This is a genomic window from Shewanella sp. SM29, assembly GCF_025654245.1.
GTDB classification, from domain to species: domain Bacteria; phylum Pseudomonadota; class Gammaproteobacteria; order Enterobacterales; family Shewanellaceae; genus Shewanella; species Shewanella oncorhynchi.
This window is the reverse complement of sequence record NZ_JAKKRN010000015.1, coordinates 57,672-115,342: the sequence shown is the minus strand read 5'-3', so window position 1 is coordinate 115,342 and position 57,671 is coordinate 57,672. Positions and strand designations below refer to the sequence as shown.

Sequence of the window (57,671 nt, the reverse complement as noted above, 5' to 3'; positions counted from 1 at the left end):
GAGTCAAGTAACGTCGAATAATTTTGAATATCAGGGCCATAATTTTACGTTTTACGGTGCTGGACACATTGTGGGGACGTATCGAATGGGGGACTGCAGAGATACATCGGTGGTGAATCCTCGTCAGCAATCTTGGGATCATAGCAATCTGTTTTTAGTGGGTAGCGGAGTGTTTCCAACGGTTGCAACGGGTAATCCAACCCTCACTTTGGCAGCGTTGGCATTCCAGGCTGCAGATCATGTTTTGGAAGACCTTAAAATAAGTTAAAAAAAGTTGTAATTATTCATTAGCTTGCTGTTAATTTCCATTGAAAACCGCGTGCAAATTGGCGCGGTTTTTGGCTAACTGAATATACCTTCATATTACGCTAACTGGCATTTTCCTACTCACAATGCAGTTTATTGTCATCGTATTTAAAATCAAAATATTACAGTTTTTTATGCTGATAATTGGTTTGAAAACTGTGCATGCGTATGTTGTCGGATAGTATGTCTGATAGAAAACTGATAAGTTTCACTCAAACTGAGCGTTAATTGGGCGTGCTTTAATAAGCGAATAAAGTTAATTTTTATGATTAATTATCAAGGTGTTAGCTGAAAAAATGACTACTAAGAAATATATCGTTGTCAATGCACATGAAAGTGAGTTTCCTAACCCCATTACGTTCAAAAAAGGTGATCCTCTTACCGTTGGAGACAAATATGCAGGTCCTGAAGGCTGGGATCTCTGGTTCCTTTGCACTACGCCAGGGCAAGATGCTGGTTGGGTTCCTGGTCAAGTGATTCAGCGCCTAAAAAATTCCAACGGGCTGGCGCTTGAGGACTATACGGCAAGAGAACTTAATGTGCATGAAGGGGAACAACTCATTGGCACACGAATGTTGAATGGCTGGGTATGGTGTATAAAAGCTGTCAGTGAAGAATCAGGGTGGGTACCATTAGAAAACTTGAAAGAAGTGGTAGATCTATCCCGCGACTAAAGCACCTTTGCCGTGCAGTCAAACCCAAGATGGCTCCTTGGTGTATTGTGCCAAGAGGATGATGACTGGCGGATATTGAGAGCTTATATCAGGCACGCAGAAGTCATTGGCGTAAAAGTGTTTTTTAGCGCAAGCTTTCCGTTTATGATAATAAAAAAGCCACTATATTCAATATACTGGCTTTAACTTTAAACTTGATAAATGAGCGCCATAAGCTGGAATATAAAAGTCATCAGCGTCTTGTCTTTAACGTCTTTAACAAACTCTGCGCCTTATATTCGAAATACAGAGTGGCGGGCTGACTAGTCGTTATGACGTTTGCCTGAACGTTTAAGTCTCTCTGCTGCCAATTTGGCTTCTTTCTCGGCTTCTTTTTCGGCCATGATACGGGCGACTTCAATCTTTTCAAGCTCTGCCATCGCAGGCGTTTCTAGCGAGAGTAAGCCTATTTTTCCCGAGCGATATTCATGCAGTAATAACTCTGATGCCTTGTGCATATCGATGCGACCACCGGGACGCAGCGCACCACGTTTACGGCCGATTTCCTCGAGAAGTGCAACATCATCCTTGGGTAATTCACTTAAGTTATAGCGCTCACAAATCTCTTTTGGATAAGCGGTTAAGAAATACTTGGCGGCGAACAGGGCCACATCTTCATATTCCATCGCCGTATCTTTAATCGCGCCAGTGACGGCAAGGCGATAGCTGCTCGCTTCGTTATCCACTTTGGGCCATAAAATACCCGGGGTGTCCGACAGCACGATACCGTTACGTAAATTGATCCGTTGCTGGGTTTTAGTTACCGCAGGTTCGTTACCGGTTTTGGCGATAACACGGCCAGCTAAGGTATTGATGATGGTAGATTTCCCAACGTTGGGTATTCCCATGATCATAGTGCGAATGTCTTTTTCGGTTTTATCACGACTTGGCACTAGTTTACGGCAGAGATCAGGGATTTTTTTCACCATTGCCGCTTGCAGTGTCGTGATCGCCGTGGCTTTGACGCCTTGCTCACGCTCTAAGTATTCAATCCATTGTGCGGTGATCTCTGGATCGGCCAGATCAGATTTATTGAGCAGTTTGATACAAGGTTTGTCGCCTCGAAGCTGAGCCACCATGGGGTTTTCGCTACTGTAGGGAATACGCGCGTCCAGCACTTCGATAACAAGATCGACCTGAGGCATTGCCTCTTCAATCTCCTTGCGTGCCTTGTGCATATGCCCCGGATACCACTGAATTGCCATGATAACGCCTTGTCCTAAATAACTTAAAGAACGGCTATTCTACCTTGAAGGTGGCGAATGTCATAAAAAAAGCGCCCTAAGGCGCTTTAATCGCTTAATCCTTGACTGTCTCTTGCGATTGTTGCTTGGATTAATAGGCTGAATTAAGGCTTAGATCACCCCGAGTTCGCGCAATCTTTCCATCAGATAACTGTCAGCGGTATAGCGATCCGATAGCACTACAGCAGGGTTTGGATGTAAAAATAACGGCAAAGAGATCCGTGACTTGGTTTTATCCGTACCTTCAGGATTGATGACGCGGTGTGATGTCGATGGGAAATAGCCGCCAGAGGCTTCCTGTAACATGTCACCGATATTGATAATAATGTTGCCAAAATCGCTTGGGACATCTAACCAAGTGCCATCTTTGGCTTTCACTTGTAATCCAGGCTCATTGGCTGCAGGTAACACTGTGATAAGGTTAATATCTTCGTGGGCCGCGGCGCGAATGGCGCCCATTTCTTCACTGCCCGTCATCGGTGGGTAATGCAGAATACGCAGTAAGGTTTTTTGGCTATTGGCGATCATTTCTGGTAATGGTATCGAAAACTTGGCTTTTACGTCTTCTGGTGAGTAGGTTTCAATCCACTCTAAAAGTTCTGCGGCTAGTGCGTTGGCTTTATCGTAATAGGCGAGAATATTGTCACGTAGTGAATCGGGGATACGGCCCCAAGGGTACACGTGGTAGTACTCTTTAATGTCTTTGACTGTGTTGCCTTTGGCGGTTTCAGAAATCGACGCAGGGAAGAAACCGTCGTGGGTTTCTTTTTTAAACATATAGTCGTTTTTGGCTGCTGAATTAAAAAAGGCTTGCCACTCGGTGTAGATGTCTTCAACTAAGCGCTTATCAATCGGATGATTAGATAAAACACCAAAGCCAGTTTCCCGAAGTGATTCAACGAATTGCTGGGCACTGTTTTCAGCGCGGTAATCAATGGTTTCTAATTTCATTTTGGTTTCTACTTGTTATATTTAGTTGTAATTTGACCCGCTGCAAGTGTAGCCGTGCACTGATGTGGGTGCAAATACTCAGCGACTGTGATCTGGAGCAACTGCCGTATTTTCCGTCATTTATGCAGTTGCTTATATGAGTATATGAGCACTTATATTAGTACTTACTTGAGTGGTAAGATTTTAGTCACCAAATCCGTTAGTATGGGCATTAGATTTGTTGTGCTTGGATTGATGTCAGCCGCATTTTGAAGCTGAGTGCAAGAAATCTTGCTTGGAGTGGGTCTTATGTTGGCTTCCTTATAAATCAGCTTCTTAATCGAAGAATATCGAAATACACAACGACGTGAGTCGAAAGGGCATTAATATGAATAAACTGACCGATTTTGAACGCTATGTTATCGAAGAGAAAGGCACTGAACGCCCCTTTAGTGGTGAGTATTATGAACACGATGCTAAGGGTTTGTATTTATGCAAAAAATGCCATGCCCCCTTGTATCGTTCTGAGCATAAATTTAATGCCCATTGTGGCTGGCCAGCCTTCGATGATGAAATTGCCGGCGCTGTAACCCGCCACATAGACGCCGACGGCCGCAGAACTGAAATTGTTTGTAGCCAGTGCGGCGGTCACTTGGGGCATGTCTTTGAAGGTGAAATGTTAACACCTAACAATATCCGTCACTGTGTTAACTCAGTTTCTATGGTTTTCAAAGGGATGGATGATGCTGTTGAACAAGCACCGAATCACTTTGCGACTTTTGGTGCTGGGTGTTTTTGGTGCGTCGAAGCGATTTTTAAAAGCCTAAAGGGCGTGGTGAATGTCGCTTCAGGTTATGTCGGCGGCGAAGCCCATGATGCGGATTATAAATCTGTTTGCTCGGGCCAAACCGGCCATGCTGAGGTTGTGCATATCGAGTTCAACCCTGAGGAAATTGATTTTACGACGCTATTACAGGTCTTTTTTGAGAGCCATGATCCGACTACGCTTAATCGCCAAGGTAATGATAAGGGGCCACAATATCGTTCCGTGGTGTTTACCCATAATGCTGAGCAGATAGAGCAAACTACCGCTATGCTTGCTCAGTTAGCAGTAGCCAAGGTTTTTGATGCGCCGATAGTGACCCAGGTTTCAGCGTTTGATACTTTTTATCCCGCTGAAAATTATCACAATGACTACTTCGCTTTACACGGTGAGCAGCCCTATTGTCAGATGGTCGTGCGTCCTAAAGTGGAAAAACTGAAAGCCTTGTTTGCAAGATTGCAGAAGGCTTAAGCGATTTAGCACAAGGTGTTAAATACAAAAACGCCACCGATAAAGGTGGCGTTTTTATGAGGTTTCTAAAGTGCAAAACCTAGTTGTTCTCTTAACAAGCCGCTTAGCTATCGATTTAACGATTAGCGTAACTTTTGATTCGCTACCGACGCAACTATCGGCTTTCAGTTAACCATTGGGCGTATTGTTTGGTGTAATAGCTGACAATCAAATCTGCACCCGCCCGCTTTAAGCCGATAAACGTTTCAGTCACCACCGCACGCTCATCCAACGCGCCCGCAAGGGCGGCAAATTTAATGCCCGCATATTCACCGCCGACTTGATAGGCGGCGAGTGGCAAGTGGGTTTCTTGTCTTAAACGGCTGAGCACATCTAAGTAGGGGGTGCCAGGTTTAACCATCAGGATATCGGCGCCTTCGGCTTCATCTAATGAGGCTTCTAACAGGGCTTGACGACCATTAGCATAATCCAGTTGATATCCCTTGCGATTTCCGCTGAGTTCACAATCAACCGCTGCTCTAAAAGGACCGTAAAAAGAAGAGGCGAATTTTGCCGAGTGGGCCAGAATCGCCACATGTTCAAAACCTGCGGCATCGAGCCCTTGGCGAATGGCTTTCACTTGACCGTCCATCATGGCCGATGGTGCTAACATATCAGCGCCCGCTTTGGCGGCTGTTATCGATTGCTTAACTAAATTTTCGACGGTGAGATCGTTGCAGACTTCATTATTGTGCACCACGCCGCAATGGCCGTGGTCTGTGTATTCACAAAAACAAATGTCGGGGATTACCATCATCTCAGGCACGGTAGCTTTAATGGTGCGCACCATACGGGCGAGTAAACCATTGTCGTCCCACGTATCGCTACCTTTATCATCTTTAGTGTGGGAAATCCCAAAGGGCATCACATAGCGGATCCCTAGGGCGTAAAGCTCGCGAACTTCATCCGCCAGTGCGCTCTCAGGTAAACGGCTGATGCCAGGTAGCGTGGAGATAGGCACAGCATGGGTGATGTGCTCTTCAATGAACAGGGGATGGATAAGATCGCTCAGTGAAATATGGGTTTCGCGCAGCAGATCGCGCATTGCTTCTGAATTACGTAAGCGTCTTAGGCGACGCAATGGAGGCGTGTTTAACATGAAATGTCCTTATCGAAGGCGGGTTAAAGCAATCGTACAATACTAAGGGAATGGCAAGGGATAAATTCGCCCCTTACTTTTCTGCTCTGACAATCAAAGTTGAAAAAGTTTCCCCAAGCGAGCTATATTCATTAATGAGTTTATTGATCATTGACTTAGATCACATAAATTCATCTCGTCCAGATTTGCGACTGAATATCATGCGAGCGCTATTTTAGCTGAGTTGCTTGCTTAGCCCTTTGTTTTCGGGCATTTGATGTTATTATTTGCGCCAGTTTTCTCATGGCATATTCGCGCAATACAGATTATGTAAATTTGATGCGAAATCTTGCCCGCTAATCCGGTTTTGAAATGACAATAACACATGAACACTCTGCTTGTATTCTTGCCTTAGACACTTGTACCGAATCCTGCTCAGCTGCGGTGCAATACCAAGGTCAGATTTATGCTGAACTTGCCGATGCGCCGCGTGAACACAGTCAACGTCTGCTGCCTATGGTCGATTCAGTGCTCAAGCAAGCGGGCATTCGCTTAGATAAAGTGACTGCGATTGCTTACGGACGAGGCCCTGGCAGTTTTACGGGGATCCGTATCTGCACGAGCATGACGCAAGGTCTGGCACTGGGGTTAGATTTGCCTGTGATTGGTATTTCAACCTTAGCGGCAATGGCACAAATGGCGATTAGCGAGCATCAAGCCGAGCAAGTTTTGTGCACCATTGATGCGCGCATGGGCGAAGTGTATTGGGGCCAGTTTGTGGCCGTTGATGGTATTGCAACGCTTGTCGGTAAAGAAGTGGTCAGTGCGCCTGCGGACGTACAACTTCAGCTCGATACTCAAGCGCCAATTGTGGGCTGCGGCACAGGTTTTGACGCTTATCCCGATTTGCTGGCACTCGGCAAGGGGATTTTAGCTCTCGAGGCCGTGAAATATCCCGATGCAAAGGCTATGCTGATATTGGCTGAAGCAGGCATAAAAGCTGGACTGACAACCTCGGTCGATGAGCTTGAACCTGTGTACTTACGTGATACAGTGACATGGAAAAAGTTACCTGGTCGTGAATAAGCTGTTCTTTACCTGAGTATCTGCGATAGAATCTCAGGCAATTAATGCTAAGCATTCTTAACTATGAATGGCTTAACGATGAATAGTGCAAACTTAAGGCTTCTTGATGCAAGTTAATGTGAATCAAATGAGTTTGACGAATGCTGTAGCGAGTAATAGACCCGCTATCGCTCAGGGGCTGACTGCGCCTGAATCGTCACGCCCAGTGATTGAGCAAGATGCCGTCGAAGCCCTTAGTTTAGAAACTCAGCCTAAAAGTAAAAACGTAGCGGGAAATTTACAGTCAAGGCTTGGTGCGCACCTCGAGTATGAGCAAGATACTCGCGGCCATCAGGGAGCGATTGCCCAATATTTACAAAACCAACATGCCGCCAAACGCGATGAAATTCAGCAAATGGTGGGTGTGGACTTGTATGCTTGAGCATCAAAAAACGTCTTCTAGTTCAACCTCGCGATTTTCCTCTTCTAAACTGACAGGCTTAGCCACAAGCGGTGTGCCAAGCCGTGGTTTGTTTATTATCGAGCTAGTTTTAGCTTTATTGATAACTCGAATTCCCTATTTGAGCGTGCCGTTTAAATGGCTTGAAAGCTATTTTCATGAACTGTCCCATGGCATTGCAACGATTTTAAGCTCAGGCGTGGTCAGCCATATTCAGTTGTTTCCAAACGGCGCAGGATTTTGTTTTAGCCAAGGCGGCTCGCCGATGTTTATTGGCTTTGCAGGGTATTTTGGTGCGGCCTGTTGGGGATATTTAATCTATTTATTAGCGACTTGGCCAAAGGGGATCCGCGTGAGTTTTGCCTTGCTAGGTGCCTTAGTTGTGCTAAGCGGCTTGCTTTGGGGCAGGGATATTCTCACGTTAGCGATTTTAGCTGTGCTGACTATTATTTTGTTGTTACCGCTTAAACTCAGTCAAAACAAAATGTTGACTCAGTTTTTGCGTATTATTGGCTTGATGATCATGCTTAATGCACTTGCGAGTCCGACTGTGTTGCTCGGGCTTGATGGTCAAGGTGATGCAGTGATGTTGGCCGAGCGTTCTTGGATCCCCGCGTGGATTTGGGTGGGATTATGGTTATTAACCAGTGCCTGCGCTTTGTATTTTGCGTGGCGCCGCGTAGATAATGCCGCAAGTCGTTAGTTCTCAAGCTTGTTTAATGCCTCAGTCGTCTAGTGTTTTCCCCATCGTGTTTCTGCTTTGAACTTTGTTGATTTAGGTAAAGGTGATTTTGCTCATCACTTTGAGCTATAACCACTTATGTCGCTTAAAGCTTAGTTTTTCGACTTCTATTCCTTGGATTTTTGGCCATTGGCTGCTAGGTTAAGCCTTCGGTATCCATGGAGAATTACAATGAAAAAAGTCACCTTAGTTGCCAGTCTGCTGCTTGCTGGTTTATGTTCGAGTGTTACCTATGCCGATGAAAGCTTAGATAAAGTCTTAAAAAGCGATTTTCGTCAGGCCAAAAATGCCAGCCGTGACGTTTATCGTCATCCCGCTGAAACCTTAACTTTTTTTGGCATTACCCCAAAACAGACTGTGATTGAACTCTGGCCGGGTAATGGCTGGTACAGTGAAATATTAGGGCCTTATCTTGCTAAAGAGGGCCAATATATCGCAGCCGGTTTCGAAACGGCTCCTGCGACAGATACTCCCGGAAATCGTTATCGCGCGAACGCGGGTACTAAGTATGCTGCGTGGATGACGGCCAATAAAGACGTCATGGGCAATGCTAAGATTGTTACCTTCGATCCTCCACATAAGATGGATTTAGGCGCTGATGGTAGTGCTGATCTGGTATTAACCTTCCGAAATCTACATAACTGGGCATCAACAGATCAATTGGAAAACGTGTTTGCCGCGTCTTATAAAGTGTTGAAGGACGGCGGTATCTTTGGCGTGGTAGAGCATAGAGCCAACGAAGGAATGAACTTCAGCACTGGCTATATGGATCAAGCCGCTATGGTTGCTTTAGCCAAAAAAGCAGGTTTTACCTTAGTTGAAAGTGCAGAAATCAATGCGAACCCCAAAGATACGAAAGATTACGCCAAAGGTGTTTGGACGCTACCGCCCTCTTTTGCCTTGGGTGATACCGATAAAGAAAAATACCAAGCGATCGGTGAAAGTGACCGTATGACACTTAAATTTGTCAAAAAATCATCTTAATTACCTGACATCAGAGGCATTATGTGGCAATCTTTCGCCCCCAAAAATCAAATCGAATTTGTATTACCTCATATTACGGTCGCGGGCCGATTATGGGGGGCGAAGGATAAACCTTTATTGCTTGCCTTACATGGTTGGTTAGATAACGCCAACAGTTTTGAACCCTTAGCAGCGCATTTACTCGATTATCAAGTGCTCGCCATTGATTGGCCAGGACACGGCTTTTCTGCACATAGGCCGGGACACTATCCGCTGCATTGGATTGATTATTTGTATGATTTAGACGCGTTGTTAACGGCATTACCGCAAAAGCCAGCGGCAATGATTGGGCATTCGCTTGGCGGTATAATCGCCTCAGCTTACACGGCGACATTTCCCGAAAAGGTTAACAAGCTGGTATTGATTGAAGCGTTAAGCCCCTTGTCTGAGTTGCCAACGCAAGCTAAGGCGCGATTGAAAAAAAGCTTCTATCAGCATGAGAAGTATTTAACTCAGAAGCATGGGCAGGCAAAGATTTACGACAGTATAGATACTGCGGTGCGGGCGAGGGCACATTTAACAGGACTTGCCGAACCTTGGTGTCGTTTGTTGCTCGATCGTAATATGCAGCCCGAAGGTGATGGCATAGGTTGGCGTAGTGATCCTCGATTAAGATTAGATTCACCCCAACGATTAACCTTCGCCCAAGTTGATGCCTTGATGCAGGATATCAATGTCGAAACCTTATTAATTTGTGGCAAACAGGGATTTAGCCAGTTGCAGAGCGCGATACCTAAGGCCAGAACGTGGTTCAAGCATTTGTCTGAGCACATAATTGAGGGCGATCATCATGTGCATATGGACAATGCCGAAGGCGTTGCACGTTTGATCCGCAAATTCGTTTAATAGGTTGCTTATATGGGTATAAAAAAGACGCTAGGTTTTTTGTTTTTTTTATGTGATGATGATCAAAATTAAAACGCTCGTATGATTTATGACGAGTAAATTAATAACTATAAAATGTAAGCCGGTATTTTAACTCGGTATTTATCGAGTCTTGACGCTTGTATGGATATTGTTTCCGCAGTTGTGGGGATTTAGGAGAGAGTAGTGGATCAGCCTTGGATTAATCATTTGCCAGAAGATGTGCCTGCTGAAATTAATGTGGAACAATACTCATCGCTTGTCGATATGTTCGAGACAGCGGTGGCTAAGTATGAAGATCAACCTGCATTTATCAACATGGGTGCCACGCTAACCTATCGTAAATTGGAAGAACGCAGCCGAGCATTCGCTGCGTATTTACAAAATGAATTAAAGCTTGAAAAGGGCGACCGTGTCGCCTTGATGATGCCAAACCTGTTGCAGTATCCCATTGCACTGTTTGGTGTTTTGCGTGCAGGTATGGTGGTTGTTAACGTTAACCCACTTTATACACCGCGCGAACTTAAACATCAGTTGATTGACTCTGGCGCTAAAGCCATTGTGGTGGTGTCAAACTTCGCCCGCACTTTAGAAGAAGTGGTCGATCAAACTCCCGTTGAAAGCGTGATTATCACCAGTTTAGGTGATCAATTAAGTGCACCAAAACGTACCTTAGTGAACTTTGTGGTGAAGTACATCAAGAAGTTAGTGCCAAAATACGATTTACCCCATGCCTTATCAATGCGCGATACCTTATCAACGGGTCGTCGCATGCAATACATCAAACCTGAAGTCACTAACGATGATTTAGCGTTTTTACAATACACAGGTGGCACCACTGGGGTTTCTAAAGGCGCTATGTTGACCCATGGCAATATTGTCGCAAACGTATTGCAGGCTGATGGTGCATATTCTCCCGCTTTAAACGATGGCAGTGAGTTTGTCGTAACGGCCTTGCCGCTGTATCACATCTTCGCCTTGACCGTGAATTGCCTGCTGTTTTTGCACAAAGGTAGTCAGAATTTACTCATCACCAATCCTCGTGATATCCCAGGATTTGTGGCTGAGTTGAAAAAGTATCCTTTCACCGCATTAACTGGGGTAAATACCTTATTTAACGCTTTAGTGAACAGTGATGATTTTTCCCAGTTGGATTTCTCACGCTTAAAACTCTCTATCGGTGGCGGCATGGCGGTACAAAAAGCCGTGGCGGATAAATGGCAAACCATTACTAAAACCCGTTTACTTGAAGGTTATGGTCTGACGGAAGCCTCACCCTTATTAACCTGTTGTCCATATAACTTAGACGGTTATAACGGTTCAATTGGTTTTCCTGCCCCTTCGACACTGATCCAAATCCGTAATGATGACGGCAAGGTATTAGCCCAAGGCGAAACCGGCGAGCTTTTTGGTAAAGGTCCTCAGGTGATGAAAGGCTATTGGCAACGTCCTGAAGAAACCGCCAAAGTGATCGACACTGACGGCTGGTTAGCCACGGGCGATATTGGTTACATGGATGAGAAAGGTTTCTTCTATATTGTCGACCGTAAGAAAGACATGATCTTAGTATCAGGCTTTAACGTATTCCCTAACGAAGTCGAAGAAGTGGTTGCACTTCATCCAAAAGTGATTGAAGTGGCTGCCGTTGGTGTGCCAAACGACGCCAGTGGTGAGTTAGTGAAGGTATTTGTGGTGGCAAAAGATAAATCTTTAACCGCTGAAGACATCATTAAGCACTGCCGTATTCATTTAACGGGATATAAAGTGCCGAAGCTGGTAGAATTTAGGGACGAGTTACCTAAAACCAACGTGGGTAAAATCTTGCGACGAGAGCTTAGAGACGAAGCTAAGCGCGCGTAAGATTGAAGCCGGCATTTGCCGGCTTTTGTTTTTATGGACTGTGATTGACCCACAGGATCTGGAGAAGAATTTGTCAGCGTTTCAATATGTGAGTGATGAAGCAAGCCTTAATGCCCTCGTTGCCCAATATAAACAGAGTAAGATACTCGTGTTAGATACCGAGTTTGTTCGTACTCGTACTTATTATGCCAAGTTAGGTTTGATCCAAGCCTATGATGGTAAAACCTTAGCTTTGATTGATCCGGTCGCTTTACCTGATTTAGCCCAATTTTGGGCGCTGTTATCGGACCCGAATATCGTTAAGCTAGTGCATTCCTGCAGTGAAGACTTAGAAGTTTTTGCCCACTACGGCAAATGTCAGCCTACGCCTTTGTTTGATAGCCAAATTGCCGCCTCTTTGTGTGGTATGGGCCACGGTGTGGGTTATGCCAAGTTAGTTGAAACTTGCCTTGGTGAAGTGATCGATAAAGGTGAGTCGCGTACAGATTGGATCCGTCGTCCTTTAACGGAAGCCCAGTTAAGCTACGCCGCCAATGACGTCCTGTATTTGTATCAGCTCTATCCTCAACTGGAAGCGAAACTCTGCGCCCAAGGGCGTTTAGCTTGGTTATACGAGGAAGGGGAAAGGATGACTCAGGGCAGGCTTGCCGATCCTGATCTTGATACAGCCTATTTGAAAGTGAAAAATGCTTTTCAACTCACTGAAATTCAATTGGCTTACCTTAAAGTGCTCGCCAAATGGCGCCTTGAAAAAGCCTTAGTCCGTGATTTAGCCTTAGGTTTTGTGATCAAAGATCATGGTCTTATTGCATTAGCGAAGAAGCAACCTAAAACTTCGGCTGATTTGTTTAAGCTCAATGACTTGACCGAACAGGAAAAACGCATTCACGGCAAAGATTTATTACGTGTGCTACAAACTGCGGATTTGGTTAATTTACCCGAGTTAGTGGATGTATTGGCGTTAAAATCAGGCTACAAATCGGCCTTTAAAGCGATTAAAAGCTGTTTGGTCGAATTATGCGAAAAGCATGATGTGCCGCAGGAAATGCTCGGTTCTAAACGTCATATCCATGAGTTTTTGCAATGGCGTTGGGATAAGCAACAAGGGGATTTACCGGCAGTGTTATGCGGTTGGCGAGGGGAATTAGCAACTGAGGCTTTAGCAAAGCTTCAGGTCTAGTGCTTAATATTTCGTACTTGAATCCATTGCTGAAAAACATCCACACCAAAATGTCATCTTCAATTGAAGATGACATTTTTTGTATCATCGACTTATCTGTCAGGCAAAGTGACGTTAAGCTCGAGTACCGACAGGTTGGCGTCGTTTTGATCTAACTGCACAGAAACTTGATCATCAGAAATCGGCACATATTTGCGAATAACGGCAATGATCTCTTGTTTCATCTGTGGGAAATAATCGGGAGTGTCCCTTTGTCCACGTTGATGAGCCACGATGATCTGTAGGCGCTCTTTTGCCATTACCGCAGTGCTAGGCTTTTTCTTGCTTTTGAAATAGTCGAGTAAAGACATAATTAGCTACCAAATATCCGTTGTAAGAAACCTTTCTTTTCTTCCGTAATAAAGCGTACTGGTACATCTTCACCCAGTAAGCGTGCGACTGTATCACTGTAGGCTAAACCCGCATCACTTTCTTGGTCGATAATCACAGGTACGCCTGAGTTAGAGGCTTTCAGTACAGATTGTGACTCAGGAATAACGCCGAGTAACTCAATGGCCAGAATTTCTTGAACATCGTCAACACTCAACATTTCGCCCGATTTTACACGGCTCGGTGAATAACGAGTCAAGAGTAAATATTCTTTTATCGGCTCTAGATTCAGTTCTGCGCGGCGTGATTTGCTTTGCAGCATACCTAAAATACGGTCTGAGTCGCGCACTGAACTGACTTCTGGGTTCGTGGTCACAATGGCGATATCGGCAAAATACAATGCCATCATAGCGCCTTGCTCAATCCCAGCGGGAGAGTCACACAGAATAAACTCAAAGTCTTTGGCCAAATCGTCTAGAACACGGCCGACGCCTTCTTTGGTCAGTGCATCTTTATCACGGGTCTGTGAAGCGGGTAAAACGAATAACTTATCGCAGCGTTTATCTTTGATCAGCGCTTGATTTAAATTGGCTTCACCATTGATCACATTAACGAAGTCATAAACAACACGACGCTCGCAACCCATGATCAAGTCTAAGTTTCGTAAACCTATATCGAAATCAATAACGACTGTCTTGTGTCCTTGCATGGCAAGACCGGTCGCAATTGCAGCACTCGATGTGGTTTTACCTACGCCGCCTTTACCTGAAGTGACAACAATAATTTGTGCCATGTTTCTCTCTATCCTTTGTTCTGCCATTTAGAGGGGCAATGATTCAACCATAAGCGACTCACCGTTTAGGCGAATGCAGCCGCTTTTATCTGAGCTATGTTGTTGTAGATTTTCAGCGAGCCAATATTGCCCTGCTATTGAAACGAGTTCGGCCTCCAGAGAGTGGGCAATGATAACGGCGCTGGTATCGCCCGCGGCGCCTGCCATGGCTTTCCCTCGTAATGCGCCATAGATATGAATGCTACCATCTGCGATGACTTCTGCGCCATTGCCTACCGCACCAAATATGATTAAATCACCATTTTTTGCGTAGACTTGTTGGCCTGAACGAATATTTTGCTTCACTATTTTAGTTTGGCGCGGGGCCGGCGGCGGGGTACTGCTCTGTTTTCCCGCTTTGACTATGGCAAGGCCTAAGTCTTTTGCTTGTTTACTGAGTACGGTTGTCGCGCCCGTTATACCAACAATCACTAATTGACGTGAGATCAGCAGATCCTTTAACGCACTTAAATTCAAGCTGTCGTGCTGAATGGCACTCAGATTGACGACTAAAGGAGCACCCAGAAAAAACTGAGGAGCTTGTGCCAACTTACTGTCTAATTCAGTCATGACAGCTTGTAAATCGCTGCTATTAATATGAAGCACTGAAAGAGTAAAAGAAGCGCCTTTTAACTCTAAGCTAGGTTTTGACATCCCGGCACTATTCTCCAGAAATCATCAGTCGGTTCGCTGATTTTACAATTAAATTACTAGGCGACCATGTTATAGTGTGCCCCATTGACTGGCAAGTTTGAACTATTGGATATTTGATTCTTATGCTATGTGCCGTTTATAAAAGTAGCCGAAAGGCTGATACTTATTTATTTGTGAAGAAAAGAGATTGTTTTGACGATGTTCCAGTGCCTTTGATGGAAATGTTTGGCGTGCCAAAGTTGGTGATGGTGTTTCCAATCGCTAAGCGCGACGCGTTAGGAATGGCAGATATACATAAAGTCAGAGCAGCAATGGCAGAAAATGGCTTTTATTTACAAATTCCACCACCTCAGGTGAATTTATTGGCTGAGCATAAGCTGAGCCTTGGGATCAAAGATTAACTTGGCAGCATCAAGACGCTGCTAATGAGCTCAGGCGCGTCAAACCACACTCGTTAATCTCAGTGGCATTGCGTATCTGACGACAAATTAGTGTAAAATAGCCCGCATTGAGCGGGTTTTTTATTAAGAAGATACAGTTAATCATGGCATTTTGGCAGAGTAAAACATTAGCGCAGATGAGCACAACCGAGTGGGAATCCCTGTGTGACGGTTGTGGTAAATGTTGTTTAAACAAGTTGATAGATGATGAAACCGAAGACTTGTATTACACCAATGCAGCTTGCCTTTTGCTCGATCATCAAACGGCAGGCTGTCTGCATTACAGTGACCGTTTCACCTATGTCCCCCAATGTACAGTGATCACGATTGATAATATCCATGAGCTAACTTGGTTGCCCGACAGTTGTGCCTATCGCCGCCTAGCGGCAGGGCGTGAGCTACCGAGCTGGCATCCGCTGCTCACAGGCTCCAAAGAAGCGATGCATTTAGCGGGTATGTCGATCCAAGGCAAGGTGGTGGATGAAAGACGCGTGAAGGATATTGAAGATCATATCGTGCTATGGCCACTTAAAGACGTGGATTAACAGACGTGAATTCATTTTGCCGTAGCGTTATCGATTGAAAATTAACTTATTAATTGAAACGACACTTGTTGATTGGAAAGTGACCGTCAGAATGAAAACAACAAGGGAGCGATTATCGCTCCCTTGTGCATTTTGGGTGTTAAGTGAATTTAAACTCCATCAAATAATGCTCGACTAGATTTTTAATCCCACCATCAACTGATCCAGTTGCCCCGCAGTCGCTTGCAGCTCATCGCAACCTGAAACTGACTGGTTGGCCGATTGCTCCACATTGTGGGACTGGTTGCGGATTTCCATCAGGTTAGTCGCAATCTCGTTGGCCACTGCCGATTGTTCTTCGGCCGAGGTGGCGATTAGTACACTCATTTCAAACACTTTGTTGCTGTGGTGGGCGATAAACTCTAAGTCTTTACCCGTTTGCAGTACGTGTTGTTTACCTTCATTGGCTTGATTCACAGTACGCGACATCACTTGTGTCAGATTGCGAGTACCCGATTGAAGTGATTCGATCATGGTTTTGATTTCAACCGTTGCGGCCTGAGTTCTCCCCGCTAAAGTACGTACCTCATCGGCCACCACGGCAAAGCCACGTCCTTGTTCACCTGCGCGTGCCGCTTCAATCGCCGCGTTGAGGGCCAGTAGGTTGGTTTGCTGGGAAATCGCATTAATGGTTGACACCACTTCATCAATTTTACTGGCGTTGTCATTGAGTACACCTACCGCATTTGAGGCCGCAGAGATTTCATCTGATAACACGTCGATAGCCTTAACTGTAGTTTCAATATCTTTCCCGCCCGCACTAACCTGTTGATTGGCTTCTTGGGTTTCGGCTGAGGATTGTTCGGCATTGCGGGCAACTTCTTTCACTGCGGCAGTCATTTCTTCCATTGCCGTCGCTAAGGAGTCCAGATGTTGTCTCTGGTTTACCGCCAAGGATTGACCTTGCTGCGCAGTGCTACGAAACGATGATACAACTTCGCGTATTTTAGCGGTCGATTCTGCGATTTGCTTGACTAAGGTATGTTGACGTTCTACTAAGGTATCTATGCTGATAGCTAAGATACTGAACTCGTCTTTTACTTCGAAGAAGTTTAAACGCCCCGTTAAATCACCCGATGCGGCCCGTTTTAATGCCATCACTGTCGTATAAAGTGCGCCGCCTACGAAGGTTGAAATGTAATAGCTGAACAAAAATAGCACAAATAAGAGTGCCGCCATTAGGCCATAAACCAGCAGGTTATCGTTGGCGAGCAAGGCATCAATTTCTTTGCTGTCTAGGGGAATAATCGTGATCAGATTTTGATCGTTAACCCGACTCACAACTCTAGGTTGCTTACCGCTATCATCAATACCACCACCACTGCGAGCGATGGATTGGGCTTTGCTATCGGCTTCATTTACCGAAACAATGCTGACATTACCTTCAATTTCGCGACTAAGTTGATTAAGGATAGTTTGGCGTTCTTGCTCTGGTAGTTTGTTATATAAGCTGCCAGTGACTTGGTTGATTTGTTGTGAAGCATTTTGCAGACTGTTGAGCTGTCCTTGAATTAAGGTTTGCTGGGATTGGTTATCTAGGAAAAGCGCCAGTCCAACAATCATCAACATGGGAACGATAGAGAGAATAGCGAATTTAGTTTTTAAGGTCATATGGATAAGATATTGATCTATCCAGCGAAATTTTACTTCTTTCATGAGTGCCTCGATAAAATGGGCCATGAACCGAATTTATATCGGTCAGTTTGCCATAGACTTTATAGTTTTCTGTTTTGTAATGATTTATATGGTTAATGTAGTCTAATTGCAGTCATTATTGTGTTGTTTGCTGCAATTTTGGCAAGGTACAGGTATGAGTTTACAGTTTAGTTACAAGTTCTGCTAGTGGCTGAAAGCGGAAGTTGTTTACGTCAGAATCGAGGTTTGGGTTTCCCCTTGAGCAAAACTCAGGCTCTGAACTGGGGTAACACATGAATTTGCATGATAAAAACCCCCAATAAGCCCTAGTAATATGCCGCTCGCTCGCGTAAAATTTCTATCCTTTTATTTCGTTATAGCTAGCAAAGCGTCTGGCATTAACGCCCGATAACCTGAGCACCCAAATAGCCTGAAAGTTTGGCGCCCATAGCACTTGTTTATCAAGCGCGACTATGCAGTGGAAGAGAAAATGCAGCAGTTAACTGAGATCGTAGAACAAGCCTTAGTCATTATTGACCAGGCCAGTGATCTAAAAGCACTGGATGATATCCGTGTCGATTACCTTGGTAAGAAAGGTAAGATCACCGACATGATGAAAATGATGGGTAGCTTAAGCCCTGAAGAAAAGCCAGCCTTTGGCCAAGCGGTCAATGATGCTAAACAGGCGATTCAACAAAAATTAACTGAGCGCATCGATGGTCTGAAGAGTTCGGAATTGGAAGCCAAATTAATCGCTGAAAAGATTGATGTGACTTTGCCAGGCCGCACCCAAGAGATCGGTGGCTTACATCCTGTGACTCGAACCATTGAGCGCATCGAAACCTTTTTCGGGGAATTAGGGTTCTCGGTAAAGCAGGGGCCTGAAATTGAAGATGATTTCCACAATTTCGACGCACTGAATATCTCTGAGCACCATCCAGCGCGTGCTGATCATGATACCTTTTATTTCAATCCTAAACTGATGTTGCGTACCCAAACTTCGGGCGTGCAAATCCGTACTATGGAAACTGAAAAGCCACCATTACGCATTATTTCTCCGGGTCGTGTTTATCGTAACGATTACGACCAAACTCACACACCTATGTTCCACCAAGTGGAAGGGCTTTTGGTTGATGAGCATGTGAACTTTGCCGAATTGAAAGGCATTTTGCATGACTTCCTGCGTAATTTCTTCGAAGAAGATCTGCAAGTGCGTTTCCGTCCATCTTACTTCCCATTCACTGAACCTTCAGCGGAAGTGGACGTGATGGGCAAAAATGGTAAATGGCTAGAAGTGCTTGGCTGCGGTATGGTACATCCGAATGTGCTGCGCAGCGTTGGCATAGATCCAGAAAAATACTCTGGTTTTGCTTTTGGTATGGGTGTCGAGCGCTTAACTATGTTGCGTTACGGCGTAAACGATTTACGTGCGTTTTTTGAAAACGACCTACGTTTCCTGAAGCAATTTAAATAACGGAGCTGTAATAGCATGAAATTTAGCGAATCTTGGCTTCGTGAATGGGTAAACCCTTCAGTCAGCCGTGAAGCATTATCCCACCAGATCACTATGGCCGGTCTCGAAGTCGATGACGTTGAAGCCGTAGCTGCCGATTTTAGCGGTGTCGTGATTGGTGAAGTGGTTGAGTGTGGTCAGCATCCCGATGCCGATAAACTGCGCGTGACCAAAATCAACGTTGGTGGTAGCGAACTTATCGATATCGTCTGCGGTGCACCAAACTGCCGTCAGGGTCTTAAAGTGGCCGTGGCTATGGTTGGCGCCGTATTACCTGGCGATTTCAAAATCAAGAAAGCCAAGCTGCGTGGCATGCCATCAGAAGGTATGTTGTGTTCATACAGCGAGCTTGGCATTAACGTAGAAAGCGATGGCATCATCGAATTGCCATTGGACGCGCCGCTTGGCACTGATATCCGTGATTATCTGCAACTTAACGATGCCGTTATCGATGTGGATTTAACGGCTAACCGTGCCGATTGCTTAGGCATGGCAGGCCTTGCCCGTGAAGTGGGCGTGTTAAACCGCCAAACAGTGGTTGAGCCACAGTGGCAAGCTGTTACGGCAACGACAGATGCAAAGGTCACGATTAACGTTAACGCGCCTGCAGCGTGTCCACGTTACTTAGGCCGTGTGGTTAAAAACGTCAATGTGAAAGCGCCTACGCCATTATGGATGCAGGAAAAACTGCGCCGTAGCGGTATTCGCTCTATCGATCCTATCGTAGACATCACTAACTTTGTGTTGATTGAATTCGGTCAACCTATGCACGCTTTCGATCTGGCCAAATTAACAGGCGATATCCAAGTGCGTTTAGGCACTGGCGAAGAGAAAATCACCCTGCTTGATGGCAGCGAAGTCACGATTCCATGCGATACCTTAGTGATCGCCGATGATGCGCGTCCATTAGCCCTTGCTGGTGTGTTTGGCGGCGAATATTCAGGCGTGAGCGACACGACCCAAGACATACTGCTTGAATGTGCGTTCTTCGCGCCACTTGCCATTATGGGTAAGTCACGTCGTTTAGGTTTGCATACAGATTCATCACACCGCTTTGAGCGTGGTGTTGACCCTGAGATGCAACACAAGGTTATCGACCGTGCTACGCGTTTAGTACTGGATATCTGTGGCGGTGAAGCTGGCCCTGTAGTTGAGGCTAAATCAGAAGCTGATTTACCCAAACCTGCACAAATCGTTTTACGTCGTAGCAAGTTAGATAAAATCCTCGGTCACCATGTACCAGATACAGATGTGGTCGAAATTCTACAACGTCTCGGCTTCAGTGTGGTTGTGGGCCAAGATAGTTGGCAGGTCACTACCGCGACTTATCGTTTTGATATGGCGATTGAAGAAGATTTGATCGAAGAAGTGGCCCGTATTTACGGTTATAACAATATCCCGAATACGGCGCCTGTTGCCGCGCTGCGTATGTCAGATCATAAAGAATCTGACTTAAGCCTAAAACGCGTGCGTGCCTTATTGGTCGCTCGTGGTTTCCAAGAAGCGGTAACCTACAGCTTTGTCGATCCAAAACTGCAAAATCTGGTTCACCCTGGTTTAGACGCTATGGTGTTACCAAACCCAATTTCCAGTGAAATGTCGGCCATGCGCCTGTCAATGTTCACCGGTTTATTGGCCGCCGTTGGCTACAACCAAAGTCGTCAACAGAGTCGCGTGAGACTTTTTGAAACTGGCCTGCGCTTTGTTCCTGATATCAATGCAGAATCCGGTGTAAGACAGCAAGCAATGCTCGCTTGTGTCATTACTGGGCCCCAAAATGATGAACATTGGGCTATGGAATCGAAAACTGTTGATTTTTTCGACCTTAAAGGTGATTTAGAAGCAATTATCGGCTTGACAGTTTCCGCATCAGAATTTAGCTTTAGAGGAGCGACGCATTCTGCTCTCCATCCGGGGCAATGTGCTGAAATATTGAGAAATGATCGAGTGATCGGTCATATAGGTGCAATCCATCCTAGTTTGGAGAAGCCTTTTGGACTCAATGGTAAAACCATCGTTTTTGAGTTGGAATTGGATGCTTTATTGCATACCAGTTTGCCGCTAGCCCAAGCTGTATCTAAGTTTCCAGCTAATCGTCGTGACATCGCAGTCGTAGTAGATGAGAGTGTATCTGCAGGTGATGTAATGAAATTGATAAGAAAAGTTGGCGAAAATCAGTTGGTTGGCATAAACTTGTTCGATGTATACTTAGGTAAAGGTGTTGAACCTGGCAAGAAGAGCCTGGCGATAGCACTTACATTACAAGACACTACTCGTACGCTTGAGGAAAAAGAGATTGCTGAGACCGTTGGTTCAGTCGTTTCTGCCCTTAAGTCCGAGTTCAACGCATCGTTGAGGGATTAAAGTATGGCACTTACCAAAGCCGAAATGGCAGAACATCTTTTTGAAACACTCGGAATGAACAAACGTGTCGCCAAAGAGATGGTTGAGTCGTTCTTTGAAGAGATTCGGGGCGCACTTGAAAGTGGTGAGCAGGTCAAGTTATCTGGCTTTGGCAACTTTGACCTTAGGGACAAGAATCAAAGACCGGGAAGGAACCCAAAAACAGGCGAAGATATCCCAATTTCTGCTCGTCGTGTCGTGACTTTCCGTCCCGGCCAAAAGCTGAAAACTCGTGTAGAAGCAGCAAACACGGGTAAGTAATTTCGTTTGTTTGATGGGAAAGCCACTCCTTAGAGAGTGGCTTTCCTGTTTATTTTTTCGTGCAATATCTCCATTGTTTTTATCCACTGTCTGAGGTGAATTCTTTGTCAAGACAGCCCAAACATTTTGACCGTCGTTTTAAACTCGCCTTATTACACCCTAGATACTGGGCCACTTGGTTAGTGATTGGTCTATTAGTGATTTTCGGACTCATGCCCGCATGGCTGCGTGATCCTATTGCAAGATTATTGGCAAAAATAGTGATGCCAATTGCCAAAAAGCCCATTAGCGTTGCCAGAGCCAACTTAAGGGCGTGCTTTCCAGAACAATCTTCCGCCGAGATTGAAGTGTTAATCCGTGAGAACGTGCAAAACTTCGTTTTGGTGTTGTTAGCACAGGGCGAATTGCTGGTGCGCTCAAAAGCGCATTTACGTCGTCGAGTCAATTTAATCGGCTTTGAGCATGTGACTAAAGCGCAGGCTGCGGGGCAGCCGATCATTTTTATCATGCCCCATGTGTGGCCAATTGATTATGCTGGTTTACGCCTTAACCTTGAGTTGCCTATGGTGACTATGGCCAAAGCCCATAAAAACGGCTTATTCAATTGGTTTAGTAATCGTGTACGCAGCATTTGTGGTGGCCATGTGTATATGCGCGAGGCGGGCATTCGGGCGTTATTGGCTGAGCTTAAGCGCGGTAACAGTTTCTTTTATCTTCCCGATGAAGACTTAGGTCCTGAACAAAGCGTGTTTGCGCCTTTTTTAGGCACAGTGAAGGCAACGCTACCTGTTGTTGGGCGTTTAGCGCAGGCGGGTAATGCCCAAGTGCTGCCAGTAAAGATTGGCTACAACCAAGCGACACGCCAATTTGATCTCACCGTGATGGCGGCCGTTGCGCCTGAAGAGATGGTGGGCAAAGAAAACGAGGCGTTGGCACTGAACAAAGTGGTCGAGCAAGTGATCTTAGCTTACCCAGAGCAGTATATGTGGTTCCTGCGCGTTCTCAAGACGCGCCCAGAGGGTGAAGCTTCTATTTACGGCTGATATAGCGTGACTGAAATAGTGTGGTTTAAAATGGCTTTGAGCGCGAAGTGCTCGAAGCCATTTTTGTGTTGAAGAGCGTTCTTTATTGATAGCATTCTTTATTTATAGAGCGTTTTATCAATAGCGTTGTCGTTAACAATGCGTATCGTGGATGATTAATCCTCGTTCTGTTCCATCTCAAGTTGCATCAGTAACATATCTTCGCCATCGAGTACGCGAGTACGAAAGCTTTGACACGCAGGGCAGACGACCGTGCGCTCACTCAGTACGGATTCAGTCTGGCAGTCTTGGCAAAGTATCACTAGCGGCTGAATTTGCATATTGAGTAGGGCTTCTTTGCAAATCCCATCGAGCTTAAAGGTATCGAAGGCCGTTTGTAGCAGGCTAGGTTCAACCCCGCTCATGACTCCCAGTTTGATATCCACTCGGGTGATTTTATCGGCATGATTGGCCTGCGCGTGCTGTTCGCATTGCTCAATCAGGGCACTCACAATCGAATATTCGTGCATCAGCAAATCCTTGGCAGCAGTTCACCTTGGGGAAGATCGAGATAACGTTTAGTATTCCAAGGTGTTCTTAGCACGACTTTCCCCACTAAATCATCACTCACAGTGCCGATTATCGCTGCATGCTCACAGCGCCCAAAGCGTTGCATGATCTCGAGCGCACCTAAGGCGATGTCGTTGGGAACGGCGAGGATGAAAGTGCCTTCGTTGGCAAGATCCATGGCTTCGAAACCATAGAGTTCGCACAGACCTTTGACTTCATCGCTGACGGGAATACTGGTTTCATTCACTGTGATGCCAACATTGGAGGCAACAGCCCATTCGTTGAGCACCGCCGATAAGCCGCCGCGAGTCGCATCGCGCATCGCATGAATGGGAATATTGGCGGCGATCAATTGCTCGACTATCGGCCAGAGCGTCGCGCAGTCACTTTGCAATGCCGATTCGAGTGTGAGTCCTTCTCGCGCCATTAAAATCGCTGCACCGTGGCAGCCAATATCACGGGAGACAATAATGGCATCGCCCACGGTGACATTCGCCGCGGAAATATTGGGACGCAAGATACGACCAATGCCTGAGGTATTAATAAATAAACCATCGGCGCACCCCTTGGGTACGACTTTAGTGTCGCCGCAGACAATCCGTGCACCACTGTGTTTTAATTCTTTCGCCATACTGCGGACAATCGTAGTTAAATCCTTGATAGAAAAGCCTTCTTCGATGATCACACTACAACTCAAATACTGAGGTTCTGCGCCCATCATAGCAAGATCGTTGACTGTGCCTGCGATGGCGAGTTTGCCGATATCACCACCGGCAAAAAATAAAGGGGATACGGTGAAAGAGTCTGTGGTAAAGGCGTTGGCACCGTGCAAATCGAGTTTGGCAGCGTCTTCTTCGCTGCGAAGGATTGGGTTATCAAACTCGGCAAAAAACAGATCACGGATCAGTTTATTCATTTCTTTGCCGCCACCGCCGTGGCTGAGTTGAATGGATTTATCTTTAAGCGTATCAGCCATGATGTAGTTCCTTGATATCGATACCTTGATAGCGGTAATAGGCATTGCAAGCACCTTCGGAGCTGACCATGCAACTGCCTAAGGGTGTTTCGGGATTGCAGCCGCGGCCAAAAACTTTACAGTCCTTTGGTTTAGCAAGCCCACGAAGTATATCGCCGCACTGGCAGGCTTTATGATCGTCAATTTCCTTCACAGGTAGGCGGTCTTTAAAGCGCAGTTCGGCGTCCCTGTGGGCATATTCGGGTTTAAGCTGCAGCGCTGAATTGGGGATTGGGCCTAGTCCACGCCAGCGAAATTGCGGTCTGACATTGAAGAATTGATTTACTTTGGCCTGCGCCGTGAGGTTGCCGTCCTGTGAAACTGCGCGGCTGTATTGGATATCGAGCTCAGCTTTACCCGCGGCTTTTTGGCGCACAATCCGTAAAATCGACTCCATCACATCGACGGGCTCAAATCCTGCGACCACTACGGGCGTGCCATAGTTTTCGACTGTGCTGCGATAGATTTTTGCGCCACTGATCACGCTCACATGGGCTGGGCCGATAAAGGCGTTGACCCTCGCTTTTGGGTCGTGCATCACGGCATCAATTGCGGGGGGCACTAATACATGATTGATATGAAATAGTAGATTTTCGAGTTTTTCTTGTTCGGCCAGTTGTAACAAAATTGCTGTCATTGGGGTTGAGGTTTCAAAGCCAATGGCGAAGAACACTACGGTTTTATCGGGATTGTCGCGGGCAATTTTGAGCGTATCTAAGGGATCGTAAATTGGGCGAATATCGCAGCCCTTGGCCCTAAAACTGGCTAATGAGCCTTGAGAACCGGGCACGCGGATCATATCGCCCAGGGTCACAAGAATAACATTTTCTTGGGAGGCAAGCGCCGCGGCTTGGTCAATGCGCTCTTTAGGCATAATGCACACTGGGCAGCCAGGACCATGGATAAATTCAATATTATCCGGCAGTAAATCTAGCAAGCCGTATTTCATAATCGTATGAGTATGGCCACCACAGACTTCCATGATATTGATTTGTTGCTTAACCAATTTAGCGGTTAACTGAATATCCCGTGCTAAATTGGCAATCGTTTGGGGATCGCGAAAGCCTTGATAGAGGTGTTTTAGTTCAAGCATGCTTTTTCCTCGGTGCACTCGATAGGGGGGCGCCTTGCGATTTAATCCTGCACTGCTGATGGTCAGTGTATGGCTTCATTTTCAAGCTTAGTGACGATTTCTTTGTATAGATCAATGCTTTGCTGCGCATCTTCCTTATCAATTTTGTTCATCACAAAACCAATATGGATAAGTACATAGTCGCCAATTTCCAGTGGCTCATTCATTAAATGACTGCTGACATCGCGGCGCACGCCTAAGGTGTCGACTGTGACGCTCTGGCGCTCAATATCGACCGCCACCACTTGGGAAGGTATGGACAAGCACATTATTGTGCACCTCGAATATTGTCTTTAAGCCAAGCGGCTACTGCCTGTATGGAATCGCCGTCTTTAATTGAGACTTCAATAATTTGAGTTGCTGGATTGAGTTTTTTAAGCTGCGCTCTGGCTTCGTCCATCTTGAAATCAAAATAGGGCAGTAGATCGCACTTAGTGATAAAAACTACATCGGCGCGGCGGAACATCACAGGATATTTCTCAATCTTATCATCGCCTTCTGGCACTGATAGCAGCACGATATTTTTGTGAGTGCCCACATCATAACTGGCTGGGCAGACGAGATTACCGACGTTTTCGACAAAGCAAATATCGAGTCCTTCAAGCGGCAGATGATGTAGGGCACCGTGCACCATAAAGGCGTCGAGGTGACAGGCGCTGCCCGTTTGAATTTGATAGGCCTTAATGCCTTTAGCGATGAGGCGGTCGGCATCGCGGGAGGTTTCTAAGTCGCCCTCGATCACCGCATAGTTGAGCTGCGTGTATTCTTTGAGATTTTCTAATAGGGTGGTTTTACCACTGCCTGGGCTACTCATGATGTTGAAGGCCGTGATGTTATGTGCCTCAAAGTGGGCACGGTTATGACCAGCTTCGACATCATTTTTATCTAAAATTTTGTGGATGACTGACAAGGTTTTTTTATCGTTTAACTGAGGATTTGTGTGTAACTCTTGATGGCTATGCTCATGAGTATGTGAATGGTCATGAGTATGTGAATGGTCATGATTATGCTCATGGCTATGGGCATGCGCGCCTAGATGATCATGGTCGTGGCGGGTAAGGGAGCAGCCGCAGTCTTTACACATTTTACCTCTCCTTGTATCGGCAGAGTACGAGGACTTTGCCTGACAAATAATGATTGATGTACGAATCGTTAATTTGGTTACGCTAATGTTGAGTGTGATACAAATTGCGCTACGGATCTTTGATGTTCGTCAGGTTTATGGGGATAAAAATGGCGAGCGAACATCAGGGGTTATCAAATAAGTAAGGTTATTGACTCTGATGAATGCCATACCAAAGTTGGCCTAGGGCGATGCCGCCATCATTGATGGGGATCTGTTTACTGGATAACACTTTATTTCCTTGGGCGCTGAGCTTGCTCAGGCAGTATTCCAATAGATATTTATTTTGAAATACGCCACCGCAGAGCACGGTTGGGAGGTGTTGATACTGGGCAGCATAATCACAAATAGCATCACCTAAGGTGTGTAAAAAGGCGCGGGCGATGGCATAGCATCTATTGTCTGTTAGCGGTTGTGCTGTAATCAATTCAACAACTTGCTTGAACATCTCACTGCTTCGCCACTGGTCGATGTCAAGAGGTAAGTTAAGCGAAATGACTTCAAGGGCTAATGCATCGGCGCGATTGGCCGCGGCTTCTATTGCCATGCCCGCTTGGCCTTCAAACAGTGTGGTTTCGATTAAACCTAAGGCGCAGGCGAGGGCATCGAACAGTCGCCCGACAGAGGAGGTTTTTATCGCGCTGCCGTTCTGCCAGATCTTATGTAAGTTAGCCAGGGTGTTTGGGCGTATGTTGTTTAATATAGGTAATTGTAATGCGAGCACAGCATCGAGGCTCATTTGCTCGAACAATAATGCCAGTAACAACCTCACGGGTTGCTTAATGGCTTGCTCGCCGCCTAGCAGGGCTATGGGCTCAAAATGGGCCAGTCGCTGCGCTTTATCGAGCGTAGTTAATAGCACTTCACCGCCCCATAAACTGCCATCGTCGCCAAGCCCTGTACCGTCAAAACTAAAGCCCAATACGGGATCTCGATATTGGTTAACTGCCATTACGCTGAGCACATGGGCATGGTGGTGTTGCACCGATAAACATTGATTTTGACGGGTATCGCTGAGTTTTATACTCGGGTTTGAGTGCATTTCAGCCCAGCGCGAAGGGGCATAATCTGGGTGTTTATCGCGAATAATAAGATTTGGCGTAAAGTGATACAACCGAGCAAAAGTGGCTAAAGTGCGCTCAAAATATTGCTCGGCGCTGACACTGAACAGGTCGCCAATATGGGGACTTAAAAACACATTATTGCCAAAACCTAAGGCGATGGCATTTTTTTGTTGTGCGCCCACGGCCAAAATCGATTGGGTCAGCGGTATCTCTAAGGGGAAACTTAACGGTGCATAGCCGCGGGCGAGGCGCAATACTTGCAACTCTACGGAGGAATCTAGTTGCGGCTGGATCACTTGCACCACACTGTCATCACAGCCATTAATAATCGGCCGATTATGATCGACTATCGCATCCACCACATGGCTTAAGTGACTAATAAGCTCATCACAATCAGTGATGATAGGTTCACCGGAAACATTGGCGCTGGTTGCAACTAATGGCCCTTTGAAGAGACCTAATAGCAAATGATGTAGCGGTGTGTAGGGTAAAAATACCCCGAGTTTATTCAGATTGGGGGCGACAGCTAAGCTGAGATCATGTTCGGCTCGGCTGCTCATAAGCACTATGGGCCTTTCCTGCGAACTCAGCACTCGCCACTCGGCATCCGGCCCTGTGACATAGTGCTGCGCCATGGTGATATCCGCCATCATCACCGCTAGCGGCTTGGCCTGGCGCTGTTTTCGCAGCCTGAGTGCGTTGACGGCATTGTCACTTCGGGCATCACAGATTAAGTGAAATCCACCCAATCCTTTAATTGCCAGAATCTGCCCTTGGCGTAATCTATCAGCCGCAGCTGTCAGTACCGCAAGGTCCGTACTCAATTCAGGTGCGCTGACATTTGAGGCACTGGGAAGGATGTATTCCCCTTGCGGTGTTTTTAAACTGAGTCTGGGGCCACAGGCGGGGCAACTTATGGGCTGGGCATGGTAGCGGCGGTCGAGTGGGTTTTGATATTCTTTGGCGCACTCGGGACACATGTCAAAATCGGCCATAGCGGTGTTGTGCCTATCATAGGGTAAAGCATTGATAATCGTGTATCGAGGGCCACAGTTAGTGCAGTTGGTAAAGGCATAGCCAAAGTGGCGGTCATCAGGATTATGCATGTCGTTCATGCAGTCTTGGCAGGTACTTTTATCTGCCGATACCGCCACCTGCGCACCTATCGGTGAACTTGGGTCATCGTCCTCATGGCTGTCGCTTTTTATAATCTCAAACGTGGTTTCGCTTAATAAAATCGGCAGTGGTATTTGGCTGATATTGTCGATACGGGCGAGTGGCGGTGGAGTGGTATTGAGTACAGTGATAAAGCGAGTGAGGTTTTCATCATTACCTTGCAGCTCAATGGTCACGCCCTTGGCATTGTTGAGCACAGTACCCGTCAGTTGAAACTCAAGGGCATAACGATAGACAAAGGGGCGAAATCCCACCCCTTGTACTATGCCAGTGACGTGCAACTGACAACGCTTTAACGTGGCTCCCTTGTGGACAAGGTATTCCAACGCGAGCCTTCGTTTTATCTGCAGGTGACTGTGCTTTTTGTGGCGACTATTATGCCTATGTGGCTTCATGCGTTGTGACTTAACTTTTGGCCTCCTAATCATGGGCATTTAGTTGTCGCTGCTTAACGTAAAGTGCACCAACGGCTAAGTTATCGCCGTCTAAATCTAGGCTGCGATTGATCACCAATGGAAAGTTTTTGCCTAAGCGCAAGCTGATGCGTTTGCACAGGGTTTCATTGATTAATTCATTGCCCGCTAAGGCTATATTGTGCACGCCGATATTTAAATCGATATGCTCGATCCAGTTAGATAAATAGTCCGCCAGCGAGTCTTGCATCGCAAAGGCAAGCTGACTCGGATCGTCATTACCCGCAATACGAAAACTTAACACTGTGCCTAAGGTTTTACACCAATTTAGGCTGCGGTGGGCTTCACCTTTGGTCAGCGGATAATCGATACGCGGTGCATTAGCACCGTGGTAGCGCATGGCGGCGGCCATGAGTGCATCGCTTAGCCTTGCTTGGCTTTGAGTCTCTTCTTGGGTATTGAGGCCAATTAATATGGCTGCAATCGCCCACAGGCTTTGTAAGTTGTCCCGTCTGCCGTGAAGCTTTAGGCTTAAAAGTTTTAGGTAATCTTCGGGAAACAGGCTCTTAAATTTTTGCGCTACGGCTTTTTGTGGACTGCTGTCCAGTTGATGGAAGATTTCGTAACCGTTATCGGGTAGCTCGGGCAGGGCGAAGAAAAGTTCAGTGTCGCCCTTATTATCGCAGGTGACAATTTGACTGGCGTGGGTATGGCTTAAGTAAATGACCGCAGCATTTTTTGTCTGTTTATGACTGGTAAACTTACCGTTGAGCAGCGCACTGAATAGCGCTGCGTCTGCAAGGGTGTGATTTTCTGTGTTGACTGTATTTTGATTATTATCGCTTAGCATACTGGTGCAATGAATATCACTGTCTTCACTTGACGGTACTTGAGTCAATACTGCCACACTCAGTTCGCCTTGGTGCGATCGTGAACGTTTCGCCGCTTGCCATTGGGCTTGATAGCCGTGAAAACTGACTTTTTCCCTTAAGGGTTCTGGGGCGATAAAGTGCTTGGTTTGAACCTGTGTTGAGCCTAAATCTTTGCTGGCAATTTGCGCCCAAGCGCCATCGACCCACGTCAGTTTCGGCCTATTATGCTTACCTTGGATATAAACCCAATCGATCCCTTTTTGCCGCAATACTTCGGCGAGTACTAAAATCACCCGGCTGTAGGCAAAGCAAATGTCGTACAGCGGCGCACTGAGTTTGTCGTGTTCTTGCGTGGGTCTCGCGCAGATAAGCGGCTTTTCAATACTCGAAAGCGCGAGCACCTGCGCATCGTTCAGACAGAAATGGGCGTTCAGCGTATTGGGATTACAAATTAACAGTTGTGGCCGCTCGCTTAAGGGCTGAGCAAACGGTGTCAGACTAAGTTGCAGATTATCGGCGGCCGCTAATGTCAGTGGGCCTTGTGTCAGCAGTCCCTGTGCCATGGCTTTAATATCTGACAAGGTTAACGCTTTTTGTGCGGACGTTAATTGTGTTTCGCCCTTGCAGCAAGGGCAAATTAAATCGAGTGTGCCAAACTTAGCCGACTGATTATCGCCAATCAACGGATAACAATGCTGGCAAAAAGGCACTATGGCAGGGCTTGATCCAGACTGTGGAAAGGGCAGTAAGGTTTTACTGCCTTGGGGCTCGTCGATGACTTTAATACTAGAGTCAATCAACCAAGCGGAAATCAAAAAGTCCGCGGCAATGGCATCGGCCAATTGTTCTAGTTGGTTTTGCTCGCCCTGAGCTTCAATAAAATAGCTTTGAGGGCCAAAGTCATGTTGGCCAGCACTATATTGACCTGAGCTATGTTGACCATCACAGCCTATGCTGATATTTAGCTCATCATAATTTAGATATTGATTACATAAATACGCATACAAAGGCACCTGACGTGAGCAGGTAAAATCAAATCTGATGTTTTTCATCTTCTATATACTTTCACCAGTAGTAACGCCACGTTTATAAGAGTCAGGGATCAGTGAGTCGATACTATGCTCGGCAACACGCGTCGCAGTGAACCCAAGGGAGGCTAAGTGGGATAACAAGCTTGATTCCATTAAAGGTACCGCGGCGGCGACTTTAGGGGTCAAGCCTAGCACCATAGGTTCGAGCACGGTTGGGGTGACGCCAAGCACGAAGGTTTTAGGCCTGTCGCCAACCATTTCCATCATATTGAGGGTTTGCAGCATTTCGACTTCATGGGCGCTGCCTTGCCAGTCGATTTCCTTCGGCGCCTTATCAAAATCGAAGAAATAGACTTCGCCCGCTTCAACGCCATTGGCATTAACTGTATCGACCACGATTAAATAATCGTATTGGCAAATAATAGGGATAAGTCCCTGAGCCAAGGTGCCGCCATCGAGCAGCGTTAGCTGGTGGGACTCATGGGTAAACTGATAATTATCAGCTATATAATTGACAAAATGTACGCCGATGCCTTCATCGGCGTACAGGACATTGCCAATACCGAGTAGCAATATCTTCATTGGACTCCTAGTGGTGTGAGTCTGGCTTTGGGTAGTCATAGCCAGAGACAATCGAGTCAACTGAGTTATGTTTGAAGCGTATCCCTGACCAAACCGCCATATAGACGTGGATAACCACAAAGATAACAAATGCCCAAGTGAGGTAGTGATGCCAAATCCTAACTTGTGCTAGCCCACCCATTTGTGCCGTGATCCAAGCGGCGCTGCCCCAAAGCATGCCACCTAAACCTTGGTGATACACATTGGCATACAACACCAGACCCGTTATACATATCACAAGAGCGACCAGTGAGATTGCTACATAAGTCACAAATTGCAGCGGTCCATATACACCGGCTTTATGTAAGTGTCCCATCCATAAGTAAGATTTCAGCTGAGTGATCCAGCTTTTTACACTCATCACATCGCGAAATGAGCGCCGCTCAATGTCGCTTCGGCTGAAAAAATACAGGTAGAAGCGCACTAAAGTGATTGCGGTTAGTACAAAACCGCAAATCAGATGAGCGAAGCGGATCCAGCCTTGTACGAGTACGTCCGTACTTTCAGGCGCCACAAGAAACGGCCAAGCAATATAGAATCCGGTGATCACTAGCACCAGAATTGATAGTGCCCTGAGCCAGTGGAAAATCCGTATTGCCGGACTAAAAATCAGTGTCCGAATGCGGGTTGCAGAATGGTTCATTTTGCGTTCCCTCCCTCGATTATTGACCATTGGGACTGACACGGAACTCGCTCAATGCTTGGCCTTTGAAATCCATCACGTGTACAGAACACGCCATGCAAGGGTCAAATGAGTGAATAATACGTATCACCTCAAGGGGCTTAGTAGGATCTTCCAGTTTCAAGCCAATTAAAGAGGCTTCATAGGGACCCATTTTACCGTTGGCATCCACAGGACCTGCGTTCCAGGTCGTCGGTACCACGGCTTGATAGTTCTCAATCACTCCATTTTTAATGCGGATCCAGTGGCTTAACATGCCGCGTGGCGCCTCGATCATGGCGTGACCTACATACTCTTTATTTGGATCAATATTAGGTTTTACATAGGTAGATTCATCGGACTGGATATTCGTCAGCAGCGCATCAAAGGTTTTTAACCCTTCTTGGGCGACGATGACTGTCTGTAACATACGGGCTGCAGTGCGACCTAAAGTGGTAAATAGAGCCGCTACGGGTAGACCTGTGCGAGCGAGCAGGCCATTGACCGAATCCACGACCACCTTGTTACCGCGGGCATAACTCACCAATAGGCAAGCGAGTGGACCCACTTCGACAGGTTCACCTTGATAACGGGGAGATTTCACCCATGAGTATTTGCCATCACCATCCAGTGTTGGCAATTTGCCGTAGACAGTGTCGCGTTCAACAAAACCAGTGTAATTAGGAATCGTTGTACCGTCATAGGGATGCTGCGGCGCATCGGCGCTATACCAAGCGTGGCTGACGTCTTCGGCAATCAGATCTGGATTCACATCACTGACGCCGGCAAGGTCGCCATTCATGATCACGCCTTGATTAAACATGTATTCGCCATTGGCTAACACAAAGTCATCGGTCGCCATGAAGTTTTTCACGTTTACGCCGCCCAACACGCTAGGTTCAGTTCCAAAGGCTTCGGCCGCCATCACGATATCTGCTTGATAGGCACGCAGAATAAAGTCAGTTACTGTCGCATGTTTTTGCTTCCATTCCTGCAGGCGAGCAGGGCTGAGCATGTCGCGCACCGAAGTCACACCACCGACAACAACGGATTGTGGATGTGGTGATTTGCCACCAAAAATGGCAAGCATCTCTGCCGCAACACGTTGTACTTCAAGCGCTTTAAGGTAGTGAGATAGCGCGATAAGGTTTTGCTCTGGGGTAAATTTATAGGTGCCATTGCCCCAATAAGCGTTGGCAAATGGACCTAATTTTCCCGTTTCGACAAAGCCTTTAACTCTTTCTTGTACCGCTTTTAAATCACCTTCACCCGCCGCTATGGGATGGTCTGTGTATTTCAGGGCAACTTGTGCCGCTTTAGCAGGATCGGCGCTCAGTGCAGAAACCACATCAACCCAATCTAAGCCGTGTAGATGGTAAAAATGGACAATATGGTCGTGCATGTATAAAGAGGTTTGCATTAATGAACGTAAGTATCTTGCGTTCAATGGAATTTGAATTCCTAACGCATTTTCAACCGCCTCAGTACCGCAGCGGTAGTGGGAATAGGTACATACGCCACAGATACGTTGCACAATAAGGCCAACATCCATAGGCGTGCGGCCTTTGAGAATGACTTCAATACCGCGCCAAAGTGTGGAGGATGACCAAGCCTTGTTGATGACGTTATTTTCATCAACTTCGACTTCGATACGTAAGTGACCCTCGATACGTGTGATAGGGTCGATAACAACGCGCTTGCTCATGGGTTATTCCTCCAGCGGTTTGGCAAAAATACTGGCAACGGCATGGGCTCCAATGCCCACCACAGTCGCGCCTAAAATCACCGCACCAATAGTATCTGCGGTCGCATCCAATCCATGGAGGAGTTGACGGCCAAGGGGTTTTTCAAAGTCAGCCATATCGTCCCAGAAGTTAGGTTCTGAGCAACCCATACAACCGTGTCCAGCGAGTACTGGCCAGCTAGTGTGATGGTTAAAGCGCTCGGTTGGGCAGTTGTTGTAGGTGTAAGGACCTTTACAACCGACTTTATAAAGGCAGTAGCCTTCTTTCGCACCGTGATCGCCAAATTCTTCAACGAATTCACCAGCATCGAAGCGACCGCGGCGTTCACAGTTATCGTGTACCCGTGCGCCGTAAGCCCATTTAGGTCTATTAAACATATCCAGCGCAGGTAATTTTCCGAACATGATGAAGTACATCAAAGTGCCGACTATGTTCTTTTCACTCGGTGGGCAACCGCCTAAGTTAATCACGGGTTTACTGACCACTTCATGCACGCCTTTCGCCCCCGTTGGGTTTGGATAAGCGGCTTGCACCCCACCAAACGCCGCACAAGTGCCAACAGAGATAATCGCGGCGGCGCCTTCAGCAGCATGCTTGATGATTTCTAACCCTGTGTGGCCTTTACAACCCACAGTTAAGAAACTGCCGTTATTTGCAGTCGGAATCGCCCCTTCAACGGCCAGTAAATAGCGGCCCTTGTAGGTTTCGAGTGCATGTTCGAGGTTTTCTTCGGCTTGCCAACCCGCTGCAGCCATTAAGGTTTCGTGATATTCCAAGGAAATATGATCGAAAATCAGTGAGTCTAGATTGGGGGTATCGGTACGAATTAAAGATTCGGAGCAGCCAGTACATTCGGCCATATGTAACCAGATTAAGGGTACACGATCGGCTAATTCGGCAGCTTCGGCTACTAAGTTACTAAAGGGGAGGGGTAATGCGAGCATGCTCGTCACCATGGCACTCCACTTCATAAAATCACGGCGACTAATGCCGTGCTGTTGCATTTTCTCTATCAGCGATTGTTGTTGACGGGGAGCGAATTGGCGTAACGCATCTAAGCGCGCCTTTCCCTGTTCATATAGGGCTGCATGTGTGTCCATGGGTCAACCTTTTTTGTTATTTAAATGTAAATTGGTAAGGGTTTACATAATTGACAGTGTCAGTTTAGGCCGTTGGAGTGTAAAGATTATTGATGTATATCAAGAATTTTTAAGAGATGTGACTGAACTGATTTTGACATTTAATTAACATGACGCAGATCTAATTTCACTTTTTCTAATGGGACAAAATGTCTCACATTTGCCATTTTGGATGAAATCGGTCACTTAATCAGCACTCATGTGATTAAGGCCATGCAGATGACTATGGTTCATTCGCGTGGTGAGTCTGGGCGAGCAGGTTAATTAAACTTATATAAGCTTGTTTAAGAAAACCTTAAGATTCAGTTAATAGATTCGAACGTAATCGTTAACGCGGAATATGCTATGAAGAAAATATTATTGTTACTCAGTTTATTGGCCGCAGGCGTACAAGCCGCGCCATCGCTGGACTATCAAGTGTTTAATGCGCAAAACCAAGCTGTTTCCCTGAGTGAGTTTAAAGGCAAAGTCGTCTATGTCGATTTTTGGGCATCCTGGTGTGGCCCTTGTCGTAAATCGTTTCCTTGGATGAATGAAATACAAAAAAAGTATCAAGATCAGGGATTAGCTGTCGTCGCTATCAACTTAGATACAGATAATGAGTTAGCCCAGGAATTCTTAAAACAAGTCCCTGCCAATTTTTCAGTGCGTTTTAACCCCGAAGGTGATGTCGCTCGCAGTTTCGATTTGCTGGGCATGCCGAGCAGTTTTATGTTCAATCGTCAAGGTCAGTTAGTACAGCATCATGTTGGCTTTTATGCCGATAAAACCGCTGAATACGAGCAAAAACTCGTCAATTTACTGAAGGAGTAATTTATGCTTAAACCCGCATTAGTCGCAGTAACGCTCATCATAGGTTTGAGTGGATGTTCAAGTTTAGGAGTGCAGCCGTGGGAGAAAGGCCAGTTGGCCCGCAGCGATATGGCGCTCGACAGTGAAAAGCTCGACCTAGCACTCGATGATCATATTTATTTTAGTAAAGAAGGCAGTAGCGGCGGTCGTGCATTTGCCGGTGGTGGATGTGGCTGTAACTAAACTCTCCGTTGGTGTTATTTGCCCTTAGATGTAACGAATAAATGTAACGCACAGATGTAATGAACTGACGTACTAAAACAAATCTGACGAGCAGATGTTCTAAAATCTGGGGCGAAATCCCGCGGTATTGAATAGATTGAAGTGACCTACAGGTGTTGTCAGCTATGACCCAAAAAAAGAACCCAATAAATACAAGACAATCGAAGCAGATAGCGGGTGCTCTCGCATTAGCCAGTTGTGGACTGTTTGCAACAAGTGGCCATGCGACTGAATTATCTAAAAAAGCTGACGACTGGAAGATCGATGCTGCGTTAATGTATTACGGTGAGCAAGATAGAGTACAAGCCATCGAAGCTATAGGCACAGCGCAAAAAGCCTTTGGCGATGACAGTGTGCTGGATCTCAAACTCGTGGTTGATAGTCTAACGGGGCCTTCAGCATCGGGCGCCGTGGCCCAAAGTTCTAGCCAAACGTTTACTCGACCATCTGGTAATGGTCAATATCATGTTTCAGCGGGGGAAACGCCGTTAGATGACACCTTTCACGATACTCGCGTACAAGCCAATGTCGGTTGGAGTGAAGTGCTAACACCAGATTGGAAACTCAATGTTGGCGCATATGGCTCGAAAGAGTTTGATTATATGTCAATGGGCATCAATGCCGGAATTGAGCGAGGGTTTAATAAAGACAACACCACTTTATTTTTAGGTACGGCTTATAGTTTCGATGTGGTTGACCCCGTTGGCGGTCGTCCGGTGGATTTATCTTCGATGGTCATTCGCGATAACTTCACTAGTGAGGAAGCTTATCGCAGCGCATTCGATGCGACCCGTCAAGGTGGCAGTGATAATAAGCAGACCGCGGATGTGATGTTAGGTATCACCCAAGTGCTTAGTCAGCGCTGGTTGTTGCAGGCCAATTACGGCTTGTCGAGTGTGAATGGCTATTTAACGGATCCCTACAAGGTGCTCAGTGTGGTGGATAACAACGGCATTACTCAGGATTTATTGTATGAGAGCCGCCCCGATTCGCGCTTGAAACACAGTTTTTACGTGATGACCAAAGGCGCATTAGATGCGGGTGTGGTGGATTTTTCCTATCGTTATAATACCGATGACTGGGACCTCACATCACATACCTTAGAAACCCATTATAGGTATTACTTTACCGGCAATTTATATGGTCAATTACATCTGCGCTATTACCAACAAACTGCGGCTAACTTCTATCAACCTTTCTTGATGGCTGATACGCCACTGCCAGAGTTTGCCAGTGCCGATTATCGTATCGGTGATATGTCGGCTTATACGATAGGTATTAAATTTGGCCATAGATTATCGGGCGGTCATGAAATGTCGTATCGCTTAGAGTATTACCAACAGGATCCGAAAAATAACGGCGCTACGATTCCTGGAGAGCTGCAAAACTTCGATCTATTTCCGACTCAGAAGGCAATTACAGCACAGTTTAGTTATTCTTTTTAATACGAAATAATGCTACTGGCTCAGATAGCAAGGCGTTAAACTGTATGGGTAGCTTAGCTACCCATACTCAATTTACCCCTGAACTTATTCAATCGCAATCCCAGTGGGATGCCATGTGAAGAGGTGATTTATGATGTCGACATCATCCCTAAAGACCGCACCTTATTCGTTGCAGCGCCGTGATTGGGGTTATGTGGGTGAATTTAGGGCCATGGCGAGTCCCTGTGAAATACTCATTGGGTGCGATCAACTTGATATTGCAGACGATATGTTGGACATGGCAGTCACTGAGGCGCTGCGTATCGAACATAAGTACAGTCGCTTTATCGCGCAGAATTGTCTGTGGCAATTAAACCATGCCAATGGTCATAAGCAGCTTATCGATGAAGAAACCTGGCAGTTATTAGCTTTTGCTAAACAATGTTTTCAGCTCAGTGATGGACTCTTTGATATTTCTGCTGGGCCGTTAATGGAACTGTGGCGCTTTGATCCCAAAGCCCAATTGCCCGAACATGGTCGCATACTTGCCGCGAAAGCCTTAGTGGGGTTTGAGCGTATCGAGTTTGATTCGCGCCATATTGAGATGCCAACAGGAATGAAATTGGATTTTGGTGGTATCGCAAAAGAATATGCGGTCGACAGAGTCGCCTATGAGTTAGCCGAATGTTATCCAGACATTCCAGTGTTAGTGAATTTTGGCGGTGATATCGCTTGTCCCGTGTCCAAAGTGACGCCATGGCAAGTGGGAATTGAAGACCCACGACACCTCGATCACGCTGCGAGTGTACTAGCGATTAGTCAGGGTGCATTAGCGACCAGTGGCGATACGCGGCGCTTTTTTGAAGTCGATGGAAAGCGTTACGGCCATATTGTCGACCCACGCACTGGCTATCCCGTTATCCATGCGCCGCGCTCTGTGACTGTGTTAGGGCCAAACTGCGTGACTGCAGGTATGCTCGCCACTATGGCTATGCTGCAGGGGCGATACGCGGAAGATTTTTTACAGCAACAAGATGTTAAGTTCAGTATTTTCCGTTAGGGCTCAGTTAAGGACATTGAATGCGTATTATGTTGGTTGAAGACAATGAGTTATTAGCCCAAGGGATTTGCTTAAGTTTGGCAAAGCTTGGCATGCAAGTTGATCACCTTAATAGTTATCAGCAAGCTTTGCTGGGGGTTAAAAATGAAAGCTTCAGTGCCATAGTGCTCGATCTGGGATTGCCTGACGGTAATGGTAAAGAGTTACTTAAAGCTTGGCGCCAGCAGGGAGTGTCAATTCCCACAATAGTTCTGACCGCTAATACGGATTTTGACACTAAGCTCGAATGTTTAGACATGGGCGCCGATGATTATCTCGGTAAACCTTTTGATGTGCGTGAACTAGCCGCGCGCATTCGTGCCATCGTCAGACGTCAGTATGGGCTCGATCACAATAGTTTGATTATTGGTGCGCTTTGCATTGATTTAAATACCCGTGAAGTGACCTTTCGCGATCAAAATGTGCTGCTTTCACGGCGTGAATTTCAATTACTGCTCGAACTCGCTCAGTCGGCAGGGCGTGTATTGACCCGCAGCCAGTTAGAACAGTTAACCTATGGCTGGGATGAAGTCGGCAGTAATTCAATAGAAGTGCATATCCACCATCTGCGCAAAAAACTTGCCAATGAATTAATCAAAACCGTGCGTGGAATAGGCTATACCTTGATTGAAATAAATTAATTTGAAGAGTTAAGTGACAAGCTCCACTTTTGTGGGTACTGATAATGCAGTGATGACTTGAAGCATAGTCGTTAGGAAAAAGAAGTGATTCGATTAAAGGGGCTAGATGTGTATTCACTGCGTTTGGTACTGACATTATTAATTTTGTCAGGTATTTCAGTATCCGTCGCTGTGTCTAGCTGGTTGAGTACTCGGGATTCTAAGCATCAAATCGAAGAACTCTTCGATGCGCAAATGCTCCAAACCGCTAAAATGTTGGAGTTGTTCTATCATACTGAGCCCAATGCAACAGCTCAGGATCTCGTCATACCCCAAGTGCTCCACGTTCCCGATAGCCAAATCAGTTCCTTTGCCGAAAAGGCCGATGCGCTGAAACTGGCCTATGAGCATAAATTGGCGTTTCAAATTTGGAGTGAGGCGGGGGAAGCCTTAGTTTTATCGGATAATATTGGTCATCAACCTATCAGTCGATTCGTACAGGGCTATCATAAGAAAGTGTTCGAAGGAGAACTCTGGCATGTGTTCAGTTTTTTTTCGGTTAAAAATCATGTTTGGATTGTCACAGCTCAACAGGATGAAGTACGCCAAGAGCTTGTATCGCAAATCATGCATAATGCCGTTATCGTGCCCTTGATGGTAGTGCCTTTAACATTAATTATTGTTAGCTTCTTGTTTTATCTCTTGTTTCGGCCATTAAAAACCTTTGAAAGAGAATTAATTGGACGGGCGCCCAACGATTTGACCCCGTTGACTATGTCATTGCCTAAAGAATTAGTCCCTGTTCGGCGCGCATTGAACTTATATATCAATAGTATCGCGCGATTTATTGCCCGTGAGCGTCGTTTTAGCGCCGATGCGGCCCATGAGCTTAAAACGCCATTATCTGTGATTAAATTACATCAACATGGCTTAGAGAGTCTGATTGATGATGATCCGCAGCAGAAATTCCATTTAGCTGCGATAGATGCTGGCGTAGTGCACATGAGTCATACCGTTGAACAATTACTCGTATTAGCAAGGGTGGACTCGATTAATGAGCTTAATGTGTCATCCCACGCTATTTTGCCTATGGTCGAAGATGCGCTTAATCAATTAATGCCACAAATCACAGATTATGAATGGAATATCGATATCGCATCCAATCTAACGGTGACCTGTGATCGTTTTTATTTGCTACTTGTACTGAAGAATATTATCGAAAATGCCTGTAAATACAGCCCACAGGAATCGGAAATTTCAGTGTCGGCCCATGCTTTGGATGATGAAATCTGTATTTGTGTCGCGGATCGAGGCCAAGGCATGACAGAGCCGCAGATTGCCAATGCGACAGAACGTTTTTATCGTGTGAATGAAAATGAAGGCATAGGCGCGGGATTAGGTTTGTCTATCTGCTATCACATCATAGAATTGCACCAAGGTCGTTTAGTGATTGCGCCTAGGGATCAAGGTGGATTATCTGTGACACTTTTTTTGCCAAAATAGTTCAGGCAATGAAATGTTAAAATAGATCCGCAGTTTCAGTGACATCAGCTCAGTTGTTTTGATACATTTAAGCGGGTAAAATTTTGAATTTTCCTGCTGTCTTAGTGTTAATCCTTAGGCTTACCAACGGATTGATTCGCTTATTGTGATATTTCATCTAAGATCATCAACACTTAGTTGAGGCGTAAAAAGGCTCATTTTACTTTCAATAATGTAGCATTTGGATCACTTAATTTGTTTTTGTAACTTTGAAAACAGAAATAAGCATGATAATGTTATTTTAATATTCATTTTTGGTATAAGCTTATTCTCAAATAGTATTGTGTAGAAGGGGTTAACTGCATCTTTATTTATGAGTTTTTTTCTCCTTCTGATATCTTTCGCGATATGTAAGCAACTGTTTTTTTTCATCCCTAAATCAGAGTGAAAAAAATTCACTGTATACATAAAAAACATTGATTTCTTAGTTTATTTTTTAGGTTACCTATCTATGGTTAGCTTGTTGCGTTGCCCATCGTCCAAACCTTATTCGTCACTCATATGTTCACTGACGCTAGGCGCTGTAGTCGCCCTGTCTGGTGTCGCGTACGCTGAAGAGACAAAACCCGCCGAGGCAGTTCCTGTGGTTACTCCACCGAAAGTGATTTCTCAGCCCAGTACAAAAAATCAAATCAGATTCACTAAGACAGGCGCTTTTGATAGCGAAACTGTCGTGAAGATTGCAAAACGTTTGGCAGCGAAACCTTATGTGACCCTCAAAGATCCTTTGCCAGCTGGCCTTGCTAAACTATCATACGATGAGTACAGAGATATTCGTTTTAACCCGACTGCGTCTATTTGGCGTGATCAGGGCGTGCCATTTCAAATGCAAATGTTCCACCGTGGTTTCTATTTTCAAGATCTGATCGAGATTGCGATTGTAGAAGGTCAGAATGCAACGCACTTAGCTTATGAGCCTAAATATTTCACTGCGGGTGAAGTGATTACTCAAGCGCTGCCGAATGATGACATTGGCTACTCAGGATTTCGTATTCATAACCAATTGAATACGAATGGTGTATTTGACGAGCTTATGGTATTCCAAGGTGCGAGTTATTTCCGCGCTTTAGGTAAAGGTAACGCCTATGGCTTATCTTCCCGTGGTTTGGCGTTAAAAACGGCTGATGCTGAAGGGGAAGAATTCCCGATATTTCGCGCCTTCTGGGTTGAGCGTCCACACAATGACAGCAACTTGATTGTTGTGCATGCCTTGTTAGATAGCCCAAGCGTAGCAGGTGCCTATACTTTCTCTGTCCGTCCCGGTGATAACACCTTGATTGATGTAGAAGCGACACTGTTTCCTCGTGTTGAGCTGAGCAAAGTCGGTTTAGCACCAAGCACTAGCATGTTCTTACATTCACTCAATGGTCGTCACGACACCGATGATTTTAGACCTGAAGTACATGATTCTGATGGTTTATTGATGTTAAATGGTCGTGGTGAGCATTTATGGCGCCCATTGGCTAATCCACGTCAGTTACAAGTCAGTGCGTTTTCTGACAACTCGCCTCAGGGATTTGGTCTGATCCAACGTGAGCGTGACTATGCGTCATATCAAGATCTAGAAGCCCATTACGAACGTCGCCCAAGCCTATGGATTGAGCCTGTGGGTAATTGGGGGCAAGGTTCAGTGGTGTTGACTGAAATTCCGACCGAGTCTGAAATTCATGACAACATTGTTAGTTATTGGAAACCACGTCAGCCTATTCCTGCTGGTGGTGAATTTCATTTTGCCTATCGCATGAGTTGGGGTGAAGAACCTGCTGCGAAAGTCGGTGCTGTACATATTTCTCGCTCTGCCAGTGGTCGTGCCGATATTGCTAAGGCAACTCCAAGACGTTTATTTGTGGTCGACTATCAAGTTGAAGGTCCGATGACAGATGAAATGCCAGTCGCTAAAGTTGAAGCTTCTGGTGGTGTGGTCACGAACGTGGTGATTGCCCGTAATGCCGCTAAAAATGGCTATCGCTTAGCTTTTGAATTAGAGCCAGAAGATAAAGATCTTATCGAACTGCGCGCTGAACTTAAGTTCCCAACTCCTCGTCAGGTTGAAACCTGGCTCTATCGCTGGACGCTGTAAGGTTCATGACGGAGCAACATGATATGACTGTATCCGATAACTCGGTACTCGAGACGGAAGTCCTCGTGGGTGGTAGTGCTATGCCAAATGAACGGCCTGGTGCTATGGAACCCCAAAATTTAAGTAAGATGCCAGAGGGATTCCCTCGCCGTAGCACTGTGGCTGATGGGGTACGCTCGCGTACCTACCGTCGTGTGTTTGTGGTGGGTGGGGCTTTATTATTATCTTTGTTTGCTATCTATGAAATGGGGGCGGTATTTAGCATTGGCGGAATTACTCCTCTGGAATATTTAGTGCTAGTGCTGTTTGCGGTTAACTTTTGCTGGATTGCTTTGGCGTTTTGTAGCGGTATTGCAGGTTTTTTAATTTTACTGCGAAAACCGCGGGCAAAAGATTTGCAAGTGACTGAACTGCATACGCGAACCGCGATTTTGATGCCGACCTATAACGAATCTCCTGATAGGGTATTCTCGGCGGTTTCAGTGATGGCTGAAACCTTGTCGCAAACGGGTCATGGTCATGCTTTTGATTGGTTTATCTTAAGTGATACTACCGATCCCGATATTGCTTTGCTCGAAGAGCAGGCGTTTCTGGTGTTACGTCAAGAAACCCATAAGCATTCGCGGGTGTATTACCGTCGCCGTCGTAAAAACGTCGCCCGTAAAGCGGGTAACGTAGCCGATTTTTGCCGTCGTTGGGGGTCGCGTTATGATCACTTGTTAGTGCTTGATGCCGACAGTTTGATGGAGTCTTCAACCATCACTGGCTTAGCTCAGCGCATGCAGGCCGATCCTGATGCGGGTTTGATCCAAACGATTCCGTCGTTGATCAATGGCACCACTTTAATGGCCCGTTTACAGCAATTTGCAGCGCGCATTTATGGTCCCGTAATTGGTACCGGTTTAGGCTGGTGGGTACAAAAAGAAGGTAACTTCTGGGGCCACAACGCCATTATCCGCACCGAAGCCTTTATGACCGCGGCTGGATTACCCAACCTTAAGGGTAAGCCACCTTTTGGTGGTCATATCATGAGCCATGACTTTGTTGAAGCTGCGCTGATCCGCCGTGCGGGCTGGAGTGTGGTTATTGCTTATGACTTACCGGGTTCATACGAAGAATGTCCACCGTCGATTATCGACTTAGCCGTGCGTGATCGTCGCTGGTGCCAAGGTAACTTGCAGCATTCGCGTATTTTGCCGACTAAAGGTTTGCACTGGGTAAGCCGTTTACATTTACTGACGGGTATCATGGCTTATTTGTCATCTCCTTTCTGGTTGATGTTGATTTTGACCGGTTTGATGTTGGCCCTGCAGGCACACTTTATTCGACCTGAATATTTCACCGATCAATTTTCACTGTTCCCGACTTGGCCCATCATGGACTCGGATAGGGCATTAAGATTGTTCTATATTACTATGGGGGTTTTGTTTGGCCCTAAAGTATTTGGTGTCTTGTTGCTGCTTAAAGACGGTGAGTTTGCTCGCAGTGTTGGTGGTCGAATTAAAGCGATATTCAGTGTGATCTTTGAGGTCATACTTTCAGCGCTGATTGCACCTATCATGATGTTTATCCATTGTGGTGCTGTGATGTCAATTCTGATGGGGCGTGACAGTGGTTGGTCGCCGCAACGTCGTGATGACGGTAGTATGCCTTGGATGACGTTAATCTATCGTCACCGCTGGCATATGCTGGCAGGTGTGATGTTAGGTTATGCGGCAATTTTGGATTCTTTGACTTTGTTAGCTTGGATGAGTCCGGCGTTGATCGGTCTGTGGATTGCTGTGCCAATTTCGGCATGGACAGGTTCAGTCAAAATTGGCGAAGTGTTCAAGCGTGCCGGTATTCTTGCAACACCAGAAGAACGTAACCCTGCGCAAATTTGTCTGCAAGCGCAAGAAGCGCGCGCCGCTTACCAAAGACACATTGCTGAGCCTTGGACGTTAGCACAGGTACTTAAAGACCCTGCGTTGATGGAATTGCATTTAGCCATGGTGGATAAACAGCCTTTGCGTGCTGCGGGTACACCAATTGAAGCGATGGAAGCCATAGTGCATGTGAAGGTGCATGAAGCTCGTTGTCAACAGAGCGCATTAGCTTTACTCAATCGTCAAGAAATGGCGATGGTGTTGGCAAATCCTTTGATGTTACGTAGCCTACAGAAATTACCAGAGCAATTTGTCGAAGAAGATCTCGTGTCTTTTTGCTAACGAGCACTTGCTCAGCATATTTATGCGAGTTTGTTTGATATCAATGCCACTGACGACCTCAGTGGCATTTTTCTTTTCATTATCTGGAGTTAACCTCTAGTAATTAATTGATCTCCATGGAATAGTCATATAACAGTGTTGTTGACTGATATAACCGCTGGCTCTCAGGTGACCTTAAAAATAGCTAAGGGAGTATTTATGATATTGAAAAAGATCATTCGCTATTTGCCCCCATCCATGCGTGTAACGCTAAACGTGAGAGAACTCAAATTGATAGAGCAGGAGTTCCACATCGCGAACTTGAAAGCATTGCAGATTAACCCGATGCCGACGAGGCGTAATCTAGCGCAACTATTACTCAGCCTTTTTTTCTGTATTCCAATAATTTTAGTGCCAAAGGTAGGTGCAGCTGATGGCGCTCAATCCTTAACATCAAATTCGAGTATTGCTGCGCAGCCAAATCTTGAGGGTAAAGCTGAAGATCTTACTGCTGTGCTGCCGCTTGCGGCCTTAGTGCCACAGGTGTTGCTATTGGATCTCGCAGGCGTTAATCCAGTATTTGGCCAGCATTATCGTGACTTAACACTTTCTCCTAATACCTTATCTACTGCTGATTTAGTACGAATCCAAGCTGATGTTACCGGTTACTGGCATTATGTGATGACATCCGCAGAATGTAACAACGCTGGAGCCCCAGAGACGGTTTCATCCGTTATTCCAGAGGATCCCCAATATCAAAGGGTGCTTAAGCAAATCGCCCATTTAGTGCAATTGGACACAATTGAACCATGGGAAACTTTAGTGCTAGATGAAAAGCTAACCTTAGGAATGAGTCATCAGATCGTTGATACCATAGCAAAGCGTGTGTGGATATTGGGAGACTTAGCCACTGAGCCTAGAGTGAATCAAGTTTATACCGAAGAACTTATGATTGGCATTAAGCGCTTTCAGCAAAAGCATGGGTTAAAACAGGACGGGGTGATAGGTAAGCAGACCTTATTTTGGGTGAACCAATCGCCAAGGGCGAGGGCGGTACTATTAGCTAAAAACACTATTCGACAAAGAGTGTTTGAACGTAAATTAGAGCCGAGTTATTTGCTGATTAATGTGCCCGCTTTTGAGATGACGTTGGTCGATAATGGTACGCCAGTGTTAAGTTCCAAGGTCATTGTGGGTAAATCTTCTCGGCAAACACCGATTTTGGACAGTCAGATTTCTAGCGTGGTGCTTAACCCTAGTTGGCGAGTGCCTAGCAGCATTTTACGGCGGGACATTCTGCCGCAAATTCAGCGAAATGGTCATTATCTTAATGAACGTCAATTTGATGTATACGATTATAACGGTCAACGGGTGCAACGCATGCCAGAGGAATGGCAGACCTTAGCCAGCGCTTCGTTTCCCTATCAGCTTGTACAACGCCCTGGGGCGAAGAATGCATTAGGTAAATATAAGTTTCACTTTGATAACAGTTTCAGTGTCTATTTACATGGAACTTCTGAGCCAAGTCTCTTTAAAAAGGACTATAGGGCACTATCATCTGGCTGTATTCGTATTGAAAAAGCCACTGAATTAGCCCAGTGGTTTAAAGAACATTTAGTGAAAGACAAACGTTTATGGGACAAGTTAGCCCCTGGTATTACTGAACCTCAGTGGTTTTCACTTTCCGAAAAGCTGCCCGTGCATCTGGTTTACTGGACTGCATGGTTAGACGATAGTGGGCAGGATCAATACCGTCGCGACATTTATGATTTGGAACTTGAGCTGACGAATGCTGTGCCTGCCACGGTTTTGGAACAACATTAACGTTTTTGTGCTGTAAAGTTGAGCAAGATAAGCATCTGAACTCGCTTGGCATTTTGAAATCCTACTCAGAATGGGGTTGGCAAAACTTGATCTTAGGGCTTATTCAGTATAATTTGCCTTACTAGTGACCAAAAAGCATACAAAAGGTGATCATGTGACTTTAATATGTCCTGCCCGTAGGCAGTTATTGTTAGGCCTTAGTGGTGTGGCATTATGTTCCTTTATTCCCTCAAAAGCGGTTGCCAGCCGTTCAACCAAAGGGATCCGCGAGTTAAGTTTGTTTAATCGTCATACTGGCGAGCGCGATGACGGTAGTTACTGGGTAGATGGTCATTATCAGAGCAAGGTGTTAGACAATTTTAATCATTTGCTGCGGGATCATCGTCAGAATGTGGCAGCGCCTATGGATAAGCGCTTATTTGATTTACTCCACTCGCTCAAAACAACCTTGAATACCAACGATGAAATCCATGTGATTTCCGGTTACCGTTCACCCAAAACCAATGCCATGCTCGTGAGCCACAGTGGCGGAGTTGCTAAGAAGAGTTATCACATGCGCGGCATGGCGATGGACATAGCGATCCCTAGCGTTAAACTAAAAACCCTCAGAGAAGCGGCTTTATCCCTGAAACTCGGTGGTGTGGGTTATTATCCTAATTCTGGTTTTGTGCACGTCGATTGTGGTCCGGTAAGGCACTGGTAGCAATGATCTGTTGTTGGATCTGCTGATAAAAATCTTGTTCCAAAGCTTGCGATTCGATCAAGTAATGTCTGAGCAGCGGGATAAATTGTTGATTGAGTTTGTTCATTTCTCTATGTTGTTGCCAATCACAGATCAATAGGCTGAGACGTTGTGAAAATTGATATTGTCTTTGCCTCTGCGACTCAATATCGACGGACTCAATAATTTGCATAAGTAAGATCAAGCTGCGGTTTTTTTGTTGGGTGCAGGCAAGCAATTCTAAGAATTTTAATTCGAGGGTATTTTGCTGATAAGGAACGGTTTCGATAAGAGAGACGAGTTCACGGGCCAGTTGGCATGAAAGTCTATTTTCTTGTTGTAACTGGTATAGCGCATGACGCATTTTTTGACACAGCAGTTATCGAAATTTGCCCGAGCTTAACAGGCTTCTCAATTTCCCTGTGTGATCTAGATCTCGTGTTTTTTGTTTGAGATCAAAGCCTTTTCTCTGCCGTAACAGCCAAGATACAAGTTCCTCAATTTGATAAATAGTGGTCTGTTTTGCTAACGCTGACACCGATAAATAGAGGGCTTGCGGTATTCTTGTGCGCCTTAGGTATCTATGTTAGTATTCGCGCGCTTTATATGAGCCGTCATTGGTCGAAAATGCCGGCAACTTTTTACTCTAAATTTAAGTGAGAAACACATGTCTTACACTATCCAAGCACAAACCCGCACTGAAATAGGGAAAGGTTCGAGCCGCCGCCTACGCCATGCTGGTAAAGTACCTGCTGTTATTTATGGCCAAGGCAAAGAGCCAGTTTCTATTGTTTTTGATCACAAAGATATCATTAACATTCAAGCTAATGCTGACTTCTACACTTCTACTCTGACTATCGTTGTTGATGGCAAAGAAGTGGGTGTTCGTGCACAAGCTATGCAACGCCACGTGTTCAAGCCAATCATTGAACACGTTGACTTCGTTTACGCTTAATTGCCGTAACTGAAGCAAAAAGCGCCTAAGGGCGCTTTTTTTGTGGCTGATTTTTAGTTGTTTGTATTTATGGGTAGACACTTAGGCTTTACCCAAACAACCTCAACATACTGTAACGCGTATTTTGAGATTGTTTGGCTAGAGTGATTGGATGCTCATTTTTTAGTATCAATATCTTGGTATTCATATGGTTACTTGATATTGAAGTTGTAATAGATATCAAGTGATTGGCCTAAAGTGCCTGACACGGTTTCTAGATAGAGTTGTGAGAGCAAGTAATACCTGACTGTCATTTCGTAACCAGGGTTAAATACACCTACTCCGTATTTCACCATTAAGTTATCGCCGATAAAGCCACTGATCGCCACACGCCCTTCATCATTAGTGTCGAGTTGCACGTTAGAGAAACCAAATTCTTCAATGAGTCCTGTCGCAGTATTCCCTAGGTTGTTAATTGCGCCGCCGCCCACCTGTGAGCCTAAACCGAGTGCCGCGCCCATCATCAGCGAGTTATTTTGCTCATTGTTGGCGCTGTTAAAGCCACTGCCTTTGATAATGTAAGACAAGATTTCGGCTTGCTCTTTGGCTGGATTGGAGAATAAGGTCACCACTGGGCGTGATGGCGTGCCTGTGACGCGTACACCTGCCACTAAGTCTTCAGTCTTAATTTCCCGTATCGCTTCAATATTCAGGTTTGGTAATGACGTTGGCCCCACAAATTGCACTTCACCAGTACGGATTTTTAGGGTTTGGCCCATAAACTTGTAGCTACCTTGATTGACTTTGATATTACCGAAGAGCAAAGGAGGACGGAAAGCTTGCTGCTGTAGCTTTAAGGTCCCTTGGAGTTTACCTTTGAGGCCCATACCATCAATTCTGAGTTCGTTCCCCACACTGATATTCAGATCTGCAACGATGGCGTAGGGGCTAGTTTTAGGCTGAGTGGCGGCAATGGAGTCGTCAAATACCACGTCTTCGGAGGCTGCGACACCGCCTTCCGCTAATGGCACAATTTTAATGTTGCCAGAAGGTACTGCTATTTTTCCTTTTACTGCCAGTTGCTTACTGTTGAAGGTTAAGTTGATCTCGGGGGAGACATCGAGAATAGCCAGTGGCGGTTGGATCACGGCGAGCTTATCGCCTTCGAGGGCTAACTCGCCACTAAATTGACCTTGGGGCCATTGCAGTTGACCATTCACTCTGCCTAAACCATTGCCCATCATCCAGCGTCCCTTAAGCTGCGCTTGTTGACCCGCAAATGACATCGACATGTCAATTTTGTCGATTAATGTTGGGTTTGCTGTTAGGGCTAAGGCGCCCTCAGTTAAGGCCATGCTCCCCGATACTTCGGGCGCATCTAGACTACCCGCAAAGTTAAGTTGACTCGTTAGCAAACCTTGCACTGTATTTAATTGAGGGAAAAACTCCCCAAGTGGCTGCAAGTTGATTTGCTTGATGTTGGCATAACCTGACAGGGTGCGATCGGGTGTGACATTGACGTTAATCTCACTCTGCCAACTGGCCACGCCTTCTGATTCAAAATCTAAAACCGTCGCCAGCCGTTTTGCATCTAAGGTCGCTTTTAATGACAGGTTTTGGTAATTAATGGTGACTTCACGATTTTTATCCCGTTTGAGCATAATGCTGCCGGGAGCAAAATCAAAGTTCACATCGGCAGTAGGCTTACGGCCAGCAGCCCATGCAACATTGGCTAATAGCGATGCAGGGCCGTTCCAACGCATATTCGTTGGTAATATTGGGATAAGTAATTGCCCTGGATTACCTGAGTAGCTCACCTGTGCGCTGCCTTTTTTACCTATTGGTGTATTACTGTTTAGGCAGATACGGCTATTGGGATTCATGAGGCAAAAGGGCGTAATGCTGCCTTGATTCTTGATTTGGTCCCAAGCCAGATTAATGGTGTTATCGAGCTGCCATAGGCCTACGGGCGTGTTGAGATTTAAACGATCAACATCGAGCTGTAGTCGTGACTTCTTCACATCGTATTGGCTGCTCATCGTTGCATCGAGCCCAAGATCGCCCGTGGCGTTGAGAGTGAGTTTTTGAGCGTTAATGGTACCTTTCGCCCCGAGTGTCACTGTATCTAAATTTTGTTCTGCAATCTGCAAGGTTTTTGATTTTAGCGAGATAGCAAACTCATGTTGATCTAGCGGCTTGTAATAGGCCTTTAAATTAGATTCCTGCAGTTTAATGTTTTGATAGTAAAGTTCTGCCAGCTGCGCAGTAAGCTCGACCTGGGGGTGTTTCTCGTCACCAGTGACATTGATCTGCGCCTGTAGTTGGCCGCTGGCCTTAGGTAACCACAGGCCAAAGTCGGGCACTTGTAATTCACCTTGGAGATCCCAGTTGGCATTGGCTTCGCCTTTGAGTGCCAGAGTTGAACCTAGTACTTTGGCGTTCAGCCCTTTAGCACTGATATACAGGGAGTCATTCACACTGATATCCCCTGTAATGTCGAAGGGATAACCTTGCAAAGTGCCAGTGAGCTCAGTATCGCTCAGGGATACTTGCCAACGGGGGTCTGCAAATGAGCCTTTAGTGCGTAATTTTCCTGAAATCAAACTGTCCGGTAAACCCGTTGTACTTTGCGCTGTATCCGTTTGTGGCAGCTGTATTTCTTGTAATTTGACGTCATTGATCCAGAGATTGGCGTTCCAGCTAATGGCTTTTTGATAATCGAGTTCGCCCGTGAGCTTGACCTTACCAATCGCGCCCATTACATCAAGATTATTGATGGTTAACTTAGCATCTTGATGTTGGATGTCAGTGTCTATGTCGAGCACTTTGTGAAAGGGTGTGATCAGTTGGCCAGTAAGACTCGCCTCTTGCCGATTAAGGTCGCCTTGGCTATCGAGTGTGGCATTGCTTACCGAGTATTCAGGGTTCTTCAGTGGCCACTGAAGCCGTGTTTGTTCAAGTTTCACCTTGTAGGGCAGGTTAGGGTCTTGCAGTGTTATTTGGCCATCTAGTGTAAAGTCGGCATCGCCCTTGGCGACGGCATTCACCTGAAGTTGCCCTAAACTTTGGCTCAGCTTTAACGTTAATACTTGATGAGTGAGATCTGGCAATTCGACTAGTTGGTTAAGGGTGAGATTTGCCTCTAAATCGAGTGGATAATCTTTATCAAGTGTTAGGCTGCCAGTGATATCGACGCTGCCATCGGTGTGGCTGATGGCAAGATGGTCTAAGGTCAATTGGTATTCACGGAAACTGCCTTGTAGTTCTGCATGGCCAAAAACATCTTTACGATCGCCGATTTGCAGTGTGGTGTTGTCTAACGTTAGGGCATTGACTGTCACAGGGAAAGGCATAAATACTTGTGGCAATTGTGCTAAAGCCCATTCAGCCTCTTTTGTTAGCGACGGACTGGCCGATGGTGTCGGTGTTGTTCCCGCGGCAGTGCTGGGATCTGCTGCATTCGTTACCGCTGCCGTGCTAGTTTGCGTTGCTACATCGGTTGATGCAGGGATCAGTACGAATAATCCTTCGCTGGATAGCTGTTTAACCGACAAACCTTCGGTAAACCATTGTGCTTCTGCGTTAAGACGATTAGCGGTAAATTGCATATCATCCACTTGGATATTAACGCCATTGAGTTCAGCAGAATCTAAAACAATATCAAAGGGTAATAGGAGCTCGCTGGGTTCTTCATCAAGTGGTGCGACAGGTGCTTCGTTTGAGTCTGCAGAAAGCGCTAGGGTATCAATAGTGACATTGACTTTAGCCGCAGATAAGCTATTCACGCATAAGCGTTTTTGCAGTAAACAGGCGGGTTGCCACAGTAAATGCAGATCCTCAAGTTGCACGTTCATTCCGGCCATAGACCAAGCCGCGTGTGATAGGGCTAAGTCTTTGTTAATGGAACCAGAGGTATAAGTCAGTTCAAGATCGGGTACAAATTGATCGGCTAAACCCACGGTAATGCGCGAGCCAAATTCAGTGCCGAGTAATAGGGCGATTAACACTAAAAGCCCTAATGGCACATAGATAATAATCCGAGTCCAGAGTTTGAACTGCCGCCACAGTCTTTGAATGAATGACACCGATGGGGTGACAGAGGTCACTATGGTTTCAGTGGCTTCGGCTTCATTGGCTTCAATGATGGGATTATCAACGATATCTTGTTCGCTTGGCTTATTATGCTCTGGGGGCTGGCTCATAGATCTGTCCCCATGGTTAGGTGAATTCGCCATGATCTTTCAATGGTCTCAGTTTCTTTCAATCCGACCCCTAAATCTAATTTGATTGGACCAATCGGGGAGATCCAATGGATACCGCCACCGACAGAGACGACAGGTTCAAATTGATTATTATCGAAGGCGTTACCCGCATCGATAAATGTGCCGACCCGCCAAGTGGGTGTCACATAATATTGATATTCCAAACTACCAACCATTAAATAGCGGCCACCGATAACCTCGCGATTGGTTTTTCCATCGTCAGCAACATAGTCTAAATAGGGGCCGAGTTCTTGATAACCATAACCTCGGACACTCTGATCGCCACCGGCAAAATAGCGTAGTGATGGTGGGATAGAGGCAAGATCATTCTCGTTAGCTAAGTTGGCAGCTAAATCAATACGAGCGACGATTCTGTGGTTATCGAAGAAGGTATCAATCCATTTAAATTTAGCTTGCAAGCGGGCTAGGCGGGTTTCTGATCCTAAATAGGGATCGGCATAGTCTAGGCTGTAAATTTGTCTAAACCCGGATTTAGGATCCAGTGAGTTATCACCCCGGCTAGTCCGAGAAAAGTTAATTCCTGCCAGATAAAACGACGGCATATAATCGACGTCAGACTGAGTATATTCTTCGCGTATGGCCTCCAACGAATAACTCATTAGCCATTGATTTTCTAGTCTTTGCTGACGTAATAGTCCCAGAAGGTACTTAGTCGACTCGAGCTGGCCTGTGTTACTAAAATCACGATTCTCGGCATCATATACCTGAGTCACACCGTATTTGTCCCGCAGCAAACCGAGGCGGATCTTCAATTGATCGTCTAAGGGATGCGTGAGCGGAATCGTATAAGTGGTTAATAACTTTGGTCTATCGGGCGACCATTCGAGACTGGTTTCTTGGGAATGCCCGTATTTATTGATTTGTGGTGTACGCCAAGTCACGCGCACCCTCGGATCAAAGGCTTGATCTGTTTTGCCAATATCACCACCAAAACCGAGTTCAATTGCGTGACTTGCCTTAGGTGTTAATTCGACTCGCATTGGAATATGGTTATCTTCGACGTTATCGATTTGCGGGATCACTTTGATATTGGCGAAATAACCAGTATCTAATAACTGACGATTCAAGGCGCTTACACGGCGAGTTGAGTATGAAGCACCTTCTTTAAAGGGGATAAGATCCTCTAATATATCGGGTTCTAAGTTATGGCCATCGAAACTGACTTGGCCAAATCGGTAACGTTTGCCTGAATCAAAATGCAAACTTACCTGTGCGGTATTAATATCGCGGTTAACTTTAATTTGTGATTCAGTAAATTCGCCATCGAAGTAACCTCGTGCCAAGGCTAAGGTGACCAGTTGCGATTTTACGTCGCTGTAAACACCGTGATTTAACACATCGCCGGGTTTAATGTTGACCTTTGCGAGCCATTGATCGAAGGCTCGGTCATCAAGCATTTCACCACTAAAATTAATATCGACCCACTGAACAATGGTTGGCTCGCCGGGGCTGATTTCAAGTTTTAATTCCCACGGTCCCTTGTCATGCTCAATCAGCTTTTCTTCTACTTCACCGTGATAGTAGCCCATGGATTCTAAGGCGGTGCTGATATTGTCATCGACATTAAACAAAAAGGCACGGCGCTGCACCTCAGATTCAGGTAAAGCGCCTAAGTGAGCAACTATGTTGCTTCGAAGCGCTTCATTCACGCCTGTAACAGATAATTTGATAAAATCATCTGCTGCCGCGACTGATGTGACTGAAATCAGACTCAGAAACAAGCAAAGACGAATGTAATGTGAGGTGATTTGCAAAAATGGCTGCACTTTATAGTCCCTGTGATTTGGCATCATTGTCGCCAGAATAAAACCAACAGGCAAGGAGATGATTGAAATTACACGATGAAATGGTTACAAAGGACGCTACTTTTTAAGGGGATGTAAAGAATGAAAACAAAATTAGCCACCTTTAGTTTAATTATTTCGGGCCTACTTTTTATGTCACATAACACCTTTGCCAATGATAAACCGTTCGCCATTGCGATCCACGGCGGCGCAGGGACGATTTCTAAAGCTAATCTCACCCCTGAACAACGCCAAGCCTACAAAGATAAGTTAAAGGAAGCGGTCGATAAAGGCTCAAAAGTCTTAGAGGAGGGGGGGGACAGCTTAGTGGCAGTACAAACTGCAATTAATATCCTTGAAAATAGTGCTCTGTTTAATGCTGGTATAGGCGCGGTTTACACCTATGACGGCGGACATGAATTAGATGCCTCCATTATGGATGGCAAAACGATGAATGCCGGTGCTGTCGCTGGAGTGCGTCATATTGCCAATCCAATTGACTTAGCCTTGGCCGTGATGAATAAATCTGAGCACGTGATGCTCTCGGGCGCAGGAGCAGAAGAATTTGCACTGACTCAAGGTTTTACTTTAGTGCCAAATCATCATTTTGATACTGACGAGCGTTATCAGCAATTACTCGATGCACGGCAAAAACTGCAAGCTGCGGCTAAATCTGAACAAGTTGCTAATGTTGAGATGAAGGACCTCGATTACAAATTTGGTACCGTTGGTGCTGTCGCCTTAGATAAAAAGGGTAACTTAGCTGCAGGTACATCGACCAGTGGTATGACGGCAAAACGCTTTGGTCGTATTGGTGACTCTCCTGTCATCGGTGCTGGCACTTATGCTGAAAACGGTGTTTGTGCCGTATCGGCAACGGGTCATGGTGAATTCTTTATCCGTTACCTCGTCGCGGGGGATATTTGTGCTAAGGTGAAATATCAGCAAAAATCTATCATTCAGGCAGCAGATGAAGTTATTAATCAACGTCTTATCACTGCTGGCGGTTCGGGTGGTGTGATTGCAGTCGATCAGCGTGGCAATATTGCTACGCCATTTAATACCGAAGGTATGTACCGCGCCACCCGTAGTAATGGTGAGCCAGCCCAAGTGCTAATTTGGCATGATCAATAATGTCATTTGTAGAAGCATCTAGGTTTATAACTGACATGACTTAGAAACGTTAAAACTTCGAAACCTTAAAAAGCGAGTGCCGCAAAAGTGGACTCGCTTTTATTTTTATATCTTAATTTTACTAATGCATTGAAAAGTAACCAGATAAATATCATTAAGCAGTATGGCTTATGATGTTTATCTGAGTGGGCGGTTTGAGTTGGCCTAATAATTAGCGTTGTTTTAACCTTTGAAATTCAAATCTAGCAGTATAGAAGCCTAGATGTCTATATATCCAAATGATCTATTATTACCGTTTAATATATCAAATAGTTATTAATTCATTATCCATCGACCCATAAAGGCATAGAATCCGGCTCAGACAATGCATTAAATGGGAGTCATTGATGGAACAATTACCGATATTGAATTTAAGTGATTGGCATGCCGGTGGACAACGTCGTAACGCTTTTATTACTAAGCTTGCCGATGCTGCCAGAAGAATAGGTTTTTTCTATCTCACAGGCCACGGCATTGAGCTTGCTAGACAGCAGCAAGTACTTCAGTTAGCGGCAGATTTCTTTGCGCTGCCCGTCGTAGATAAACTTGCGGTGAAAATGGCGAATACACCGCATTTTCGCGGTTATACCCGTTTGCAAGGTGAATTGACCTTAGGGAAACCGGACTTGCGGGAACAGTTTGATATCATGCAAGAAGAAGTGGCTAACCCTCAGCAGTCTGATGTACCTATATGGTGGCAGCTACAGGGACCTAATCAATGGCCGTCACAATTACCACAGATGAAATCGACTTTATTGGCATGGCAACAGGATTTAGGCGATACCAGTGTCACACTATTGAGGGCTTTAGCTGTTGCGCTAGAGCAGCCAGAAAGCGCCTTTGATGCCACGATCGAAGCGGGTCCTTATCAGCATATGAAGCTTATTCGCTATCCCAGCGCGGATGGACAGACTTCAGGCCAAGGCGTAGGAGCACACAAAGATCCTGGCTATTTGACCTTAGTGCTGCAAGATAAGCAATCCGGTTTAGAGGTTCAGACTGACAACGGTTGGTTAAGCATACCGCCATTAGAAGACGCCTTTGTGGTGAATATAGGTGAATTACTTGAGTTGGCTTCTAATGGGTATTTAAAGGCAACCAACCATAGGGTGACAAGCCCGCCTGCTGGGGTCGAGCGCTACTCGTGCGCCTTTTTTATGGCGGCGCAGTTGAATGCGACAGTCCCTTTGTTACCTTTGCCAAAGCATCTGGCGAACCAAGCTCAAGGACCGGCAAGCGATCCATTAAATCCACTTTTCCACCAAGTGGGCCAGAACGTATTAAAAGGGCGTTTACGCTCTCATCCCGACGTTGCTCAAGCACATTACGCCTCATTCGCTCATGCCATTTAATGGTTATTAGGATCTATTATGCAATTTAAAACTAAATTACTTCACACCCATTATGCCGCTGATAACTCGACGGGCGCTCTTACAACTCCTATCTATCAAAGTAGCACCTTCGCCTACGGTAGTGCCGAGGATGGTCGAGCCCGTTTTGCAGGTGAGCAACCGGGCTTTATCTACAGTCGTATGGCGAATCCGACAGTGCAGGCGCTTGAATATCAATTAGCACAACTGGAAGGGGCTGATGAAGCACTCGTTGTTGCGAGTGGGATGGCGGCAATCAGCAGTATTTTCTATGCCTTAGCCAGTCAAGGTGATGAAATCGCATTTATCGACCCCGTATACGGTGGCACTGCGGCATTTTTAATCCAAACGTTAACCCGCGCGGGTATTACTGTGCGCCGTTATCAAGACGATGATCATTTATTGGCAGAGATTACCGCCGAAACAAAAATTATTTTATTTGAGCCCATCACCAATCCGACCTTAAAAGTCAGTGACTACCGTA

The 57,671-nt window shown here is 45.8% G+C and carries 51 protein-coding genes (2 of these 51 cut by a window edge); 30 read left to right on the top strand and 21 right to left on the bottom strand.

Annotated elements, in window-relative coordinates; all coding sequences use genetic code 11:
• Both L5L77_RS12390 and L5L77_RS12385 read left to right on the top strand, forming a co-directional pair.
• Positions 1–268, top strand: partial view of a GMC family oxidoreductase gene (locus L5L77_RS12390; protein ID WP_263185165.1) — the 3' end only. It extends 1,721 nt beyond the left edge of the window; only the last 268 of its 1,989 coding nucleotides appear in the window; the start codon falls outside the window, past its left edge; it ends in the stop codon at positions 266–268.
• 334 nt (positions 269–602) lie between these two features.
• Complete coding sequence (locus L5L77_RS12385) at positions 603–980, top strand: SH3 domain-containing protein (protein ID WP_263211811.1); 378 nt, start codon at positions 603–605, stop codon at positions 978–980.
• A 302-nt stretch (positions 981–1,282) separates the two neighbouring features.
• On the opposite strand, the gene ylqF is transcribed toward L5L77_RS12385, so the two are convergent.
• Together ylqF and L5L77_RS12375 are read right to left on the bottom strand one after the other, a co-directional pair.
• Positions 1,283–2,224: a ribosome biogenesis GTPase YlqF gene (gene ylqF / locus L5L77_RS12380; RefSeq protein WP_011919190.1), complete on the bottom strand. Its 942-nt coding sequence runs from the start codon at positions 2,222–2,224 to the stop codon at positions 1,283–1,285.
• A 150-nt stretch (positions 2,225–2,374) separates the two neighbouring features.
• Positions 2,375–3,214: an isopenicillin N synthase family dioxygenase gene (locus L5L77_RS12375; RefSeq protein ID WP_263211809.1), complete on the bottom strand. Its 840-nt coding sequence runs from the start codon at positions 3,212–3,214 to the stop codon at positions 2,375–2,377.
• Positions 3,215–3,581: 367 nt separating this feature from the next.
• On the opposite strand from L5L77_RS12375, the gene L5L77_RS12370 reads away from it, so the two are divergent.
• Entirely contained in the window at positions 3,582–4,487 is a 906-nt protein-coding gene (locus tag L5L77_RS12370) for a bifunctional methionine sulfoxide reductase B/A protein (RefSeq protein ID WP_263211806.1), read from the top strand.
• A 154-nt stretch (positions 4,488–4,641) separates the two neighbouring features.
• On the opposite strand, the gene hemB is transcribed toward L5L77_RS12370, so the two are convergent.
• Positions 4,642–5,625 (bottom strand): porphobilinogen synthase, encoded by a 984-nt coding sequence (hemB, locus tag L5L77_RS12365; protein ID WP_028760201.1) that lies wholly within the window; start codon positions 5,623–5,625, stop codon positions 4,642–4,644.
• Between the two features lie 351 nt (positions 5,626–5,976).
• Here hemB and tsaB point away from each other — a divergent pair, with 351 nt between their 5' ends.
• The 7 genes from tsaB (at position 5,977) to rnd (ending at position 12,798) form a co-directional block, all read left to right on the top strand.
• On the top strand, positions 5,977–6,690 hold the full coding sequence (tsaB, locus tag L5L77_RS12360) for a tRNA (adenosine(37)-N6)-threonylcarbamoyltransferase complex dimerization subunit type 1 TsaB (RefSeq protein WP_263211804.1): 714 nt from the start codon (positions 5,977–5,979) through the stop codon (positions 6,688–6,690).
• A gap of 106 nt (positions 6,691–6,796) precedes the next feature.
• Positions 6,797–7,111, top strand: coding sequence for a hypothetical protein (locus L5L77_RS12355; RefSeq protein WP_263211802.1), 315 nt, complete (start codon positions 6,797–6,799; stop codon positions 7,109–7,111).
• Positions 7,104–7,832, top strand: coding sequence for a M50 family metallopeptidase (locus L5L77_RS12350; protein WP_219233714.1), 729 nt, complete (start codon positions 7,104–7,106; stop codon positions 7,830–7,832). The genes L5L77_RS12355 and L5L77_RS12350 overlap by 8 nt, the downstream gene beginning before the upstream one ends.
• Positions 7,833–8,042: 210 nt before the next feature.
• On the top strand, positions 8,043–8,855 hold the full coding sequence (locus L5L77_RS12345) for a class I SAM-dependent methyltransferase (protein WP_263222813.1): 813 nt from the start codon (positions 8,043–8,045) through the stop codon (positions 8,853–8,855).
• Positions 8,856–8,876: 21 nt separating this feature from the next.
• A complete protein-coding gene (locus L5L77_RS12340) occupies positions 8,877–9,740 on the top strand; it encodes an alpha/beta fold hydrolase (RefSeq protein ID WP_263138284.1) in 864 nt (287 codons plus the stop codon).
• A 204-nt stretch (positions 9,741–9,944) separates the two neighbouring features.
• A complete protein-coding gene (gene fadD / locus L5L77_RS12335; protein WP_028760195.1) occupies positions 9,945–11,618 on the top strand; it encodes a long-chain-fatty-acid--CoA ligase FadD in 1,674 nt (557 codons plus the stop codon).
• A gap of 70 nt (positions 11,619–11,688) precedes the next feature.
• Positions 11,689–12,798: a ribonuclease D gene (gene rnd, locus L5L77_RS12330; protein WP_263144724.1), complete on the top strand. Its 1,110-nt coding sequence runs from the start codon at positions 11,689–11,691 to the stop codon at positions 12,796–12,798.
• 92 nt (positions 12,799–12,890) lie between these two features.
• Here the strand turns inward: rnd and minE are convergent, their stop codons facing one another.
• Genes minE through minC form a run of 3 tightly spaced genes read right to left on the bottom strand, consistent with a single transcriptional unit; the run spans position 12,891 to position 14,653 of the window.
• The gene (gene minE, locus L5L77_RS12325; protein WP_028760193.1) at positions 12,891–13,148 is read right to left on the bottom strand and encodes a cell division topological specificity factor MinE; all 258 of its coding nucleotides are present in this window, start codon (positions 13,146–13,148) and stop codon (positions 12,891–12,893) included.
• A 2-nt stretch (positions 13,149–13,150) separates the two neighbouring features.
• Positions 13,151–13,960, bottom strand: coding sequence for a septum site-determining protein MinD (gene minD, locus L5L77_RS12320; protein WP_006086391.1), 810 nt, complete (start codon positions 13,958–13,960; stop codon positions 13,151–13,153).
• A gap of 27 nt (positions 13,961–13,987) precedes the next feature.
• A complete protein-coding gene (gene minC / locus L5L77_RS12315) occupies positions 13,988–14,653 on the bottom strand; it encodes a septum site-determining protein MinC (protein ID WP_106650327.1) in 666 nt (221 codons plus the stop codon).
• Positions 14,654–14,775: 122 nt separating this feature from the next.
• Between minC and L5L77_RS12310 the strand changes: the two genes are divergently transcribed.
• Together L5L77_RS12310 and L5L77_RS12305 are read left to right on the top strand one after the other, a co-directional pair.
• Entirely contained in the window at positions 14,776–15,054 is a 279-nt protein-coding gene (locus tag L5L77_RS12310; protein WP_028760191.1) for a YcgL domain-containing protein, read from the top strand.
• Between the two features lie 143 nt (positions 15,055–15,197).
• A complete protein-coding gene (locus L5L77_RS12305) occupies positions 15,198–15,638 on the top strand; it encodes a YcgN family cysteine cluster protein (protein WP_106650329.1) in 441 nt (146 codons plus the stop codon).
• Between the two features lie 174 nt (positions 15,639–15,812).
• On the opposite strand, the gene L5L77_RS12300 is transcribed toward L5L77_RS12305, so the two are convergent.
• The gene (locus L5L77_RS12300; RefSeq protein ID WP_263144728.1) at positions 15,813–17,333 is read right to left on the bottom strand and encodes a methyl-accepting chemotaxis protein; all 1,521 of its coding nucleotides are present in this window, start codon (positions 17,331–17,333) and stop codon (positions 15,813–15,815) included.
• A 469-nt stretch (positions 17,334–17,802) separates the two neighbouring features.
• Between L5L77_RS12300 and pheS the strand changes: the two genes are divergently transcribed.
• The 4 genes from pheS (at position 17,803) to lpxM (ending at position 22,532) form a co-directional block, all read left to right on the top strand.
• On the top strand, positions 17,803–18,786 hold the full coding sequence (gene pheS, locus L5L77_RS12295; protein WP_006081368.1) for a phenylalanine--tRNA ligase subunit alpha: 984 nt from the start codon (positions 17,803–17,805) through the stop codon (positions 18,784–18,786).
• A gap of 15 nt (positions 18,787–18,801) precedes the next feature.
• Positions 18,802–21,189 (top strand): phenylalanine--tRNA ligase subunit beta, encoded by a 2,388-nt coding sequence (pheT, locus tag L5L77_RS12290; protein WP_263185161.1) that lies wholly within the window; start codon positions 18,802–18,804, stop codon positions 21,187–21,189.
• Between the two features lie 3 nt (positions 21,190–21,192).
• A complete protein-coding gene (gene ihfA, locus L5L77_RS12285) occupies positions 21,193–21,489 on the top strand; it encodes an integration host factor subunit alpha (RefSeq protein WP_006081370.1) in 297 nt (98 codons plus the stop codon).
• A gap of 104 nt (positions 21,490–21,593) precedes the next feature.
• Positions 21,594–22,532, top strand: a complete 939-nt coding sequence (gene lpxM, locus L5L77_RS12280) for a lauroyl-Kdo(2)-lipid IV(A) myristoyltransferase (protein ID WP_263138287.1) — start codon at positions 21,594–21,596, stop codon at positions 22,530–22,532.
• A gap of 155 nt (positions 22,533–22,687) precedes the next feature.
• Here the strand turns inward: lpxM and hypA are convergent, their stop codons facing one another.
• The 11 genes from hypA to hyaA form a co-directional block, all read right to left on the bottom strand.
• A complete protein-coding gene (hypA, locus tag L5L77_RS12275; protein ID WP_168824038.1) occupies positions 22,688–23,041 on the bottom strand; it encodes a hydrogenase maturation nickel metallochaperone HypA in 354 nt (117 codons plus the stop codon).
• A complete protein-coding gene (gene hypE, locus L5L77_RS12270; RefSeq protein WP_263138288.1) occupies positions 23,041–24,057 on the bottom strand; it encodes a hydrogenase expression/formation protein HypE in 1,017 nt (338 codons plus the stop codon). Before hypE ends, hypA begins: the two co-directional genes overlap by 1 nt.
• Entirely contained in the window at positions 24,050–25,189 is a 1,140-nt protein-coding gene (gene hypD / locus L5L77_RS12265; protein ID WP_263185160.1) for a hydrogenase formation protein HypD, read from the bottom strand. The genes hypE and hypD overlap by 8 nt, the downstream gene beginning before the upstream one ends.
• Before the next feature lie 62 nt (positions 25,190–25,251).
• On the bottom strand, positions 25,252–25,497 hold the full coding sequence (locus L5L77_RS12260; RefSeq protein ID WP_028760183.1) for a HypC/HybG/HupF family hydrogenase formation chaperone: 246 nt from the start codon (positions 25,495–25,497) through the stop codon (positions 25,252–25,254).
• A complete protein-coding gene (gene hypB, locus L5L77_RS12255; protein ID WP_263185159.1) occupies positions 25,497–26,312 on the bottom strand; it encodes a hydrogenase nickel incorporation protein HypB in 816 nt (271 codons plus the stop codon). The genes L5L77_RS12260 and hypB overlap by 1 nt, the downstream gene beginning before the upstream one ends.
• 187 nt (positions 26,313–26,499) lie before the next feature.
• Positions 26,500–28,917, bottom strand: coding sequence for a carbamoyltransferase HypF (gene hypF / locus L5L77_RS12250; protein ID WP_263185158.1), 2,418 nt, complete (start codon positions 28,915–28,917; stop codon positions 26,500–26,502).
• 94 nt (positions 28,918–29,011) lie between these two features.
• Positions 29,012–30,928 (bottom strand): NiFe hydrogenase, encoded by a 1,917-nt coding sequence (locus L5L77_RS12245; protein WP_263185157.1) that lies wholly within the window; start codon positions 30,926–30,928, stop codon positions 29,012–29,014.
• Between the two features lie 3 nt (positions 30,929–30,931).
• Entirely contained in the window at positions 30,932–31,489 is a 558-nt protein-coding gene (locus L5L77_RS12240; RefSeq protein ID WP_105252281.1) for a HyaD/HybD family hydrogenase maturation endopeptidase, read from the bottom strand.
• Positions 31,490–31,496: 7 nt separating this feature from the next.
• Complete coding sequence (gene cybH / locus L5L77_RS12235) at positions 31,497–32,171, bottom strand: Ni/Fe-hydrogenase, b-type cytochrome subunit (RefSeq protein WP_028760178.1); 675 nt, start codon at positions 32,169–32,171, stop codon at positions 31,497–31,499.
• A gap of 19 nt (positions 32,172–32,190) precedes the next feature.
• The gene (gene hyaB / locus L5L77_RS12230; RefSeq protein WP_028760177.1) at positions 32,191–33,894 is read right to left on the bottom strand and encodes a nickel-dependent hydrogenase large subunit; all 1,704 of its coding nucleotides are present in this window, start codon (positions 33,892–33,894) and stop codon (positions 32,191–32,193) included.
• Positions 33,895–33,897: 3 nt separating this feature from the next.
• Positions 33,898–35,034: a nickel-dependent hydrogenase small subunit gene (hyaA, locus tag L5L77_RS12225; RefSeq protein ID WP_028760176.1), complete on the bottom strand. Its 1,137-nt coding sequence runs from the start codon at positions 35,032–35,034 to the stop codon at positions 33,898–33,900.
• 384 nt (positions 35,035–35,418) lie between these two features.
• Here hyaA and L5L77_RS12220 point away from each other — a divergent pair, with 384 nt between their 5' ends.
• The 10 genes from L5L77_RS12220 to L5L77_RS12175 all read left to right on the top strand — a co-directional run bounded on the left by L5L77_RS12220 (position 35,419) and on the right by L5L77_RS12175 (position 47,625).
• Positions 35,419–35,886 carry a TlpA disulfide reductase family protein gene (locus L5L77_RS12220; RefSeq protein WP_263185155.1) on the top strand — a complete coding sequence of 156 codons (468 nt, stop codon included), beginning with the start codon at positions 35,419–35,421 and terminating at the stop codon, positions 35,884–35,886.
• Positions 35,887–35,889: 3 nt separating this feature from the next.
• Complete coding sequence (locus L5L77_RS12215) at positions 35,890–36,108, top strand: DUF4266 domain-containing protein (RefSeq protein WP_028760174.1); 219 nt, start codon at positions 35,890–35,892, stop codon at positions 36,106–36,108.
• Positions 36,109–36,272: 164 nt separating this feature from the next.
• Entirely contained in the window at positions 36,273–37,592 is a 1,320-nt protein-coding gene (locus L5L77_RS12210) for a DUF3570 domain-containing protein (RefSeq protein ID WP_263185154.1), read from the top strand.
• A gap of 130 nt (positions 37,593–37,722) precedes the next feature.
• Positions 37,723–38,631 carry an FAD:protein FMN transferase gene (locus L5L77_RS12205; protein ID WP_263185153.1) on the top strand — a complete coding sequence of 303 codons (909 nt, stop codon included), beginning with the start codon at positions 37,723–37,725 and terminating at the stop codon, positions 38,629–38,631.
• 20 nt (positions 38,632–38,651) lie between these two features.
• Entirely contained in the window at positions 38,652–39,311 is a 660-nt protein-coding gene (locus tag L5L77_RS12200) for a response regulator transcription factor (RefSeq protein ID WP_028760171.1), read from the top strand.
• A gap of 84 nt (positions 39,312–39,395) precedes the next feature.
• Positions 39,396–40,793, top strand: a complete 1,398-nt coding sequence (locus L5L77_RS12195; protein WP_173245233.1) for an ATP-binding protein — start codon at positions 39,396–39,398, stop codon at positions 40,791–40,793.
• A gap of 490 nt (positions 40,794–41,283) precedes the next feature.
• Positions 41,284–42,912: a glucan biosynthesis protein G gene (locus L5L77_RS12190; RefSeq protein ID WP_049821716.1), complete on the top strand. Its 1,629-nt coding sequence runs from the start codon at positions 41,284–41,286 to the stop codon at positions 42,910–42,912.
• A gap of 23 nt (positions 42,913–42,935) precedes the next feature.
• Entirely contained in the window at positions 42,936–45,119 is a 2,184-nt protein-coding gene (gene mdoH, locus L5L77_RS12185; RefSeq protein ID WP_105252289.1) for a glucans biosynthesis glucosyltransferase MdoH, read from the top strand.
• Positions 45,120–45,443: 324 nt separating this feature from the next.
• Positions 45,444–46,922 carry a L,D-transpeptidase family protein gene (locus L5L77_RS12180; protein ID WP_411569234.1) on the top strand — a complete coding sequence of 493 codons (1,479 nt, stop codon included), beginning with the start codon at positions 45,444–45,446 and terminating at the stop codon, positions 46,920–46,922.
• Between the two features lie 154 nt (positions 46,923–47,076).
• On the top strand, positions 47,077–47,625 hold the full coding sequence (locus L5L77_RS12175) for a DUF882 domain-containing protein (protein ID WP_028760165.1): 549 nt from the start codon (positions 47,077–47,079) through the stop codon (positions 47,623–47,625).
• On the opposite strand, the gene L5L77_RS12170 is transcribed toward L5L77_RS12175, so the two are convergent.
• On the bottom strand, positions 47,576–48,007 hold the full coding sequence (locus L5L77_RS12170) for a hypothetical protein (RefSeq protein WP_028760164.1): 432 nt from the start codon (positions 48,005–48,007) through the stop codon (positions 47,576–47,578). The genes L5L77_RS12175 and L5L77_RS12170 overlap by 50 nt on opposite strands.
• Positions 48,008–48,310: 303 nt before the next feature.
• Here L5L77_RS12170 and rplY point away from each other — a divergent pair, with 303 nt between their 5' ends.
• Positions 48,311–48,598: a 50S ribosomal protein L25 gene (rplY, locus tag L5L77_RS12165; protein WP_028760163.1), complete on the top strand. Its 288-nt coding sequence runs from the start codon at positions 48,311–48,313 to the stop codon at positions 48,596–48,598.
• A gap of 191 nt (positions 48,599–48,789) precedes the next feature.
• Here rplY and L5L77_RS12160 read toward each other — a convergent pair whose 3' ends face one another.
• The gene (locus L5L77_RS12160) at positions 48,790–52,779 is read right to left on the bottom strand and encodes a translocation/assembly module TamB domain-containing protein (RefSeq protein ID WP_263185151.1); all 3,990 of its coding nucleotides are present in this window, start codon (positions 52,777–52,779) and stop codon (positions 48,790–48,792) included.
• A complete protein-coding gene (locus L5L77_RS12155) occupies positions 52,776–54,626 on the bottom strand; it encodes an autotransporter assembly complex protein TamA (protein ID WP_028760161.1) in 1,851 nt (616 codons plus the stop codon). Before L5L77_RS12155 ends, L5L77_RS12160 begins: the two co-directional genes overlap by 4 nt.
• A 120-nt stretch (positions 54,627–54,746) precedes the next feature.
• Between L5L77_RS12155 and L5L77_RS12150 the strand changes: the two genes are divergently transcribed.
• From L5L77_RS12150 to L5L77_RS12140, 3 genes are all read left to right on the top strand, one after another.
• A complete protein-coding gene (locus L5L77_RS12150) occupies positions 54,747–55,778 on the top strand; it encodes an isoaspartyl peptidase/L-asparaginase family protein (protein WP_263222806.1) in 1,032 nt (343 codons plus the stop codon).
• Between the two features lie 386 nt (positions 55,779–56,164).
• Positions 56,165–57,169: an isopenicillin N synthase family dioxygenase gene (locus L5L77_RS12145; RefSeq protein WP_263138310.1), complete on the top strand. Its 1,005-nt coding sequence runs from the start codon at positions 56,165–56,167 to the stop codon at positions 57,167–57,169.
• A gap of 18 nt (positions 57,170–57,187) precedes the next feature.
• Positions 57,188–57,671, top strand: the 5' end (the start) of a protein-coding gene (locus tag L5L77_RS12140; protein ID WP_263138312.1) for a trans-sulfuration enzyme family protein. Its footprint extends 677 nt past the window's final position; only the first 484 of its 1,161 coding nucleotides appear in the window; its start codon is at positions 57,188–57,190; its stop codon lies beyond the right edge, outside the window.

Excerpts from the sequence above, each read along its gene's own strand:
- L5L77_RS12210 (WP_263185154.1), top strand. The coding sequence starts at position 36,273 with ATGACCCAAAAAAAGAACCCAATAAATACAAGACAATCGAAGCAGATA.
- pheT (WP_263185161.1), top strand. The coding sequence starts at position 18,802 with ATGAAATTTAGCGAATCTTGGCTTCGTGAATGGGTAAACCCTTCAGTC.
- L5L77_RS12345 (WP_263222813.1), top strand. The coding sequence starts at position 8,043 with ATGAAAAAAGTCACCTTAGTTGCCAGTCTGCTGCTTGCTGGTTTATGT.
- L5L77_RS12170 (WP_028760164.1), bottom strand. The coding sequence starts at position 48,007 with ATGCGTCATGCGCTATACCAGTTACAACAAGAAAATAGACTTTCATGC.
- hypA (WP_168824038.1), bottom strand. The coding sequence starts at position 23,041 with ATGCACGAATATTCGATTGTGAGTGCCCTGATTGAGCAATGCGAACAG.
- minC (WP_106650327.1), bottom strand. The coding sequence starts at position 14,653 with ATGTCAAAACCTAGCTTAGAGTTAAAAGGCGCTTCTTTTACTCTTTCA.
- L5L77_RS12245 (WP_263185157.1), bottom strand. The coding sequence starts at position 30,928 with ATGAAAAACATCAGATTTGATTTTACCTGCTCACGTCAGGTGCCTTTG.
- cybH (WP_028760178.1), bottom strand. The coding sequence starts at position 32,171 with ATGAACCATTCTGCAACCCGCATTCGGACACTGATTTTTAGTCCGGCA.
- L5L77_RS12220 (WP_263185155.1), top strand. The coding sequence starts at position 35,419 with ATGAAGAAAATATTATTGTTACTCAGTTTATTGGCCGCAGGCGTACAA.
- rplY (WP_028760163.1), top strand. The coding sequence starts at position 48,311 with ATGTCTTACACTATCCAAGCACAAACCCGCACTGAAATAGGGAAAGGT.
- hyaA (WP_028760176.1), bottom strand. The coding sequence starts at position 35,034 with ATGGACACACATGCAGCCCTATATGAACAGGGAAAGGCGCGCTTAGAT.
- L5L77_RS12180 (WP_411569234.1), top strand. The coding sequence starts at position 45,444 with ATGCCGACGAGGCGTAATCTAGCGCAACTATTACTCAGCCTTTTTTTC.
- L5L77_RS12260 (WP_028760183.1), bottom strand. The coding sequence starts at position 25,497 with ATGTGCTTGTCCATACCTTCCCAAGTGGTGGCGGTCGATATTGAGCGC.
- L5L77_RS12200 (WP_028760171.1), top strand. The coding sequence starts at position 38,652 with ATGCGTATTATGTTGGTTGAAGACAATGAGTTATTAGCCCAAGGGATT.
- L5L77_RS12190 (WP_049821716.1), top strand. The coding sequence starts at position 41,284 with ATGGTTAGCTTGTTGCGTTGCCCATCGTCCAAACCTTATTCGTCACTC.
- L5L77_RS12160 (WP_263185151.1), bottom strand. The coding sequence starts at position 52,779 with ATGAGCCAGCCCCCAGAGCATAATAAGCCAAGCGAACAAGATATCGTT.
- ihfA (WP_006081370.1), top strand. The coding sequence starts at position 21,193 with ATGGCACTTACCAAAGCCGAAATGGCAGAACATCTTTTTGAAACACTC.
- L5L77_RS12350 (WP_219233714.1), top strand. The coding sequence starts at position 7,104 with ATGCTTGAGCATCAAAAAACGTCTTCTAGTTCAACCTCGCGATTTTCC.
- hyaB (WP_028760177.1), bottom strand. The coding sequence starts at position 33,894 with ATGAGCAAGCGCGTTGTTATCGACCCTATCACACGTATCGAGGGTCAC.
- tsaB (WP_263211804.1), top strand. The coding sequence starts at position 5,977 with ATGACAATAACACATGAACACTCTGCTTGTATTCTTGCCTTAGACACT.
- L5L77_RS12355 (WP_263211802.1), top strand. The coding sequence starts at position 6,797 with ATGCAAGTTAATGTGAATCAAATGAGTTTGACGAATGCTGTAGCGAGT.
- minD (WP_006086391.1), bottom strand. The coding sequence starts at position 13,960 with ATGGCACAAATTATTGTTGTCACTTCAGGTAAAGGCGGCGTAGGTAAA.
- L5L77_RS12370 (WP_263211806.1), top strand. The coding sequence starts at position 3,582 with ATGAATAAACTGACCGATTTTGAACGCTATGTTATCGAAGAGAAAGGC.
- L5L77_RS12310 (WP_028760191.1), top strand. The coding sequence starts at position 14,776 with ATGCTATGTGCCGTTTATAAAAGTAGCCGAAAGGCTGATACTTATTTA.
- L5L77_RS12340 (WP_263138284.1), top strand. The coding sequence starts at position 8,877 with ATGTGGCAATCTTTCGCCCCCAAAAATCAAATCGAATTTGTATTACCT.
- hypE (WP_263138288.1), bottom strand. The coding sequence starts at position 24,057 with ATGGCTGATACGCTTAAAGATAAATCCATTCAACTCAGCCACGGCGGT.
- hypD (WP_263185160.1), bottom strand. The coding sequence starts at position 25,189 with ATGCTTGAACTAAAACACCTCTATCAAGGCTTTCGCGATCCCCAAACG.
- L5L77_RS12150 (WP_263222806.1), top strand. The coding sequence starts at position 54,747 with ATGAAAACAAAATTAGCCACCTTTAGTTTAATTATTTCGGGCCTACTT.
- mdoH (WP_105252289.1), top strand. The coding sequence starts at position 42,936 with ATGACTGTATCCGATAACTCGGTACTCGAGACGGAAGTCCTCGTGGGT.
- L5L77_RS12240 (WP_105252281.1), bottom strand. The coding sequence starts at position 31,489 with ATGAAGATATTGCTACTCGGTATTGGCAATGTCCTGTACGCCGATGAA.
- L5L77_RS12300 (WP_263144728.1), bottom strand. The coding sequence starts at position 17,333 with ATGAAAGAAGTAAAATTTCGCTGGATAGATCAATATCTTATCCATATG.
- L5L77_RS12205 (WP_263185153.1), top strand. The coding sequence starts at position 37,723 with ATGATGTCGACATCATCCCTAAAGACCGCACCTTATTCGTTGCAGCGC.
- L5L77_RS12305 (WP_106650329.1), top strand. The coding sequence starts at position 15,198 with ATGGCATTTTGGCAGAGTAAAACATTAGCGCAGATGAGCACAACCGAG.
- pheS (WP_006081368.1), top strand. The coding sequence starts at position 17,803 with ATGCAGCAGTTAACTGAGATCGTAGAACAAGCCTTAGTCATTATTGAC.
- minE (WP_028760193.1), bottom strand. The coding sequence starts at position 13,148 with ATGTCTTTACTCGACTATTTCAAAAGCAAGAAAAAGCCTAGCACTGCG.
- L5L77_RS12375 (WP_263211809.1), bottom strand. The coding sequence starts at position 3,214 with ATGAAATTAGAAACCATTGATTACCGCGCTGAAAACAGTGCCCAGCAA.
- L5L77_RS12385 (WP_263211811.1), top strand. The coding sequence starts at position 603 with ATGACTACTAAGAAATATATCGTTGTCAATGCACATGAAAGTGAGTTT.
- hemB (WP_028760201.1), bottom strand. The coding sequence starts at position 5,625 with ATGTTAAACACGCCTCCATTGCGTCGCCTAAGACGCTTACGTAATTCA.
- L5L77_RS12215 (WP_028760174.1), top strand. The coding sequence starts at position 35,890 with ATGCTTAAACCCGCATTAGTCGCAGTAACGCTCATCATAGGTTTGAGT.
- L5L77_RS12145 (WP_263138310.1), top strand. The coding sequence starts at position 56,165 with ATGGAACAATTACCGATATTGAATTTAAGTGATTGGCATGCCGGTGGA.
- ylqF (WP_011919190.1), bottom strand. The coding sequence starts at position 2,224 with ATGGCAATTCAGTGGTATCCGGGGCATATGCACAAGGCACGCAAGGAG.
- hypB (WP_263185159.1), bottom strand. The coding sequence starts at position 26,312 with ATGTGTAAAGACTGCGGCTGCTCCCTTACCCGCCACGACCATGATCAT.